We start from the raw sequence: 56,858 nt of genomic DNA, 5'->3' as shown, positions 1-56,858 counted from the left end.
AGGCCGCGATGGTGAACCAATGGACGTCTTTGCTGACAATGAAATGTCGACCCGCAGTGATGTGGTCGGGCAACTGATCGTGGCGTTTTCCCTGATTCTGCTGTTGGCCTTGTTGCTGGGGCTGTTCTCCCTCTACCGCCTCGCCGGGGCGCTGGACGCCCGAGAAGTGGAGCAAAGCCGCTTCTATGCAGAATCCGGGATGGCCCAGTTGCAGAAGAATGACAAGACGTTCCTGCTGACCCATGCCAACTGGCAGGCCGCCTATGATCACTTGGGCGGGCAGGTCGATGCACATTGGGCATACGACGAGGATAACGTCGGCGCCACGCTCTATACCTCCGATGGATATGAAGGCGTATATGTGCTCGATGACGACGGCACTCGGTACGCAATACTGGACGGTCAGCTCAGCCAGCAGGGCCTGGAGCAGCATACCGTCAGTGCCGGCAAGATCCTGCAGGAGGCTCGGCAAGCAGCGCAGCACGAACAGGCGTCTTCAGGCTATCTGGTCTTTCGTGGCCAGCCGGCGGTGTACGTCGCTGCACTGATCCGCCCGCAGACCCAGCCCGCCCGCCCGCCGGGACCAACTGCGGTGTTGGTGTTCATTCGGGTTCTATCGCCACAGGTGCTCCTGCCGCTGGGCCAGGCGGCGGGGTTGTCCGGCCTGGCCGTGGACGATTCGTCCGATCAGCGCCAAGGGCGCGGTGCCCTGCCACTCGAAGACAGCGGCCACGCCTTGACATGGGATATACCGCAGCCTGGCACCGAACTGATCCAGACCGTAATCGCGCCCTTGGCTATCGCCGTTCTATTCATCGCGTTGAGCATGGCATTGTTTGCACGCTATGCGATTCGGGCCAGCACCAGGATCGATCGTAGCCACCGTGCCCTGATGACTTCCCGGGTTGCCCTGCAATCGAGTGAAGAGCGCTTCAAGGCCGTGGCCGAAGCCGCGTCGGACTGGATCTGGGAAACTGATGTGCTCCTTCGGCTGACCTACCTTTCGGACCGGTTCACCGCACTCACCGGGCACCCGGTCGAGGCGTGGCGACAGCGCCCGATTACCGAGTTGCTGTCGTGTGACACCAGTAACCTGCGGACCTCGCTGCACAGCCTGGCCGCGACAGGCTCTTCCGGCACGCTGCGCTGCCAGTACCAGGACCATCTCCGTCAACAGCGTATCTGCAGGATCGCATCTCGTGCGATCGTGGCCGAGGGCGTCTGTACCGGCTTTCGTGGCACGTGCAGCGACATCACCGACGAAGTGGCCGCCCATGCCCAGATTCAGCACCTGTCTTTGCACGACGCCCTGACCGGCCTGCCGAATCGCAACAAGCTGTTCCGTTTTCTCGAACAATCAACGCCTGGCGCCCAGCTGGCGCTATTGATGCTGGACCTGGACAACTTCAAGCCCATCAACGACAGCCTTGGGCATCCAGCCGGCGACGCGGTGCTGCTCGAGGTAGCGAGCCGCCTCGGTCAAGCTACCCGTGACAGTGACCTGGTCGCCCGTCTGGGAGGTGATGAGTTCATCGTCGTACTTACCCGGCCAGGCGATCACGAAGACATGGACCGGTTCTGCATGCGCGTGATCGAGGCGATCAAGCGCCCCATTCAGGTCGAAGGGCATGTTGTGCAAGTGGGGGTGAGCCTGGGTGTAGTCCTGTCGGCCGAATACCCCGGTACACCGAGCGACCTGATCCGACATGCCGACGTGGCCCTTTACAGCGCCAAGCAGGCGGGCAAGAACACCTGGCGCTTCTTTTCGGCACAGATGAACGCAGCATTGATGGAGAAGCGTGTGCTGGAAAGCGAGCTGCGCGAGGGCATACCGCGTGGCGAACTGGTGCTGCATTTTCAGCCGCGCTTCAAGGTCGATGGGGTCTCGATCGCATCGGCCGAGGCCCTGGTGCGCTGGCAACACCCGCGCCTGGGCCTGCTCCGCCCGGATCGTTTCATCCCGCTTGCCGAAGAGTCCGACCTGATCGTGCTGCTTGGCAACTGGGTGCTGCAGGAAGCCTGTACCAAGGCGCGGGGCTGGCCGCAGGCGGTGATGGTCTCGGTCAACATGTCGCCGGCCCAGTTCAGCCGCAGCGATGTGGTCCGCGACGTCGGCAACGCGTTGCGCGCCACCGGGCTGCCAGCTCACCGCCTGGAGCTGGAAATTACCGAGAACGTCATGCTCAACGATGTTGAAGGCGCACTGCACACCATGCTTGCACTGAAGGAGCTGGGTGTGCGCCTGAACATGGACGACTTCGGGACCGGTTACTCCTCGTTGGGCTACCTGCGTACCTACCCGTTCGACAGCATCAAGATCGACAAGCGCTTCGTGCAGCACCTGGGCAAGAGTGGCAGCGACCGTAGCGTGGTCCAGGCCATCATCAACCTTGGCAATGCAATGGGCATGACGGTGACTGCCGAAGGTGTCGAGACCGCCGAGCAATTGGCCTTGCTCAGCGATGACCAATGCCATGAAGTACAAGGCTTCCTGCTCAGCAAACCGCTGGAAAACGAGGCACTGATGGGGATGATGAAAGACCAGGTGTCGTTAGCGCAATGACGCCTCGCAGAGGAGCGCAGTTTCATTCGGATGCAAACGACGGCCGTTCCGCGAACCATGCCACCGCCAGCTCCTTGAACGCCTCAGCCGAAGGCGTCAACGGATAGCGTTGATCATGCGCCAGCACGATGCTGTGCGCTGGCAATTTCTCCTCGGTCGGCCGACATACCAGCGCTTGACCATCATAACTGCGGTCACCAAATGGCCGGGTGTAGATCAGCGCCACGCCAAACCCGTTGGCGACCAGGCTACGCTGCATCTCGAAGGTGCGCACACGGTGCACAGCGGCGGGCGAAAGATCGTAGAAGCTGAACAGGTCCAGCACATGCTGCCAGCTGTGGACCTGATCGGTGACTACCAGGGTGTATTCGGATAGCGCTTTGAGGCTGACGCGCGACTCCTTGGCCAACGGGTGATCGGCAGCCAGCAGTACCTGAGCGGTCAGCTGGCACAGCTGGGTGCATTGAGTGTTCGGCGGCAGACCCAGATCGTAGGTGATCGCCAGCTCTATCGCGCCCTCACTCAGCCGCTTGCCAACATAATCGAAGCTGCCTTCGCGCATATCGACCGTGACCCTCGGGCAGGACTCCTGCATCCGGCGCACGATCTGTGGCAGGCAATAGGGCGCCAGGTCTTCAAAACACCCGACCACCAACTCTCCGACACACTCTCCCGCATTGGCATTGATCTCGGCAAAGGTCCGAGCCTCGCTCAGCACGCGACGGGCCTGGACCATGACGGTACGCCCGAACGGGGTCAGCGATATGCCGAGGCCACGTTGGCGCACGAAAATCGATTGGCCCAGCACCTCTTCCAATTCGCTGATGGCCGCCGAAATGGAGGGCTGTGAAACATGAAGCTCCATGGCGGCAGTCGTCAGGTTCCCGTGCTTGGCCGCTGCGAGCGCGTAGCGCAGTTGTCGCAGTGTGAACTTCATAGGTTTTTCCGTTGTGATACATCAGGACATATTATTTTATCCTTTTTTGAGGTTGTGAAATATTTCCTCTGTGCAGTGGCCACCGATCACAGGTGCCACGCCGATGCCGATTGCAAGGCTGATCAGCCAGTTTGGCGACCCTCTTTGGGCCGGATGCCCTCGACTACTGCAATCCATGTTCTTGTTTGGGAGCGTCACAATGAAAATTACAAAGGCTCTGCTGACCACCACACTATCTTTCGGGCTGCTGGCGGCCGCTGGTGCCAGCCAGGCGGCCGGCTGGTGCGAGTCTGGCAAACCGGTGAAATTCGCCGGATTGAACTGGGAAAGCGGGATGCTGCTCACGGACGTGATGCAGTTCGTGCTGAAAAATGGTTATGGCTGTGAAACCGACAGCCTGCCGGGTAACTCCATCTCCATGGAAAACGCCCTGAGCAGCAACGACATTCAGGTGTTTGCCGAAGAGTGGGTAGGGCGCAGCGAGGTCTGGAACAAGGCGGCGGCCGCCGGCAAGGTCGTTGGCGTCGGCGCGCCGGTCGTTGGCGCAGTCGAAGGCTGGTATGTGCCGCGTTACGTGATCGAAGGCGACCCCAAGCGCAAACTCGAAGCCAAGGCACCGAACCTCAAGACCATCGCCGATCTTGGGCAATACGCCCAGGTATTCAAGGACCCGGAAGAGCCGGACAAGGGGCGCTTCTACAATTGCCCGGCCGGCTGGACCTGCGAGCTGGACAACAGCGAGATGCTCAAGCACTACGGCCTGGAAAGCAGCTACACCAACTTCCGCCCGGGCACCGGCCCGGCACTGGATGCCGCCGTGCTGTCGAGCTACAAGCGTGGCGAGCCGATCCTGTTCTACTACTGGTCGCCGACGCCGCTGATGGGCCTGGTCGACCTGGTCAAGCTGGACGAGAAGCCAGGTGTGGATAAATCCCTGACCATCAAAGTGGGCCTGTCGAAGGCCTTCCACGAGCAGGCGCCGGAACTGGTGGCGGTGCTGGAAAAGGTCAATCTGCCGATCGACCTGCTGAACCAGAACCTGGCGCGCATGAGCAAAGATCGCATCGAGTCGCCGGAACTGGCCAAGTTGTTCCTCAAGGAGCACCCCGAGGTCTGGCACAGCTGGGTCAGCGAAGACGCAGCCAAAAAGGTGGACGCGGCACTCTGAGCGTGTGGGTTCGTCCGGCTCCTGCCGGACAAGGCACGCGACAGTCCGTTTCATGCACTTGCTCGAGAGAATTCCATGTTTCCCAAGAACTTCACGTTTTCCATTGCCGACTGGGTCAATGGCTGGGTCGATGCGCTTGTAACCAACTACGGTGACGTGTTCCGGCACATCTCCGACACACTGCTGTGGGCCATCGTCAACCTCGAAGGCCTGCTGCGCGCAGTACCCTGGTGGCTGATGCTGGCCATTGTTGCTGGTATCGCCTGGCACGCCACCCGCAAAGTCGTGACCACTGCCGTGATCGTCGGCTTGCTCTTTTTGGTCGGCGCGGTCGGCCTCTGGGACAAGCTGATGCAGACCCTGGCGCTGATGCTGGTCGCAACGCTGATATCGGTCCTGGTCGGCATTCCGCTGGGTGTGCTGTCGGCGCGCAACGATCGCCTTCGGGCGGTGTTGATGCCGCTGCTCGACATCATGCAGACCATGCCCAGCTTCGTGTACCTGATACCGGTGCTGATGCTGTTCGGCCTGGGCAAGGTGCCGGCGATCTTTGCCACCGTCATCTATGCCGCGCCGCCGCTGATTCGCCTGACCGACCTGGGCATTCGCCAGGTGGATGGCGAGGTCATGGAGGCGATCAACGCTTTCGGTGCCAATCGCATGCAACAACTGTTCGGCGTGCAGCTGCCACTGGCGTTGCCGAGCATCATGGCCGGTATCAACCAGACCACCATGATGGCCCTGTCGATGGTGGTCATCGCCTCGATGATCGGTGCCCGCGGCCTGGGTGAAGACGTCCTGGTCGGCATCCAGACCCTGAATGTGGGCCGCGGCCTCGAAGCGGGCCTGGCCATCGTGATTCTGGCGGTCGTGATCGACCGCATTACCCAGGCCTATGGCCGACCACGGCATGGGGTGGGCAAATGAGCGCCAAACAGACAATGAACAAGATCGAAGTCAAGAATGTCTTCAAGATATTCGGTGCTCGCGCCGAAGATGCCCTGAAACTGATCCGCCAGCAAAAAGCCAAGGATCAGGTCCTGGCCGAAACCGGCTGCGTGGTTGGGGTCAACGATCTCTCGTTGTCCATCGGCAGCGGCGAGATCTTCGTGATCATGGGGCTGTCGGGCTCGGGCAAGTCGACCCTGGTGCGCCACTTCAACCGCCTGATCGACCCGACCAGCGGCCAGATCCTGGTCGATGGCGAAGACATTCTGCAGTACGACATGGACGCCCTGCGCGAATTCCGCCGGCACAAGATCAGCATGGTATTCCAGAGCTTCGGCCTGTTGCCGCACCGCAGCGTGCTGGACAACGTCGCTTACGGCCTGAAAGTCCGTGGCGAGAGCAAGGCCAGGTGCGCAGAGCGTGCCCTGCACTGGATCAACACCGTGGGCCTCAAGGGTTACGAAAAGTCGTACCCGCACCAGTTGTCGGGCGGCATGCGTCAGCGCGTCGGCCTGGCCCGCGCTCTGGCAGCCGACACCGACATCATCCTGATGGACGAAGCCTTCAGTGCGCTCGACCCACTGATTCGCGCCGAAATGCAGGACCAGTTGCTGGAGCTGCAGAAGACACTGCACAAGACCATCGTCTTCATCACCCACGACCTGGACGAAGCGGTGCGTATCGGCAACCGGATTGCCATTCTCAAGGACGGTCGCCTGGTCCAGGTCGGTACGCCGAAAGAAATCCTCTACCAGCCTGCGGACGAATATGTAGATCGTTTCGTGCAGCGTCGCGTAGCTTCGCTTTAAGGAACCGGGTGTATGTCGTTTGCCGAAAGAATCATCATCGCCGACGCGCCAGTGCGTTGGCAGGACGTGGTGGCAGTGGCCCGGCATGGCGCGAAGCTTGAGCTGGCCCCATCGGCCTGGGCCCGGATCGAGAACGCCCAGGCGATTGTCCAGCGCATCGTTTCCAGCGGTGACCGCGCCTATGGCGTCAACACCGGGCTTGGCGCCTTGTGCAATGTCTCGTTGCAGGATGAACAACTCAGCCAGCTGTCGCACAACACCTTGCTCAGCCATGCCTGTGGCGTGGGTACGGCGCTGTCGGACGAACAGACCCGGGCGATCATGTGCGCGGCGATCATCAATTTCTGCCAGGGCCGTTCCGGCCTGCAGCGCAAGGTGGTCGAGGCGCTGCTGACCCTGCTCAACCAGCACATCACGCCGCAGGTGCCGAAGCAGGGGTCGGTGGGGTACCTGACCCACATGGCGCATATCAGCATCAGCTTGCTGGGCGTCGGCCAGGTCAGCTATCGCGGCCAGATCATGCCGGCGCAGCAGGCCTTGGCCGAGGTCGGCCTAGCGCCGGTCAAACTGGGTGCCAAGGATGGCCTGTGCCTGGTCAACGGTACCCCTTGCATGACCGGCCTTAGCTGCCTGTCCCTGGACGATGCCACGCGGTTGAGCCAATGGGCGGATGTCATCAGTGCCATGAGCTTCGAGGCCCTGCGCGGCCAACTCGATGCCTTCGACCCTGAAATCATCGCGATGAAACCGCACCCCGGCATGCAGCGCGTGGGCAGTAACCTGCGGCGCCTGCTCGACGGCAGCGAAATCATTGCCAGCAGCCAAGGCATTCGCACCCAGGACGCCTTGAGCATTCGCTCGATTCCGCAGGTTCATGGCGCCGCCCGCGATCAGCTGGACCACGCTGCGCGGCAGATCGAAACCGAACTCAACTCCACCACCGACAACCCGATGCTGCTGGGTACACCCGAGTCGTATCGGGTGGTTTCCCAGGCGAATCCGCACGGCCAGTCGGTGGCCATGGCGGCTGACTTGCTGGCCATCGCGGTGGCCGAGATCGGGGCGATTGCCGAGCGTCGTCTCGATCGCCTGATCAACCCGTTGGTCAGCGGCTTGCCGGCTTTCCTGGTCAGCCAGCCGGGAGTTAATTCGGGGATGATGATTGTCCAGTACGTGGCTGCTTCACTGTGTGCAGAAAACCGTCAGCTGGCACAACCGGCAGTCGTCGACAACTATGTCACCTCCGGCCTGCAGGAGGACCATCTGAGCATGGGCACCAATGCCGGGTTGAAGCTGCACCGCGCCCTGGAGAACTGCACGCAGATCCTCGCCATCGAATACCTGCTGGCGGCCCAGGCATTCGAGTTCCTCAAGGAGCAGCGCTTTGGCGCGGGTACCAGCGTTGCCTGGCGGTTGTTGCGCGAACGGGTCCCGGCGTATGCCCAGGACCGTTGGCTGGCCCCGGATATCGCCAGCAGCGCATCGATCCTGAAGGATCCGGGCCTGCTTGGCGCTGCATTCCCCGAGCTGTTATGAGCGATGCAAGCGCCACTCATGGCTTCGGCTCCTGAGGCGCAAGACCTGTGCAATCGGGGGGCAAATGCCCCCTTGATTGTGAACGACCAATATTCAGAAAAAAGGCCAGGGTGCCGTGCACCCTGGCCGAGCTCATTTCAAGTTAGCGATTTTCGCTACCACGACCGCCGCCGTGGCTGTTCTGTCCGCCTTTGCGTCCTGTCTCGGAGGCGCGTTCACTGTCATTGGCAAAATTGCCTGGATTGTTCTGGGCGGTACCACCTTGGCGGCCACGATTGGTTTGGTTGTCAGCCATGATCTTTCACCTCATGTCGTCACACAGGAAAGTCTGTGTTCAACTCGGACGTCAGGCAGAGGGGCGTTTGCTCTACTGCATTTTGCTCGGCCCGACGGGTTGCGCGAAAGAACCCGTGCGGGCGCCTGTGGTGCAGCAGAGCTTTGTTCGCCAACCTTTGGGAAGGATCTGGCTTGCATCGACTTTGACGGCACGGTTGTTCAGCTCCTGCGTCGTGAGTGGGTGATTGCAAAACCCACGATCATTCCAAGCGCCGCTGCGCCGATCAGTAGAGGTGTCTTGTCTTTTGACTTCCTCCAACCCCCGTCGATACTCCTCCTGCCACTCGGCGGCTCAAAGAGGTTGCCTGATGATGTTTCGGCTTTCGGGCTGCGGTTTATCCCCCGACGCGTCAGCCACCCCGATAACAGAGGCAGGCCCGGTACCAGGTAGCTGGCCAGATGCGCCAGGCGGGCCGTGGCACCGACCGTGGTGTGAGCGCGTGGTGAGATTGCGCAGGCCACCATGGCCTTCGCCACAAGTTCGGGATCATATACAGGGCCCGGAGGCGTCAGCGCATGGCCTGTGTAGTTGCCGCCGTCTCGAAAGCCCGGTGTGTCCATGACGGCCGGATAGATATCGCACACGTGGATATCGGGAAACTCCGTCAATTCCCCCCGCAGCGCCTCGGTCAGGCCACGCAAGCCGAACTTGCTCGCGGAGTACGCGGCTGCATAGGGTTGGGCCACCCAGCTGCCCAGTGACAGCGTATTGATCAGGATGCCGCTGCCCTGGGCTTTGAAGAGGGGGAGGGCTACGAACGCACCGCGCAGGTAACCCATCAGGTCGGTCTGAATGACCTGCTCGTGGGCCTCCAGCGGTGTTTCCTCGAAATTGCCGACCGCCCCAACGCCGGCGTTGTTGATCCAGATATCGATTCGCCCGTGGCCGAACTCTGCTGCCTGTGCGGCCAGCGCTTGCACCTGGTCGTTGTGGGTGACGTCGGTCGTGATCGCGATGGCATCGGTACCGCAGTCGGTGCATTCATCCAGCACGTCGAACAACGCCTCTTCATCGCGCGCAGCGAGCACCAGGCGAGCACCCTTGCAGGCAAATGCGTGCGCGGCGGCCCGGCCGATACCGCTGGAAGCGCCAGTGATCACCACGACTTTGCCGCGCAGTGGCCCTATGCTTGGAACGCCCCCGCGGGGCGCTTCCTGTTCTGTGCCAGATTTCTTGTGGTCGTCAAGTGGCGCGATCGTTTCGCTGGCCTCGATCCGAGAGAGCTCAAGAGCGATGCCATCGACCAGGGTCAACCTCAGCCCTTCAATCGTGCCAGCCTCTTCCACGCGATAGCGTTCACCTGGTTTCATACCTGTCGCTTGATCGATCATTTTGCGAACCCCTGTAGTTGGACCTCGGAAATGCCAGCCTTTGCTGTGCTAGTCAAAAGCAGGCCCGGTGCGCTTGACGCCGCGCGGGCCAGCAACGCTCCGGATACCAAAGCGCTCGTTGGCACCTGCCCGGCAGGCGCATCTTTGCGTGTTGGATATGCAGGGGAAGCCAGGGCGGACGGCAAAGTTCAGACCAACAAGTCCGGTGGTACCAAACGGTGCTTCGCTGCATCCGTGTGTCACAGGATGATGTCCTGAACCGCCGCGCCCGGAGTTACATGCCGTCCTCAATGCCGTGGTGGGCGTCTGACTGCCAGAGGCGCGGGGGAGATGTCTTTCTCGGAGGGCTCTTAACGAGTGGTTGTGCCGGTGAATGGCGCGGCTGTTGTCAACGAGACGGGTCTCTACATCAAGATGTGCCTCGTATCAGGCGACCATCCTAGCCGTTCACGTCCACAATCAGCCGGCCACGGATCTTCCCTTCCATCAGCTCAGAGGCGGCTGCAAGCGCGCCCTGAAGGCAAATTTCCTTGGTCATCGCCGGTAGTGCGTCGATTTTCAGTTGATCGGACAGCCTTTCCCACGCCTCGACTCGTCGCTCGTATGGCTGAGTGACGCTATTGATGCCGAGCAGGCTTACCCCTCGCAGAATGAAAGGTGCAACGGTTGCCGGAAAGTCCATCCCCTGAGCCAGTCCGCACGCAGCCACCAGGCCTTCGGACATTGTGCTCGCGCACGCATTGGCCAGCGTATGGCTGCCGACCGAGTCGATAACGGCTGCCCATCTTTCTTTTGCCAATGGACGCCCCGGGGCTGAAAGCTCGGCCCGATCGATGATGGCCGTTGCCCCGAGGCTTTCCAGGTAGGCGGCTTCGCTGGCTTTTCCGGTTGCGGCAGTGACGGTATACCCGGCACCGGCCAGAAGGCTGATGGCGAAACTACCGACGCCGCCCGTGGCGCCTGTGACCAACACCGGCCCATCGGAGGGTTTCAATCCATGGCGCTCCAAGGCCATCAGGCATAGCATGGCGGTGTATCCAGCGGTGCCGATGGCCATGGTTTGGCGTTCGTCCAGGTGCTCAGGGTGAGGGATCAGCCAGTCGCCGTTCAATCTCGCCTTTTGTGCAAGCCCACCCCAATGGCTTTCACCCACCCCCCAACCATTGAGCAGTACGCGGTCGCCTGGCTGGTATCGAGGATCGTCACTGGCTTCGACAGTGCCCGCGAGATCGATGCCCGGCACCATCGGAAACTGGCGAACAACCGGCCCTTTGCCGGTGATAGCCAGCGCATCCTTGTAGTTCAAGGTGCTGTAGGCCACCTTCACCGTCACGTTCCCGGTGGGCAGTTGGTCGTCCTCAAGCTCGGTGAGTCGGGCCGAGTACTTGTCTTCCAGCTTATCGATCAGAATGGCCTTGAACATTGCTTGTCCTCATTTAGACCGGTTGTCTTTAAATTATCCGAAAGGAATCACCGGGTGATCCCCGTCAGAAAGCCTTGGAAAAAAATGTCCAGGGGGCGGACATGTTGTGTCAGCCGTGCACGAAGAACGGCTCCCTCCCAGCCAACCCAGAAGTAGGCCGCGAGGGCTTTGCAGTCATGCTCGCGAGACACCTCGCCCAGCTCGACCGCTTCCTCCAGGCAGGCAGACAAGCGCTGCTCCCAGTCCTGCAGGGTCAGTTCCAATTGATCACGGAAGCTGTCTGGGAGCACCAATACTTCCTGGCCAAGGTTGCCCACCAGGCAGCCTCTTCGGAACTGGTACTTGGCCATCCCGACCTTCGCCTCTTCAACGAAGTTGGAAAGCCTCAGCAGCGGCGACACGCTCAGGTCGCTGAAGCAGCGATCGAGCTTTCGAGCGAAGTAGTCGGCATAGCGCTGCAGTACCGCTTGGCCGAATGCCTCTTTGCTGTCGAAGTAGTGATAGAACGAGCCTTTGGGCACCTGCACGCGTTTGAGCACAGTATCGAGGCCGGTGGCAGCAAAGCCCTGCTCTGTGAGGATTTCCATGCCACAACGCAGCAAAAGCTCAAGCGTCTCGCCATGCTCACGTGCAACTTTGGGTGGTCGGCCTCTTCGAGGGGCAGGTTTGGCGCTATTCATGCGTTGTAATTTAGACTGCTCGTCTCTAATGTCAACCATAGACCGACACGATTCCCGATTAACCTAGCGTTGGATGCGTCATGAAAAAGCGTTTACCTCCCCTGAACTGGCTTCGAGCTTTTGAGGCTTCTGCTCGGCTCCTGAATTTCACCCATGCCGCCGAAGAACTCAATCTCACGCAGGCAGCGATCAGCCAGCAGGTCAAGGCTTTGGAATCGCAGTTAGGCCAGGCGCTTTTCAAGCGTCTCCCGCGCGGGCTTGAGCTTACGGAGGCGGGAAAATCCTACTTTCCAGTCGTGAGAGAGTCGGTTGAACGCCTCGCTGCATCGACGGATGAGATCTTTGGGCAAGGGCATCGAAGTGCGCTCAGCATCCGCAGCAGCCTGGTGTTCTTCACTCATTGGATCGCCCCCCGGTTACCCCGATTCAAAGCATTGCACCCGGATGTGAGCATCCGAGTCGCGAGTAACATCTGGGTAGATGAAACAGAATTCGATGCCGACCTCGAAATCAGGTATGGACAAGGGCGCTGGCCTGGCATGAAGGCCGAGCGCCTGACGTGGGACACGCTGGTGCCGGTGTGTTCACCGGCATTGATCACTGCGCAACGTCCGTTGCAGCGTCCACAGGACCTTGCAAAGCACCCGTTGCTGCACGTGCTGGGCTATGAAGAAGGCTGGGGTTATTGGCTCAAGAGGAGCAACGCAGAGAGCGTCGACTCTTCTCAGGGGATGCAGTTCGACACCCTTATTTCGGCTTTGACGATGGCTGAACTGGGCCAGGGCGTTGCGTTGGCGCGGTCTTCATTGGTCAGGCATCTTCTGGACGAAGGCCGGCTCGTCGCCCCCCTTGGGCGCCATGTACCGACCAAGGAGGCGTTCTACCTGGTTTATTCAGCACACAGCATGGTCAATCCCGATGCGGCGGCGTTTGCCCAGTGGCTGTGCGAAGAGGCTCAGGCTTTCAAGTTCGAGCCCGGCGCGGACGAGAACGAGGACGAGGACGAGCACCCTTAGCGATAAGCAAAGTACCCGAGCAATAAAAAAAATGGCCTCTTAGGGCCATTTTTTATTGCTTTCGCGATGCCTTCGAATTTCTGAAAGTAGCAATCACATCGCAAGCCCTTGGATGGTGCAGTCGTCCAGGTGACCGGTTAGTACGAGGTCTCAATAACAACAATAACCGCGCCGACGAATCTCGTTGGCACGGGGCTACCTAGGGTTATCGTCATGGAACACTCCAACCAATTGCCTTTGCAAGGCGTCAATGTCATCGATTTCGGACAATACATCGCAGGCCCCGCAGTAGCGATGATCCTCGCTGATCTGGGAGCGACTGTCGTTCACATCGACCCGCAGGGAGGGCCTCTCTGGGATAGCCCGGCAAATGCCACGCTTAATCGCAACAAGCTGTGCATGCGGCTGGATCTGAAAACACCAGAGGGGCTGCATCAGGCTCGCGAACTCATCTCCCGTGCCGATATCGTGATTGAAAATTTCCGGCCTGGTGTCATGCCCAGGCTGGGCCTCGATTTCGCAGAGCTGCGGCGTGCTCGTCCTGAGTTGATCACGTTGTCGATTCCGGGGTTTGCCAGTGATGACGAACTGCGTGCGCAATGGCGTGCTACCGAGGCGGTGATCGCTTCGGCCTCCGGTGTGTTCACCGACATGGGTCAAAACCGCGTACTGATGGGTATCAACCCTAGTTTCTCGCCGCTTCCCTTGGCGTCTGCGTACGGCACCATGCTTGCTGTATCTTCTGTAGTGCTTGCTCTGCAGGCGCGTGAAAAGAATGGCGTTGGCGATCAGATCGAAGTTCCCTTGGCATCAGCGGTGATGGAAGGTCTGTCGTACAACTCGATCAAGATCGATGGTTACCCGCTGCGCTACAAGACCCTGCGAGAGAAGGAGAGTGAGCGTCGTCGCGCCGAGAACCTGCCGATGAACTTGAGCTATCAGGATCTGCAGGAGTTCCTCGACCCGTTCTACCGTACCTATGAATGTGCGGATGGTCGTAAATTCTACGCCGTTTGCCCATCGCATCGTGAGCATGCCAAGCGCTGTCTGCAGGCTATGGGCATCTACGAGGAAATGGTTGCCGCCGGTTTGCCCAAGGTTGATGACCCCTACCTGCCCATTGACCAGTGGGAAGGTAATGCATCGTTGGGTGTCTACCCGCTGCCTGCTGATTGGGCCGCACGCATTTCCGCGCGGATGAAAGAAGTATTCCTGACCAGGACAGCGGCGGAGTGGGAAGTCATCTTCGGTGAGGGGCGTTTCCCTGGGGCTCCGCACAGGTCGACCCAGGAGTGGCTCCATGACGAGCATTCGAATACTGCCGGGCTGATCGTTGAGGTCAATGATCGCGAGTTTGGCGTCATGAAACAGCCTGGCCCAATTGCCTGGTTGGAGGGGTGCTCAGAGCCGATGCTGAAACCTCTTTCGCGTCGCGAGGTGAGCTATGAGCAAGCGTTGGCAACACTGTCCGAGCGTTCGGCTCCTGCCTTGCCGCCTGCCAAGCTCGACAAACCTGCCGGCTGGCTTGAAGGCGTCAAGATTCTAGACCTGACCAACGTCATCGCGGGGCCCCACTCGACGTCGTTCCTGGGCCGCTTCGGGGCAGACGTCATCAAGCTCGACCCTGTCGTTCCTAACTATGATCCCTGGAATACCGTGGTCTTCGGTATGTCTTCGGCACGGGGCAAGGAAAGTGTACTGGTTGACTTGAACTCTTGCGAAGGGCGAGAGGTGTTCAATCGTCTTGTGCGGGAGGTCGATGTCATCGTCATGAACGCGCCTGATCGCCAACTGGCACCGCTGGGCCTGGATGAGGCCAGCCTTCAGGCGGTGAATCCTGGAGTGATCTTCTGCCAGCTCGATTGTTTCGGTGGCCCCCGCCGTGGCCCTCGCACCGATTATCTGGGGTATGACGATCTCATCCAGGCCACGACCGGGATCATGCTGCGTTTTGGTGGTGGCATGGAAACCCCGGAAGAACATGCCCACGTCGGTACCATCGACGTGATGTGTGGGTTTGCTGCCGCGCTGGGCGTCGCAACGGCGCTTTATCGCAAACACCACTCCGGCGAAGTCTACCGGGCGCGCACCTCTCTGGCTTCACTGGGGAATCTGGTGCAGATCCCGTTCTGCTATGACTACGCAGGTCGAGCGCCATTCAATGAACCGTCCGGGCGCGACGTGGTTGGCTACAGCGATCTTTCGCGCTTCTACAAGACGGCGGATGGCTGGATCTACCTGGATGCGTCCGAGCCAGAACTGCACAAATTCGCCGACATCAAAGAGTTCAGCGGCTTGGCGTCCGCCAGTGATCGCGCTGCCTATCTGCAAGCGGTCATTGCCCGCATGAGCAGCTCTTTCCTTCAGGAGCGTCTGCAGGCGGCCAACATCGCTGCCGCGGTGCCGGACAACATCGATCACCTGCGCAGCCAGTACAGCCGTGACGCTGATGGCCTGCCAGGTACCGAGAATGGCAGCTACTCCTTCAGCGTCTACAGCGACCATCCGAGCGGTCATCGGGTCACGCAGCTGGACCCCTACGCCATTCGCCCACGGGTAGCGCGTATTCGAGCGCTGCCACCCGCTGAGAAGTTTGGCACTTCGACTCGCAAGGTGCTGGGCCGCTACGGCTATACCGAGGCTCAGATTCAGTCACTCCTGGACGCCGGCGCAATCGGTGAATCCTGGAGTGAGGAATATCTGCCGAGCTGACTGCTGAAGGCAGGTCAAGGGGCAGGCCTTTGAAACGCCCCCTTGCTTGCCGATTGACCGATCAAGCGAACACGAGCCCGAGGCTGCTCGCGGGCGCGTTCATGCCCAGGAAATGAGATAGAGCCATGACTTACAACAGCATCCTTCCACGTATCCTGCAAACCGGTGCCGGTGCCAGCCAGCAGACTCATCAGGTACTGGCCAGCCTCGGCTGCCATAAACCACTCATCATCACTGACCGAATGATGGTTGAGTTGGGTTATGCCGGTCGTATCAGCGCAGTTCTGGCAGAACACGCAATAGAGGTCGACGTATTCTCCGACACCGTCCCCGAGCCTACCGTCGCTTCGATCCAGGCCGGCGTCGCGACCGCCAGGGAAGGGGGCTATGACAGCATCATCGCACTGGGCGGCGGAAGCCCGATCGACAGCGCCAAAGCGATCGGCATCCTGGCCAGGTTCGGCGGAGTCATGCGCGACTACAAGTTCCCGCGCAATGTCACCGAGATGGGCTTGCCGATCATTGCCATTCCAACGACTGCCGGCACTGGCTCCGAAGTCACCCGTTTCACCATCATCACCGATCAGTCGACTGACGAAAAAATGCTGTGCGTCGGCGCAGGCTTCATGCCTGTTGCGGCACTGGTCGACTATGAGCTCACTCTCTCGTTGCCGCCCCGCGTGACGGCGGACACCGGTATCGACGCGCTGACGCATGCCATCGAGGCTTACGTCAGCAAAAAAGCGAATCTGTTCAGTGATGCCCAGGCACTGGCCGCCATGCGCCTTATCGGGCCAAACCTTCGCAAGGTCTACCACGACGGGGCCGACCGTGTCGCACGGGAGGCTGTGATGCTGGGATCGACCCTGGCGGGCCTGGCATTCTCGGCGGCCTCTGTTGCCCTGGTGCATGGCATGAGTCGCCCAATTGGCGCCGCATTCCATGTGCCTCATGGTTTGTCGAACGCCATGCTGCTCCCCGAAGTGACGGCATTTTCGATCCCCGCTGCCCGTGACCGGTATGCCGACTGCGCGCGTGCAATGGGCGTCGCCACGCAAAGCGACACGGACCAATCCGCCGTGGAAAAACTGCTGGAAGAGTTGGTGGCTATCAACGAAGAACTGAATGTGCCCACCCCTGCGCAATTCGGAATCGACCGCGAGAAATTCTTCGAGCTGATGCCAACCATGGCCGCTCAGGCGCTGGCTTCCGGCTCACCTGGCAATAACCCGCGTGTGCCGACCGAGGCAGAGATGGTCGAGCTTTACCGCAGCCTTTGGTAACCCGGCACCAACGCATTATCTGAATAACAAAAAGTGGAGTTTCACATGAATACTGTCGGTCATCTGATCAACGGCGAAGTCGTTGTCGAATCCAAGCGCACCCAGGATGTTTTCAATCCCGCCACCGGCCAGGTGGCACGCCAGGTCGCCTTGGCATCGAGCCAAACGCTAGAGCACGCCATCGCGACTGCTGAAGCTGCTTTCCCGGCCTGGCGTGATACGCCGCCCATCAAGCGGGCCCGCATCATGTTCCGTTTCAAAGAGCTGCTGGAGCAGAACGCAGATGCGATCTGCAAACTCATTGGTGAAGAACACGGGAAAATTTCCCATGATGCTGCAGGCGAACTGCAGCGTGGCATCGAGAACGTCGAGTACGCCTGCGGGATCGCCGAGCTACTCAAAGGCGAACACAGCAAGAATGTCGGCCCGAACATCGATGCCTGGAGCGAATTCCAGCCGTTGGGCGTGGTTGCAGGCATCACGCCATTCAACTTCCCTGTGATGGTACCGCTGTGGATGATCCCTGTGGCCATTGCAGCGGGGAACTGCTTCATTCTCAAGCCTTCCGAACGCGACCCAAGCTCCACGCTGTTCATTGCGCAACTGCTGCACGAAGCCGGTCTGCCCAAGGGCGTGCTGAACGTGGTGAACGGGGACAAGGAGGCGGTCGACATCCTGCTGCGCGACTCGCGCATTCAGGCGGTCAGCTTCGTGGGTTCGACGCCGGTTGCCGAGTACATCTACGCCACCGCCACCGCCCACGGCAAACGCTGCCAGGCACTGGGTGGGGCCAAGAACCACGCCATCGTCATGCCAGACGCCGATATCGACAATGCGGTCAACCAACTGCTGGGGGCTGCATTCGGCTCGTCCGGTGAGCGCTGCATGGCGCTGTCGGTCGCCGTTGCGGTGGGTGACGCGGCAGCCGATGCCTTGATCGGCAAGATGAAAGAAGCCATGAAAAACCTGAAGGTGGGCGCTTACACCGACAGCAAGAACGACTTCGGCCCGGTGATCACCCGGCAGCATCAGCAAAAAGTGGTTGGCTACATCAACAGTGCTGAACAGCAGGGTGCAACCGTGGTTGTCGACGGGCGTGAGCCAAACGTTGCTGGCTACGAGGAAGGTTTCTTCGTCGGTGGCACGCTGATCGATCACGTTACCCCAGACATGCAGAGCTACAAGGAAGAGATCTTCGGGCCGGTACTGCAGGTCGTACGTGTCAACAGCATGCAGGAAGCAATGGCGCTGATCGACAAACACGAGTACGGCAATGGTACGTGCATCTTCACCCGGGACGGCGAAGCAGCACGCTATTTCTCCGACAACATCAAGGTGGGCATGGTTGGCATCAACGTTCCTTTGCCAGTGCCCGTCGCCTACCACAGCTTCGGCGGCTGGAAGCGCTCGCTGTTCGGTGATTTGCATGCATACGGGCCGGATGGTGTGAGGTTCTACACCCGACGCAAGACAGTCACCCAGCGCTGGCCATCGTCAGGTGTCCGGGAGGGCGTTGAGTTCTCCATGCCGACGATGAAGTAAGGATTGGACAAGGTGAGTGCCTGACTGCCGCCAGGCACTCATCTTTTTGTGGCAATGAGTGCCGCTCGCAGTCGTGCCGAATACCGGTGGTGTCAGTTGCGGGTTGAGGTTTATTTGGTTGTGCCGCTGAAATAATAATTAAATACAATTAGAGGCGAATATGAATAATAAGCACAATATATGTTCGGGAAAGGCTAGCGGCCTTTCATCTCTCCAAGGGACTAGATCTGTTTGAGCAGGGGCTGTAATCGTGCTTGACATATTTGTATTCAGCAGATGCCTGGTGTTGAATCGAACGTTCTGAGGAGATATGCCAAATGAGTAAGTTAAAAGATGGTGCCTCGTTGGATGGTCGTGTATTTTGGCCATCGATTGCAGTGATACTTGGCGTTACGATTCCGCTTATTGTGTTTCCCGAAGCGGGGAATGCGGTAATAAATCAGATGTTTGCGTTTGCGACCGGGAAGTTTGGTTGGCTCTACCTGGTTTCCGGTTTGATGACTGTCGTGTTCCTGCTGTGGATGGCGTTCGGGCGTTACGGCAATATTCGCCTTGGACGAAAGAGTGACGTTCCGGAGTTTTCCTATTTCAGCTGGGTCGCCATGATTTTTTGCGGCGGTATCGGCATAGCCATTGTTAACTGGGCCTGGGTTGAGCCAATTTATTATTTTAATGCCCCCCCTTTTAATGTGGCTGCTCACAGTCGTGAGGCGGCAGAGTGGGCGTTGACCTATGGTCAGTTCCACTGGGGGCTGACCCCGTGGGCATTCTACTGCTTGCCGGCCTTGCCAATTGCCTACTCGATGTATGTTCGTAGACAGCCCGGTGTGAGATTGTCGGTGGCCGCGCGTGGTGTCCTGGGCGACAAGTCGAACGGTTGGATGGGTATTACGCTTGATACCGTGGTGGTTTTCGGTATTGTTGGCGGCGTGGGCACGTCCCTTGGTTTGGCTGTGCCCCTGGTCTCGACCTTGGCCAGTGACATCTTTGGAATACAGCAGTCCTTTGTATTTGACATGTGCGTTTTGGCACTCTGGACATTGATGTTCGGCATGAGTGTCTGGTTTGGGCTGAGCAAGGGGATAAAGATACTCAGTGATATCAATGTCTATTTGGCGTTTGCGCTTCTTCTGTTCGCTGCGGTTGTTGGCCCCACCTTGCTGCTCATCAATGGTTGGGCCAACAGCCTGGGCCTGATGGTCAATAATTTCATCCACATGAGTCTGTGGACGGACCCAGTTGCAAAAGGTACGTTCCCTCAGGACTGGACAATTTTCTATTGGGCCTGGTGGATTGCCTATGCACCCATGATGGGATTGTTTGTTGCCCGTATTTCTCGAGGTCGGACAATCAAGGAACTCATCTTGGCGGAGCTTGTGTGGGGCAGCCTGGGTTGCTGGGTGTTCTTCGCTGTCTGGGGCGGCTACTCGCTTAATCTGCAGCTGACAGGCGAGCTGGATGTCAGTGCTATTCTGTCAGCACAGGGTATTCCGGCGGCAGTACTCGCCATCTTGAAAACCATGCCGTTTTCAAGTCTCGTTATTGGCGCTTTTGTTCTTCTTTGCTTTGTATTCCTGGCAACGACGCTTGATTCGGCAGCTTATGTGCTTGCGTCAGTTACATCCAATGAGCTGAGCGGTTATGAAGAACCTCAGCGCTGGCTGCGGATTGTCTGGGCGCTGTTACTGGCGGTCATTGGCATCGGGCTTCTCAAGGTCGGCGGGCTGAAAGCTGTTCAGACTTCTACCATTGTCGTCGCGCTGCCTTTGATACCTGTGCTCGGTGTGCTGACCTGGTCGTTGCTTCGCATGATTCGTGCCGACCTTAAACATGAACTTGGGTCCAGGGAAATTGTTTTGGAAGATGCGGTCGCGCTTGGAAATACGCCTGAGATTGATGCGCGCCCGGTTGGGGAGGTTGATTTCTGCGCGACGTATCCTGAGCCTAGGCGTTAAAGCCGCCATCCAAGGTACTACTTGCAAAAAACCTAGGTTTTCCTAGGTTTTTTTGCTTTTTATTCGGCAGGGTATCGTCGAGCGTGTCTGTTGGATTGGCTGATATTCGATGATTGTTTTATGTCCTGTTACTGGCACGCGCCGTAGAGGCATAAGGAAAACGCACCCTCAGAGGTGTTTTTTATTGTTTGATACTCAGGGATTTATTGAATAGTGTTGCAGGTTTTGCTCGGTGGCTGATGTGCCATTTGCGTCGCGAATCTCTCCGATATGTCGCGACTGATCAACTGTCTATCTGAGTCGTGCGTTATGTTTCGCGAACCTTCACTTTGCGTTGTTGGCCATTAGGCTTCAGGGCTTTTGATAAGCCGGGTGCGAGAGTTGGTTTGGATTTGGTGATGCATCTGACTGGATAAGAATTAGACAGGAATTTTTCATGGCGCATGTCTTGCGAGATAGCCGGTGGGTATTGTTGGGTAGTGCAGTGATATTGTCATTGTCGCTAGGGATTCGGCACGGCTTCGGGCTTTTTCTGTCGCCAATGAGTGCTCAATTTGGATGGGGACGGGAGGTCTTTTCGTTTGCGATCGCAATACAAAACCTGGTGTGGGGGTTCGCACAGCCATTCGCTGGGGCTCTGGCCGATCGATATGGTGCGGGTAAAGTCGTTGGAGTAGGGGGCGTGTTCTACGTCTTGGGCTTGGTCTGCATGAGTTTCTCCGACTCGGCGTCGACTATGATGATGAGTGCGGGCGTGCTCATCGGCATTGGCCTTTCCGGTACATCCTTCTCAGTGCTCCTGGGGGTGGTGGCACGGGCACTACCAGCTGAAAAACGAAGTACGGGAATGGGGCTTGCGAGCGCAGCGGGATCCTTTGGCCAGTTCGCGATGCTCCCCGGCTCTCTGGGGCTCATCCAAGGAATTGGCTGGGAGAACGCACTTTTGGTTCTCGCCCTGTTCGCCTCGCTCATCATCCCCCTGGTCGCTATGTTGAAAGATGCCCCGACGGAGCGAAAGCCCGGTGACCAGAGTATCGTGCAAGCGCTTCGGGCGGCGAGTTCGCATCCTGACTTCTGGCTTCTTACATTTGGATTTTTCGTTTGTGGTTTTCAGGTCGTTTTCATTGGCGTCCATTTGCCTGCGTACCTGATGGACAAGGGGCTTACTGCCCAAACGGGCACCACGGTTCTTGCACTCATTGGGCTTTTCAATATTCTGGGGACCTATACAGCCGGCTGGCTCGGCGGGCGAATGTCCAAACCGAAGCTGCTAACGGCGCTCTACCTGATGCGAGCAGCGGTCATCGTCGCCTTTGTCGCTATCCCGGTGAGTAATGTCACGGCTTACCTGTTTGGGATGGCTATGGGCTTTCTTTGGCTTTCAACCGTTCCATTGACAAATGGGGTGGTGGCTTCGGTATTTGGTGTTCGCAATCTCTCGATGCTTGGCGGACTTGTCTACCTCTTTCATCAGGTTGGCGCCTTCTTGGGCGGTTGGGTCGGGGGGGCGGCTTACGATATGACGGGGAGCTATGATTTGGTCTGGAAGACCGCGGTTGTCCTAAGCCTGATTGCTGCTGCAGTCAACTGGGCCGTGAGAGAGGCGCCGATCAGTCAATTGAGCACGAGTGCCACTTGATTGATGTCAAAGAAATTATTATCGGTCCGAAGACAGCGAGCAGGACGGCAGCAACCCGTATTTCCGCTGGTTCCTCAGCCCTGGGCAGTAAACGCTGTGCTATCACTACCTGCATGGTTTTCGCCATAGGGGCCCGGGGATTTCATGATGAAGCGCCTTTGTTGCCTGCTGTTGATTCTTTTCACCCTGCAGCCCATGGCCGGGCACGGTATCGACGTTGCAGGCAGTGCCACAGATGGCGTGCCCGGTGAACCGGCCGAGCTGACCATCGCCAATCGCAGCATCTTCATCTTCCACGCCACCTTGCTGGGGGAAACGCCGGCGGCGCGGGTGCAACGGGCCACAGCCGTGATCGACGAGGCCTTGCGCGGGACTGATGAGCTGAAGGTCAGCGTCGACCCCATCCTGAATAGCCACTTGGTGCTATTGGGAGGGCGGCGTGCCTTCATCATTGCGCCGCAGGACCAGGGCCTGGCTGGTGGCGATACTCGCGAAGCCGCCGAGCAGGCAGCCGCTATGCTGCGCCTGGTGGTCGACGAGACCGGTCAGGCCCGCAGCCTGCGCTTTCTGCTCAAGGCAGCAGGCTACTCGGTGCTGGCCACGTTGATCTACGTGGTGCTCATCAAGGGCACCAACCTGGCTCGGCGCAAGCTCCAAGGCCTGTTGCCGCAGCTGATGCGCGAGCGCGCCCGGCAGATACGGCTCGGGCAGATGCCGCTGTTGGACATGCAGCTGGTCTACACCGTGATCGAACGCCTGTTGCGGCTGCTGCACTGGGGCGTAGTACTGTTGCTGAGCTACCAGTGGCTGAGCTTCGTGCTGTCGCAATTCCCCTACACCCGGCCTTGGGGGGAAAGCCTCAACGTCCACTTGATCGACCTGTTACGTTATCTGCTCGACGGCATTTTGCAGGCAATTCCCGGCATCGCCGTGGCCATCATCATTTTTTTCATCGCCCGCGGTATCAGTGGCTTCAGTCGGCGCCTGCTGGAGCGCATGGCCCGGCCGGGCACCCTCAAGTGGCTGACCGAGGAAACCCTGCAGCCAACCACACGCCTGACCTCGCTTGCCATCTGGCTGTTCGCCCTGGTGATGGCGTACCCGTACCTGCCGGGTTCCGGCACCGACGCCTTCAAGGGGCTGTCGGTGCTGCTCGGGCTGATGATTTCTCTCGGCGCCTCCAGCATTGTCGGGCAGGCGGCAGCGGGCCTGATCCTGACCTATTCACGCACCTTGAAGGCTGGCGAGTATGTGCGGGTAGGTGACCACGAGGGCACGGTGACCGAAGTCGGCATGTTCAACACCACGATCCGCACTGGACTGGGCGAAGTGTTGACCATGCCCAACTCGATGATCACCGGCTCGGTGACACGCAATTTTTCACGTGTTGTACAGGGGCAGGGCTACATCGTCGATACTGTGGTCACCATCGGTTACGACACGCCGTGGCGCCAAGTGGAAGCGATGCTGGTGGAGGCGGCCAAGCGTACCGACGGCATACTGGAAAAACCCAGGCCGCAGGTGTTTCAGACCGGGCTTTCGGATTTCTACCCCGAGTATCGCCTGGTGGCGCAGGCGGTGCCGAGTGAGCCACGGCCACGGGCAGAACTGCTGAGCCTGTTGCACGGCAACATTCAGGATGTGTTCAACGAGTACGGGGTGCAGATCATGTCGCCGCATTACCTGGGCGACCCCGCGCAGGAAAAGTGGGTGCCGCACGAGCGCTGGTTCACGGCACCTGCGCGGAAACCTGAGGTTGGCCAGCCGGGGGAATAGCGTCATAACCGGCGATCACGGGGTCGCCATGCTGCCGACGGTGCTCCAGTGGCGTCATGTCGAACCAGCACAGATGGGCGCGGCACCAACTCTTGAGCAAGGTTGATTGGATATATCGTGGTCATGGTCCCTGTAGCTCATCAGTTCCTCAAGCTTGTCCTCATCCAGGGGGTAGAGGTTGCCGATACAACCTCATATCAAAAGCCCCAGCCACATTGCACCGAGGATGACCAGTTGGCCGGGAACAAGGTATCTCCCGAAGCTGCAGCCGCCGCTACCGAGGGACAGAATACATTTGGTCAAGGTATTGCCGGTCAATGCCAGTAAACCGGGTACTACCAGGCCATCTACACCGAGTCTACCGGCAACGACCAGGGAGGCGACCGACGCTGTCGCTACGTGAGCATCGGCCAATCCGCTGATGAAAGCCGCGATACTGACCCCGTTGTGGCCCAGATGGTGAAGTAGAAATGCACAGAACAAGGCGATTCCGGTCAGCGCGACGGTGATGATCAGGGCTGTGAAGAGATCGAAGGCACCATCGCCCTGATGCGCTGTTGAAGTGCCTTGGTCGCTACGCCAGGGGGCAAGCAACAAAGTGCCGTAAACCACCGTACCCACCGTACCGAGCCCGATCGAGGCCACGAAAGGCTTCAACAGGTGTCGGTCGACGATGCCTAGCACCAGGGCGAATTGCGCGATGCTGGCGAGGTTCGACAGTACGGCAGCGGCGGCCAAGGGCCTCACGGCTGTGACTTGCCGACGTGCCTCATGGGCAAGCAGCGCAATGGTTGCCGTGCCGGAGGCGAAACCTGAGGCGATCGCGCTCAGGGGCAAGCCGTAGCGTGGGCCCACCAGACGCAAGGCGATATGCCCCAGTGCACCGACGGTCATCAGCAGGACGACCAGCGTACAGATGGTGCGAGGGTTGAGTGCGCCATACGGCCCCATGAACCTGTCCGGTGTCAACGGTAGCACCACCAGCGCTACCGTCAGCAGCATCAAACCATCGCGCAGCTCTTCCTCGCTCAGCTGCTGGAGCACGAAATGGTGCAGCTCGCGGCGCAGTGCCAGCAGCACGGTCAGCACCACGCCGACCGCCGTGGCAAGTTCTGGCTCGTCAAGGCTCAGTGCGCCCAGCGTCAGCACCAGTAGCAGGGCGATTTCGCTGGTGACTTCGGGGTCTTTGTCGGCGTGTTTGCGGTAATGCATGCACAGCATCAGAACCAGGCCCAGGCTGGCGACCCCGACCAGCACCGGCCCGGCCAGCAACATGCTGACGTAGCCCAGCAGGGCGGTGATGGCGAAGGTCCTAAGGCCAGCAGCGGCATGATCTTCATTGCGGCCTTTCTTGCGCTCGCGCTCAAGCCCCACCAGCATGCCGATGCCCAGCGCGACGGCACCGTGGCTGACATTTACCGCGTCGAGCATGGCGCCTTCGGGGTGTCCTTGGGGCTGACTTCCGCGCCGCCTTGCTCAAGGGCTATCAAGGCTGGCAGATCGAGTATCTCGACAAGCCTGCCACGCATGCTGACGATGCCCAGCGCGCGCATGCGGGCGACTGAGCGACACACGGTTTCCAGGCGCAGGCCCAGGTACGAAGCCATGTCTTCCCGGGACATGCGCAGCATGAAGCCGTGGGCAGAGTAGCCGCGGCTGACGAAGCGCTGTGACAACCCAACCAGGAAGCTTGCCAGGCGCTGTTCGGCTGTGAGGTTGCACAGCATCAGCACCCGCTCATGCTCACGCACGATTTCTCGGCTCATCAAACGGTTCAGGCTTTGCTGCAGGACGGGAAAGTCACGCGCCAATGCCTGCAGCCGGCGATAGGGGACAGGGCACACCTCGCTGTCTTCCAGGGCAATGGCATCGCATACGTGATGTTCGGTGGCGATGGCGTCGAGCCCAAGTACATCGCCCGGCATCCAGAAATTGATCACCACTCCCTGGCCTTCGGCGCTGTTCAGGCTGGTCTTGAAGCTGCCACAGCGCACGGCATAAAGCGTCGTCAGCGGATCGTTGGCGTTGAACAGCGCGGCGTCTTTGCGAATGCGCATGCGCGGGCCGATCAGTGCGCCCAGGCAACTGTTGTCATGCACGGGTAGACCGGTGGGCAGGCACAGCCCGCTGACACGGCACTCTGTGCACAGGGTCGTCAGCGGTTTCAGGCGAATCGGTGTTGCCGGGCTCGACGCTGCAGGTTGGTCGAGCAAGGTCACTTTCAGTAGGCCAGTCATTTTCAGGCCTCCTTCGCGCATCGGAGACCTGCCTGGGCTGCCATCCCTGCATTGGTTTTGCCAACGCTGCCCATACCTGGGCGTGGTGACCAGTCGGCGAGCATGTCCCGCGAGTGGGGCGCGTTGAGGCGCGCATTCAACCGGTCGACAAAGGCTTGCGCTTCGGCGGACGTAACGAAGCTCACCCGGCAGTCGTCCATGCGGACCCACCAGCGGTTCTGCTGAGGGCTATTTTCGACGTAGATGTTCATGGAAGCCTCCAAAAGCATGCATGAGCAAACCAACTGCAAATCCATGCGAAAACGAAGGCATCCCTGCCGGCAACAGGGGTGTTCAGGGCGTGATGGCCATTTTCATCGCACTATCGCGCCGGTTGGCGAACGACCATAGGCGACACTCGATGGTTTTCATGAGCGCCATGGCAAGCCTCCGGGGCATTCGATGATTGTTGTTGGTGTAGGGTCAGATTGCGCCGTTAACGGCCAGGATCTTTGACCAGCATCAAATTTCCGCGCAGCGGGCGTTGCCGTTTGTCCGCCCAGTGGTTCAGTTGATAAACATCAAATCTGCCAGGTGCGGGTGATGGATGATCCAGAAACACTTCCCAACCGCTGAGGTGCGCCATGGACAACCCGCAAAGACTCCTGCTGATCGCCTCGCCGCTGATGCGGCGCACCCCGGTCTACGACCGTGCGGCTGCGCTGGCCAAGGCCAAGGGCATGGCCCTGCATATCGTTGCTTTCGACTATCTCGAAGGCCTTGCCACGGCGGGCCTGGTCAACGACCAGGCACTGGCTGTGATGCGTGAAGGTTATGTACAGCAACACCGTGGATGGCTTGAAACCCAAGCGCTTTCGATGCGCCGTAACGGGGTCACGGTCACCACCGAAGTGGTATGGGTGCAGCATCCGCTGGACGAGATCCTCGTCCACCTGCGCGAGCAGCCGTTCGCCATGCTGATCAAGGCCTTCGAGCATGAGCCCTGGTGGGCGCGGGCGATGTTCACCTCGCTCGACATTCAGTTGCTGCGGGAAACCCGCATCCCCCTGCACCTGGTGCATCAGGCCAGCCACGCGCTGCCGCGCAAGATTCTGGCTGCCGTGGACCTGTCCCGCCCCGAGGACCAGTTTGAGGGGTTCAACGACCAGATCATCAGTGAAGCGCTGAAACTGGCATTACAGTGCAACGCCCAGATCGAACTGCTATATGCCTACGACCTGGGGTCCATGTACCTGGACTCAGGCGGCAGCCGCGAGCATTCGTTTCTGTTCGACTCCAACCTCGCCCAGACACTGCATGAGGCGCAAAGCGAGGCATTCCAGGCACTGGCCGAACGTAACGGTATCGCCGCCGAACACCGCCACCTGCGGCTGGGAGACCCGGCCAAGGTGCTGGCGCTGTTCATGGACAACAATGATATCGATGTGCTGGTCATGGGCAGTTACCACCATCGCGGCATTGGCTGGTTCATCGGTAGCACTGCGGAGCGGGTATTGCATCGGTTGTCCAGCAGCGTGCTGGTGATATCACCAGAGCATTCCCAAGGCTGAGAGACAAGGCCCGAAAGGGCCTTGCTTTCAGGCGTGAAGATCGAGTTCGTGAAGGATTTCGCTGACATCGCCACCCAGGTAGCGGGAGGTGAACCCCAGGGTCTTGGTCAGCCGGTGCATGGCGTAGTTGTTCGCCAGGTCCCTGGAGATCATGCAGTGGAAGCCATTGCGCTTCGCGGCCGCGATCAGGTGCTGCATCAGCAGCCGGCCCAGCCCCTTGCGTTGCCATTCTTCATTTACGGCTACCGCGCATTCGCACTGGAGGCTGCCGGGAACACTGGCATACCGGCTGACCCCGATCTGGCGCAACTGGCCATCTGCATGGACCAGGGCAACGTAGGCTTCGCACTGGTGATGATCCACTGGCATATGCTGCGCATCCAGGCTCGGCACACCGCCACTGAGCCCTGCGATGAAGCGGAAACGCCGGGCCTCGTAGGCGATCGTGCTGAGAAAGCGGCGGTCCCTTTCGCGGTCTTCCTCGCGCAGGGGGCGGATCAGTACGGCAGAGCCATCAGAAAGCTTGTCGATCCAATGCTCGCACGCGTCTGGCTTTTCAGTCTGCTGCCTGTTCATGTCGCCTCCCGGTCACCTGGTCGATGCTTGCCAGAGCTGTTGTACCGTGCTGGGCGGCGCCGGTTCTGACAATCGTCAAGTTCCGGCTCGGATGGTGGTTTTCTGATCTGCATCAAGCGCGAACAGGCCTGCTTTCGGACAATCGCCTACATCATCACGCCAGCCGCGCAAGCCCGGAGGTTCGCCATGGGTCAATATCGACAACTGCTGGTGCTGCTCACCGAGCTCGATCCGCATTCGGCCGCGCTGCGCCGGGCCCTGGCGCTGGCGCATGTCAGTGGTGCCAGTGTGCATGTACTGGGCTTGTTCGAACCGACGCAGGAGCACCTGCTGCGCGAAGAGCGATTGAACGAGGCCGATATCCAGCGTCAGTTCGACCAGTACCGTTTGCGGCTGGCGGGGTTGGTCGAGCGCCACCGTGGCAGCGGCATCGCTTTGACGGTCGACGCCTTGCAGGCAGATGACATCCGCAGCCAGGCCATCGACTACATCAGCGAACTGCACCCCGATATGGTCATCAAGGACAGCGAAGTGACGCCAACCATGGTGCGCCTGTTCAGCACGCCCCTGGATTGCGCGTTGATGCGGGGCTTGAAGGGCATCACGCACTTCGTACCGGAGGCGGCGGTGTCGCTGCCCCGGCGCGTGCTGGTCGCCGTGGACACCTCCTTCAGCGAAACCCCCGAGGACCAGGCGTCCTTCAACCGCAGGCTGATTCGTGCAGCGCAGGCGCTGGCACTGCAATGCGATGCACAGCTGCACCTGCTCTCGGCCTACAACCTGGCGGGCGTGTTCGCCTCGGACATGAACGTTACCCAGGCGTGGATCGATGAGATGCGCAATGCCTTGAAGGAGCCGTTCGACACCTTGGCGGATGCCGAGGGGGTCCCGGCCGATTGCCGCCACTTCCTGGAAGGTGGCCCGGTTCAGGTGATTCGCGAGCAAGTCGCTGTGCTGGATATCGACGCGGTGGTCATGGGCGTCGTGCAGCCAAAGGGCCTGGACAAACTGCTCGGCGACACCACAGAACGCATCGTCAGCCGCCCGCCGTGCAGCGTCCTTGCGGTTCACCCTCAAGCGGCCGAAACCTTGGAGCCCTAGCCATGCAACTGACATTCCTCGGTGGTACCGGGACCGTGACGGGCAGCAAGTTCCTGTTGACCCGCGACAGCAGCCGCGTGCTGATCGACTGTGGGCTGTTCCAAGGCTACAAGCAACTGCGCCTGCGCAACTGGGAACCGCTATCGGCGGCGCTGCGCGCGCTCGATGCCGTGGTGCTGACCCACGCCCACCTCGACCACAGCGGTTATCTTCCGGTGCTCGCGAAGGAAGGCTATACCGGGCCGATCTACGCAACACCGGCCACCTGTGCCTTGGCCGAAATCCTGTTGCTCGACAGTGCCCGGCTGCAAGAAGAGCAGGCAGAGCATGCCAACCGGCACGGCTACTCGAAGCATTCGCCGGCACGCCCGCTTTACACCGAACAGGATGCAAAGCGTGCCTTGGCATTGTTGCGCCCTGTGGAGTTGCATCACCCGACCATGATTGCGCCGGGGATGGAGCTGCTGTTGCGCACGGCTGGGCACATACTCGGCGCGGCGACGGTACAGATCAAGGTCGACGGCCAGACCTTGGTCTTCTCTGGCGACCTGGGCCGGCCACAAGACCCGATCATGCGCGCGCCGGAACTGATCAGGACGGCAGACGTGCTGCTGGTGGAGTCCACCTATGGCGATCGCCAGCATCCAAGCGAATCGACCGAGCAGTTTCTGGCCCAGGTCATCAACCAGACTCTCCTGCGCCACGGCATCACCTTGGTGCCCTCATTCGCGGTTGGCCGGGCCCAGTTGCTGATGTATTACCTGTACAAGCTCAAGCGCGATGGCCTGATACCCGACATTCCGGTCTACCTCAACAGCCCGATGGCCACAGACGCAACCACCCTTTACCAGCAGTTCCGGAGCGAGCATCGCCTGACGTTGGCGGAATGCGCCGAGATGTGCAGGGGCACGCATATCATCCGTACCGTCGATGAATCCCGGCATCTGGATCAGCTGCGTGAGCCCGCGGTCATTATCGCCGCCAGTGGCATGGCGACCGGTGGACGAGTCCTGCACCATCTCAAGGCGCTGGCCCCCAACCCACGCAACAGCATTCTGTTCTCTGGTTTCCAGGCCGGTGGTACGCGCGGTGCCGACATCGTCGCCGGTGCGCGCAGTGTCCGCCTGCACGGTGAAGACGTGCCGATCCGGGCCCAGGTGCATGCGATGGATAATCTCTCTGCGCACGCCGATGCCGACGAGATCATGGAGTGGTTGCGCGGTTTCGCCCGCCCGCCACGCCAGACCTATGTCATCCATGGTGAGCCGCACGCCGCCGACACGTTGCGGCGGCGGATCAGCATCGAGCTCGGTTGGCAGGTGTACGTACCCGAGTACCACGAAACGGTTGCTATTGACCCAGTGCGCTAGCCTGGGCCGGGAGGCTGTCATGGATACACAAGCAAGGGCGAAACTCCGGGCCTGGATGCATCGGCCACGGGGTAGCCTGGGGTTTATCGTGGCAATCTTCGCACTGCTCGTCGTGGTCGCTGCCTACCGGTCGTTGAACCCGAACTGGCGCCTGCCGATGCAACATCCACTTATGCTTCTGGCCTTGCTCGCCCTGTGCGTGGCGTTGGGGTGGGTGGTGCAGCGGGGCGTGAAACGCACGGTAGGCAAGACCATATTCAACGGCCAGGCCACGGGCTGGCAGGCTCGGCTTGCCTTCCTGCGCTCGGTCACCCAGGAGTCGAACGTGCTCTTGGGCATGTTGCTGTTCCTGGCGTTGCTCGCTGGCGGCACGGTTTGGCTGGCGGGGCGCTCGGTGGACCGAATCGTGGAGAATTGCACAGACAGCCTGCAGGCCCGGGTGAACACCCCTGAGGATGAAAAGCTCACGGCATTGGTCGGCAAGCCGGTGTGTACCTGCCTGGCGCAGACGTTTCTCGACCGTAATGGGGTGATACGCCTGGCCTTGTTCGAAACGCCGATGCGGGAAGTGAGCGCATACAAGGCGTTGACGGCAGACGATGAACAGCGCTGCCTCGAGCAGTTCGACCTGCTGCCTGAAGAGGCCCGGGCGACGCTGCCTTGAATGTTAGTAGTGCTTGCCAGTAGCTGGAACGACAGGCGCCCGTCGCGGCGCGGGAGGTTTCCATGTCGCATGATCTTGCTCCTTGTTCACGGATACCTCCTCGTGCGGATAGGGCCGGAGGTCGTGGGGCTTGCAGCGGGCGGGGCAGCACGGTGGCTGCCCCAGGCGCTGGCGCAGCGGCGCTTCAGGTCAGGTTGAGGCGATGGATGACCTGGGCCGGATCCTCCGGATCGGTGCTGGTGGTGAATCCTGCCGCCTTGGCCAGGTCGCGCATCGCCAGGTTGGCGGCTGAGTCGATCGAGTACATCTGCCGCAGGCCCTTTGCCCGGGCATGATCGGTCAGGTGCTTGAGCAGCAGGCGGCCCAGGCCATGGTGCTGCCAGCTGTCGAGTACTGTCACGGCGCATTCGCATTCATCCTTGCCGGCAATGGCGGCATAACGCGATATGCCCACCTCCTGCAGCTCGCCGTCCACATGGGCGAGGGCGACATAAGCCGCTTGTCGGTCCTGGTCGACCGCCATCAACTGGTCGAGCATCGCCTCACCGGGCTCTTTGATCTGGCACAGGAAGCGAAAATGCCGCGACTGCGGTGACAGCCGTTCGATGAAGGCCCTCTCGCGCTCCCGGTCCTTGGCTTGCAGCGGCCTGATCAGTACATGGGTGCCATTGTCGAGGGCTTCGATCCAATGTTCGCCCGCAGGCTTGGGAAACGAGGGCGCGGTATGTTGACGGGAAGTATCAGCAGAAGCCATGGCAGTATCCTCGTGTGATTGAGATGGGGCGGTTGGGCGCTTGAATTTGCACTCCAGTTAATGCCATTGATTTTTTATTTCCAGCCATTGACTGTTTGAAAGCCATTTGTCTGCAGCTGGAAAGAATATGTTTTCCTCCGACTCCATGTGGTCGTAATATTTTTCGATATAGTCATCGACAGTGTCAGCGATTACTTTCGTGTCTTTTGTCGTAGCCGCTAATGTCTTCAATTGCCCGGCAATGCGCGCAAATGCCTGGTGATCTCGCTCGATATCCAGGATCCGCGGGTGGATCGGCGCCTCCGTGGCCAGCAAGGCTCGCCGAATGATTTCTTCATTCTCATGGTGGTGCCGCTCTGCATTGCTGTGCAAGGCCTCCAACATTTCGAACAAAAGCTTACAGTCATCAGTGGCATCGGGTTCATGCTTTAGCTTTTTCAGCAACTTCCTGATCTGGCTTATCTTATTGCCCATGTCATGATGATAGGCGTGAAGTTCGTTCAGTAAGGTATTCATGACACATCCTCTTCACGTTACCAGACAATGCAGATTTATAAGGCCCAAGGGCCTTCAGACAGGAACACGGGTTGAAGGCTGTCTAAGTCGAGCATGAGGGCAGCGCATTGGCCTGACTTGATCTTGATCAAGCTTTAGTGGGGCACAGCCATGACCCTTGGTCAGTTGCCTCAGAAACTTCGGGCGAAGCGGCTAGCGTTTATAGAGCCCGCAAGAAAAAGCGGAGACATCGTCATGTCAGGCCCTGAAGATATGGGTATAAAGCCCCAGGTAAAGTGCCTTGCGTGCTCTTTGAGCCGACTTTGCCTGCCCGCCAGCCTAAGCGTCGATGAAGTGGAAAAGCTGGAGCGTATCATTCGCCGTAACCGCCCTTTGAAGAGGGGCGAGTATCTGTTCAAGGCCGATGAGCCCATGGAGCATGTGTTTGCCCTGCGCTCAGGGGTCATCAAGAATTTTCTGATTGATACCGAGGGCAACGAGCGGGTCACCGGCTTCGTTCTGCCGGGCGAAATCTTGGGGCTGGACGCTATCGGGGCAAGTCATTATCGGAGCTATGCGTTGGCGCTGGACGTTTCGCTGGTCTGCTCGATCCGGCTGGACCAGTTGGTTGATCTGTCGGGGCAGATACCCGGATTGCGCTATCAATTGTTGCACATGCTCAGCCTGGGTATTCAAGGCAAGGACGAACACCTGCGCTGCTGCCACGGGCGAGCCGAGCAGCGCCTTTCGCTTTTCCTGTTGGGCATGGCGGCGCGTTATCAAGAAAGAGGTTTGCGTGCAGACGTCCTTAATCTGCCCATGTCGCGAGGAGATATCGCAAACTACCTGGACCTTACCCTGGAAACTGTCTCCCGGCTGTTCAGCCGGTTCAATCAGGCTGGGCTCCTGCAATGCGTTGGCCGGGAAGTCCGACTCATCGATCAACAGGGCCTGCTCAAGCTCAGTCGGATGGAGGAGCCGAATTGAGGGCCTCGAGAATCCTGTCATAACGTTGCACAGGCCCATTCAGAGGAAATTGACAATTCCAGGATGGACGCGACACATGGTCTGCCCGCAACCAGATACGCTGTATCGGGACCCCCTTTTGCCAACAGATGCGCGCGGCATGCCTTGCCACCAAGGATGGCGCGCAGCAGTAGACAGTGTCCGGCTTGAAATCCTCCAGCTGTTCAGTCAGTTGACTCCAAACGCTTCTGCTGTTGCGCGGCACCGAGGTAAACGCTGAGATCCATGGCTTACATTCAGCGGGCAGTTGCTCCTGCTCAAAGCTTTCGTGCAACAGCCTCACCTCTACCCAAGGTAGCCAACAGCGAACCTCATCCAGTGTGCAAAGTAGCGCCAAAACCCCCTCGCCGTGAGTGATAGCCAGCAGTCGCACACTCTGCAAGGGCACCGGCCAGGCGCTGCCCAGAGGGCCTGAGTACTCCAGCAGATCTCCGACCTTCAATGCCAGGACGCTGCGGGTGGCGACCATGAACCGACCTGCTGCGCCAGGCATGCTGATGTAGTTGCAGGTCCAGCGCTGGGTTTGATTCGCCAGTTGGCAATACTGGCCTGGCATCGCCTCGCTGCGTTGCGGGTTGCACAGCATCAGGCGAAGGTACTGTATGCCGGGCCCCGGCAATGTTTCCAGCAAACGGACACACTCACTGTCATCCTGGTCCATATGCGCCTCGAACAGGTTTGGGCGGGCCACGTTCCATATAAGCTAAGCCCCTGCGATGGCAACACTTTGATCAGGATCAAACCGACAGAGGATGGTGGCCGCATCCTGATTGATAAAGGTCAAACGGGGGCTTGCCTGCCAGCGCAATATCGAGGCGTCTCCCAGGGAGGCATTACTCATTAGAGGAGGTCGCCATGTCCGAAACAGCGAAGAAAGTACCTGTCACTTCCGCAACCACCCAACCTGCCAAGGCTACGCCGCCAAGTACCGAGCCATCGGACCTGTGGCGCCCATTCCAGCAGTTGCGGCGTCAGATCGACAGCCTGTTCGACGATTTCGGTCGCCGGCCATTGCGCATGCCGTTCAGCCATACCCCGTTCGATGTCGAGCCATTCTGGCGCCGTGAACTGTTCAGCCATGGCATGCCGGCGATGGATATCAGCGAACTGGCCGATGAGTTTCGCATCAGTGCCGAACTGCCTGGTGTGGACGACAAGGACATCGAGATCAAGCTGGTCAATGGCAGCGTTGTGATCCGCGGCGAGAAGCAGGAAGAGGTTGACGAAAAGCGCAAGGAGTACCACCTGTCAGAGCGTCACTACGGCAGCTTCGAGCGGGTCTTCCAGTTGCCCCGTGAAGTCGACGCTGAAAAGATCACTGCCCAGTTTGCCAAGGGCGTGCTGCTGGTGCACTTGCCCAAGCGCGCCGAAGCGATTCACCCTGAAAAAGTGATTCCCATCACCAAATGAGCGACCCGGCCGCGTTCAGGAGCATGGACGCTCCCTTTTCGTGTTACAGCGCAACGGTGCTCCAACCAACTGCCCCAGGTGACCTTCGCAAGCCGTCCACTTGTGGCACTGGACGCCGCACCCAGACGCCTGAACAGGTGCTATTTGGCTTTCCAGTATTTCTGCATTTCGAGGAACAGGAACGACGCGGTCCAGGTGATCAGCACCAGGCCTGTCAACGCTTGCAGGCCGGTGAGGTACTTCAGATGGCCGTTAGGCGCTATGTCGCCAAAGCCTATCGTGGTGTAGGTGGTGAAGGAAAAGTACACGCAATCCAGGAAGCTGCCGTCGAAGTTGCCACTGAGCGTGCCCCAGCCTTCGGCGTGAATCATCAGGTAATACACCAGGGCGAAACACCAGACCTCCAGCGCATGAGCCAGCAGCGCGCCGAATACGCCTGCGACGATCCGGAATCGGCTCCACAGTTTCAGCCGCGGTAGCCAGTCGTTCAGGCGCAGCAGGCATTCGTAGTGGATGATCACCACCAGGATCACCACCAGCATGTTGATCAATGTGACGGTGAGCATGGTCGGTACTCGGACTGGATCGGAGTGTCATTTGGCCGCATCGACCAGATTATAGGTGGCAGGGTCCTTGGCCACCGGCAGCAGCGCCGGGAATTCTTCCGGGGTGATGGTTTCCCTGGCCAACAACAGGCGTGCCCCAGTGTCCAGGTCGGCGCGTCGTTGCTCGAGCAAGGTCCGGGCACGGGCGTAAGCGTCTTCCAGCAGGCCTCGAATACCCAGGTCGATTTCGCGCGCGGTCTGCTCTGAGTAGTCCTTGCGCTCCTGGCGCAACAACGATTCGCCCAGGTAACTGGCCTGTTGGCGCTCCAGCACTGCCTGGCCCAGTTCCGTGCTCATGCCGAATCGGGTGATCAACTGGCGGGCGATGTCGGTGGCGCGTCCCAGGTCGTCGGCAGCCCCGGTGGACACCTGGCCGAATACCAGGCTTTCGGCGGCTCGTCCGGCCATCAGCACGACGATCCGGTCGCGGAGCATCTGCGCGCTGATCAGGTAGCGGTCATCGGTCGGCCGTTGCAGGGTGAACCCCAGCGAGCCAGCGGCCCTGGGGATTATCGACACCTTGTGCACCGGGTCCATCGCCGGCAGGCTGCTTGCGGCCAGCGCGTGGCCCATCTCATGGTACGCCACGACCTGGCGTTCATCGTCGCGCAGCACGTTACCCTTGCGCTCCACGCCTGCCACCAGGCGCTCGACGGCAGCGGTGAAGTCCTGCAGCTCGACCCATTGGCTGGCACGTCGGGTGGCGACGATGGCGGCTTCGTTCACCAGGTTGGCCAGGTCGGCGCCGGTCAGGCCGGGGGTGATGTCGGCGATGCGTTCGCAGTCCAGGTCGTTCTTGTAGACGATCTTGTGCAGGTGCACCTTGAGGATCGCCAGGCGACCCTTGCGGTCAGGCCGGTCGATCAGGATCTGCCGGTCGAACCGTCCGGCTCGCAGCAGCGCGGGGTCCAGTATCTCCGGGCGGTTGGTCGCCGCCAGCAGCACGACGCCTTCGCGTGGGTCGAAGCCATCCAGTTCGGCCAGCAGTTGATTGAGCGTCTGTTCCTTCTCGTCATTGCCGCCCAGGCTGCCGATGCCACGCATCTTGCCCAGGGCGTCCAGTTCGTCGATGAAAATGATGCAGGGCGCGGCGCGTCGGGCCTGGTCGAACAGGTCGCGCACCCGCGCCGCGCCCACGCCGACGAACATCTCGACGAACTCGGACCCGGAGATCGAGAAAAAGGGTACCGCCGCTTCGCCGGCGATCGCCTTGGCCACCAGGGTCTTGCCGGTGCCCGGGGGGCCGACCAGCAATGTGCCCTTGGGCACATGCGCCCCCAGACGGGCATAGAACGCCTGGTTCTTGAGGAAGGACACCACTTCGGTGAGTTCGCCCTTGACGTCGTCTATGCCCGCCACATCGGCGAAGGTGACCTTGATGTCACGCTCGACGTAGACCCGGGCGCGCGACTTCCCCACACCCATCAGACCGCCCAGGCCTTGTTTATCGGTTACCCCACGAAACAGGAAGAACCACAGCGCCAGCATCATTATCAGCGGCATGAGCCAACCCGCCATGGCAGCCAGGTTGCTGTCCTCGGCTACTCCGGTGAAGGTCACGCCCGTGCGGCCCAGTTGCTCGCTCAGTTGCGGGTCGATCCGCACCGTGGAGAACATCGAGCGGCCTGCGATGGGTTCCTGCAGCTTGCCCAGGATACGGTCGTGTTCGACCCGAAGGTCGCTGACCTTTTGCTGCTCCAGCAATTGCAGGAACTGGCTATAGGAGATGGTCTGCACGGCCGCACGGTCGAATAGGCCGAACTGAATGGCGGCGAGCACGGAAAGCCCGATCGCCAGCAAGTACAGCTTCCAGGGCTGATCTTTGTTCATGACCATATCTCGTGGTGGGCAGCCGGGTCAGGCGATCAACAAGTAGTCTTCGACCTTGCTCACGTCCAGGCAGCGCGCTCGACCAATTTCCGTTCGCGAAGCAAATGCACCTTGGCTTCCAGCCCACCGTTGACGGTGTCGCGCAAATCAAGGTCGTTCGGGTGGTCTTCGCTATTCGTTGGAAAGGTGGGCTGAGATGCCCTCAGCCCATGTTTCTACCCCCCAAGCGGTATTACGTGATTGACAAAGGTCAAAACCGGCGCGCTATCGCACGCTGGGCGAGATTGATAAATGTCAGGCTGCGCTGAGTGGCGATGCCGATACTGAGGGTGTCTTGGGCATGCGCGAGGGCACCAACATGCAACGCTATCTGCTTGCCGGATTGTCCAGTCTGCTGCTGGCATCGGCTTCGGGCTGTACCCCTTGGCACGCTGAAGAATACGACGCGCGCCTGGAGTCGGCCGAGAACAACGCGGCTACCGCCCGTTTGCGGGCCGACCAGGTGTGCTAACGCATCGACCTGGTCGAGCAGACCGCCAACGAGGCACTGCGCAGAGCGACCCAGGCCCAGGAACAGGTCCAACAGTTGCTGCAGCAGGCCAAGCGCAAGTGACCGCCATGTCACGTCGATGGCTGGACCCAAGCCTGTTGCTGGTCTGCGTCCTGGCCTTGCTGCTCGGAGGGCTGGCCTATGCGGCGCAACAGCCGACCTGGGCTGCGCTGATCTGGGCCGCCGGCAGCGCGATCATGGCAGCGGTGCTGGCGGTGGAAATGGCTCGGCGCCTGGCCAGGCGTGAGGCGGGCATTGACCTGATCGCGCTGATGTCGATTGGCGCGGCCCTGGCCCTTGAGCAGATGCTGGTAGGCGCAGTGGTTGCGCTGATGCTTGCCTCGGGCCGTACATTGGAGACTCTCAGCTTGCGTCACGCCGAGCGCGAGTTACGGGCACTGATCGACCGGGCCCCTCAGCGGGCCTGGATTCAAGAGCAGGATGGTTTGCGTGAGGTACCGGTGGACGAAGTCCGCGCTGGGCAGAGTGTACTGGTGCGCCTGGGTGAGATCGTGCCGGTGGACGGATGGTTGCAATCCGAGCAGGCGACCCTGGACGAAGCTGCGCTGACTGGCGAATCGTTACCGGTTACCCGCCATGCCGGTGAGCCGGTGGCCAGTGGGGTGACCAACTCCGGTGCGCCGCTGCTGTTGCTGGCCACGCATACCGCGGCGCAAAGCACCTACGCTGGCATCGTGAAACTGGCCGAAGCGGCACGTCAGTCACGGGCACCTTTCATGCGCCTGGCCGACCGCTATGCGCTGGCGTTGATCCCGCTGACATTGCTCATTGCTGCGCTGGCGTGGTGGGCCAGTGGCGATGTGCAGCGAGTGCTTGCCGTGCTGGTTGTCGCCACGCCTTGCCCGCTGATACTGGCGGTGCCAATTGCCATCATCTCGGGTATTTCGAGGGCTGCACGGCGCAACATACTCGTGCGTGACGGCGAGGTGCTTGAAGCCCTGGCCGGCATCCGCCAGGTGTTCCTCGACAAGACCGGTACCTTGACCAGTGGTCATGCCCAGTTGCAGTCGATCGAACTGAAGGGGCAAGGCGCGCCGTTGCAGATGCTGCAGTTGGCCGCTTCGTTGGCCCAGTCATCGACCCATCCGATTGCCCAGGCCATCGTTCATGCTGCCCGCCTGCGCAACCTGACGCTGACCGCGCCCGAGCAGGTGCAGGAAAGCCCCGGCCAGGGGCTTGCCGGGATCGTTCAAGGCAAGGCTGTACGCTTGGGCGCCCTGGCCTATGTGCAGAACGAGAAGGACGATGGCCAGTGGGCACAGGCACGTTTGCAGCAACTGGACTACCTGGCCAACAGCGGCAGTTTCGTGGCGGTTGACGGTGAGTTGAAAGCGGTACTGCGGCTGGCCGATGACTTGCGCCGGGAAACCCCCCAGACACTACGCCGCCTGCGGGCGCGCGGGATCGAAAAGGTCGTCATGCTCACCGGTGACCGCCCGGAAACGGCGGAAATGGTTGCGCTGGCGGCGGGTATCGATGAGCTTCGCTCGGGGCTCTCGCCAGTCGACAAGATTCGCCTGGTGCAGGACGGCTGCCGCATGGCGCCCTCGCTGATGGTCGGCGATGGCATCAACGATGCGCCAGCATTGGCGGCGGCCGATGTCGGGGTTGCCATGGGCGCTTCTGGCGTCACGGCCTCTGCCCAGGCGGCCGGTGTGGTGTTGCTGGTCGATCGTCTCGATCGATTGGTCGATGCCTTGGATATCGCCCGGTACGCCGTGTACATCGCCCGTCAGGGGGTATGGGTGGGCATGAGCTTGTCGTTGCTGGCCATGCTGGTTGCCGCCGCCGGCTACCTGCCCGCGCTGCTGGGGGCGGTGTTGCAGGAAGGTATCGACCTGTTGATCATCGTCAACGCCTTGCGTGCGCTGGGCCCCTTGACGGCCGGGCGACGCAGCGGGCTTGCCGTCGAGGACCTGGATCGGTTGCAGGATGAGCATCGGCAACTCGACGGGTTGCTGACGGAGCTGAGCCAGATGGCCTGCGATTTCGCCAAACGCCCCATCGAGCAGGCGCGGGACGACCTGGGCAAACTGGTCACCGGCCTGCATGACCTTCTGGAGCGCCACGAGCGCGATGACGAGCGTCGTTTGTATCCGCTGCTGAGCCGCTTCATGCAGGGCGAAGATCCGCTCTCGGCGATGAGCCATACCCACCGGGAAATCTTCCGCCTCATCCATCTTCTTTCCTGCATGAGCCAGGATTTCAACCGAGCGGCAGCGAGCCCGAGCCCTGATGACATCCAGCACCAGCTGATACGCCTGGACACCTTGGCCAAGTTGCATTTCGACCAGGAAGAAGCCCTTTACCGGTATTTGGATCACCGCTGAGAGCATTCAGCGCCTGACAGGGTTGATAAAAATCAAGCGTTCAACTCCCCCCGAGGCAACCATGACCGATATCCCGGAAAAGCCAGCACCTTTGATGCATCCCCCGATCCCGATCATTGGAGGCTACCATGAGCCACTATCAACGCCTGTTGCTGATCCTGCGCCCGGCATTGTGCCAGTCCTGTGCCTTGGAACAGGCTGCCGCCCTGGCCAGGTCAAGTTCGGCCAGCCTGCACATAGTGGGTTTGCTGGAGTCGCTGGACAAGCTCAGGTTCCTGGAGACAGGTGACCCTCGGAGCGAGCGGCAGGCTTACCTGCAATCCCAGCAAGACCAGCTCGAGGCCCAGGCCAAGGTGCTACGAGCCTCGGGTGTGCAAGTGACGACGGAAGTCGCCTGGAGCAGCAATCTGCAGGCGGATATTCTCGAACATGCCCTGGAGATGCAGCCGGATGTACTGCTCAAGCAGGTCGAGCACGAGCCGGTGCTCAAGCGGGCCTTCTTTACCCCGTTGGACTGGCAGTTGCTGCGCCATTGCCCGATCCCGGTCTACCTGTTGGGCGCCGCCAGACCGGCCTTGCCTCGCCAGATCGTCGCGGCGGTGGACGTGGCCGATCAATCGCCCGAGGGCCAGGCGCGCAATAACAGCATCGTCCTGCAGGCCAATGCGCTGGCCTTGCAGACCGGCGCGCAACTGGACCTGCTGTTCGCCTGTGACCTGACCATGGCCTACATGGGCGACATGGGATATGGCGCCTGGGCCATTGGCGACGTCGGCGAGTCCTTGCGCCATGCCCTGGAGGACGATTTCAAGGCGCTGGCCGACCGCTACGGTGCGCCGGCCGAACGCAGGCACTTCCTGCTGGGCCGCCCGGTCGCGGTGCTGAGTGAATATGTCGAGACCCACCCGGTGGACGTCATCGTCATGGGCAGGCCGCTTGCCCGTGGGCTGGACCGACTGTTCGGCAGCACCACGGAGCATGTGTTGTACCAGATACCCTGCAATATCCTGGCGGTGTAGGGCGATGCCTAGGGTTCATGCGCCCCAGCCCCGGCGGTTGGCAAGCAACTCGGCGACCAGGGCGCTGGTATCGACGATATCCAGCTGCTGCAGGCATCGCACGGGCAGGCGAAAGGGCGCGATGCTGTCGGCCACCAGTACCCGTTCGAATACCCCGCTGTCGAACAGCTCGCCACCAGTGGTGAACAGGCCATGGGTGGCAGCGGCCAGCATGCGGCTGGCTCCGGCCTGCCGGCAGGCCTGAGCTGCGCGCAGCAGCGTCTGCCCCGTGCTGATCAGGTCGTCGAACACGATGACAGTGCTACCTGCCACGTCACCCACCAGGTGTTCGCCGCTCAGGCCCGCCTGCTGGCGGTGCTTTTCCATCATGGCCACAGATACCGGGCGCCCGAGCAGGTCCGCCAGAACCTGGCGAAACTGCTCGGCGCGTTTGATGCCGCCAATATCCGGCGACACGACCGTGACTGTCTGCTCACCGAGCAGCGGGGCCAGGTGTTGGGCGAACAGCTCGGTGCATTGCAGGTTCCAGCTCGGGATTCGGTAGGCGTTGTCGAAGGCGCTGGGGTTGTGTACGTCCAGCGCCACCACGCGGTCGACACCGATGCTTTCCATCAGGCAAGCCACATGGCGGGTGATGGTCGCATCCTGAAACTCCACCTTGCGGTCCTTGCGGCCATAACACAGGTAAGGCGTGACTGCTGTCACCTGGCTGGCACCGGCGTCCTTGAGCGCACCACAGAAGAACAGCAACCGGCACAGCTTGTCGTGTGCGCTGTGGTGCGCGTCGCCATAGAGCGAGTGAAAGACGATGACCGATCGACCGTCGACCGATTCGCCAGGCCAGCATTTGTGTTCTCCGTCCTCGTAGTCACGCTCTTCATGTGCTGACAGTGTCCAGCCCAGGCGTTGCGCCACGGCATTCCCATAGGCCTGGCTGCCTCGCAGGGCGAACAGTAACGGCGGTGTCTCATTCATGCCCTGCGCTCCATTGGTCGTACATTGCAACATAAGCTGAGTTGGACTGTGGGGTTTGACGTTTATCAAGTCGAGCATAGCCAGCAGGCGGACACTGGGCAGGTCAGAGCACGCCAAGGCCTGCGCACCTATACCCTGCACGGAGAGTGGAGAAGGTGAAACCAGGCAGGTGATCGTTCAACCGTGGATCGCCAGAATGCTGGAGTGAACCTTGTACAGGGTTTGCTCTGTAGTACTGCCAACGACCTTGCTCACCCTCTCGTGGTAGAGCGTACCCATCACCACCACGTCGAAGCCATGCTTGTTCGCGTAGTCGCTGACCACGTTACGGGCAGCGCCTCGCACCAGGTGCAGATGATCTGGCTTGATGCCGTAGCGGCCGCCGAACGTCGCCATGCGCTCGCGCGCGCGACCAGATATTTCCTCTACCAGCTTGTCAGTCCAGGCCACGGGTGCGGCGGCATAGGCAACGAAGCTGGTGCTGGGTTCATAGGCCTGCAGCAGGTGCAGTTGCGCCTTGCATCGCTGTGCCAGTGCCTGTGCCCGTTGCAGGATGTGGTCGTTGAGCCTGTCGATCACCGGGTCGTGCTCGACAAGATCCACGGCGACAAGGATGCGCGCTGGCAGCTTGGTTTCAGCCTGGGCCACCAGGTGCATCGGGATCGGGCAACCGCGCAGCAGTTGCCAGTCCAAGGGGGTGAGCAGGGCACGGCTCAAGGCGGTTTCGTGCCTGATGTCCTTGATCACCATCTCCACCCGGTGCAGTTGGGCCAGCCGGATCAAGTCCTTGAGCGGGTCTTCATCGTCCAGTGTCTCGGCGTAGGCGGTAATGCCCAGTTCGCCCAGCGCCTTCACCTGGTCGGCGAGCCAAGCCTTGCGGTGCTCGGCGTCCTGCTTGCGGGCATTACTGCGCAGCACCTGGTCCAGGGTGGCCAGGCGTGAGGGCAGTTGACTGAGCACCACCAGGTGCAAGGTGGCGCCTGTCGTACTGGCCAGCGCCTGAGCACGCGTCAGGGCAGGCGAGGGGTGCAGGTCTGGATGGCAGATCAGTAGCAGTCGCGAGTAAGCGTTCATGATGGCCTCCACGGCGATGGCAGCCTCGATGAAGGCCCACCGGTACAGGCCAAGGGTGACGCACTGGGGCTTGATGGCCTTGATATTTATCAAGATTGGCTGAGCGGCAGCTTCGATAATGAAAGCGGTGCGGCACCCCATATTCGCGCCAGGAGGTGGCTGATGAGCCCGTACCGCCGGATTCTTCTGGTCATGACCAAGGTCCAGGCCCATGCCGCGATGCATCGGGCCATGGCATTGGCTCGAGCGTCAGGTGCCTTGTTGCACGTACTGGGCATCCACACCACCACTGAGCCTGGCCTGCCCGAGCCAGGGCAGCAAGCTTCACAACCTTCAGCCGCGTTCGCGCACTTCAGTGCCGGGCTCAAGGCATTGCTCGACGAGCAGGCGCCCGCAGGGTTGCACACCACCTTCGAAGCGCTGGAAAGCTCCATGGCGCGTGACCTCGTACCGGCGTGTATTGCACGCTTTGCGCCTGACTTGGTGATCAAGGGGCTACCCGCCAGTCCGGTACCTGGCCTGAACGACAAATCCTCGGTTGACCATGTGTTGCTGCATACCAGTAAGGTGCCATTGCTGCTCGTGCCTGCCGAGGCCAGCGCCATGCCCGCGAACATACTGGTGGCCGTGGATGTGGCCAAGGCGGACCTTGCGCAGCAAGCGCTGAACCATGCACTGGTGGAGGCAGGCCGGCAACTGGCGAGCCCATGCAACGGCCAGGTCCATCTGCTGTCGGTTTACGATCTGCCGTTGGCCATGCTGGCCAATCCCGACCTGGCAGCGCCATGGGCGGAGCAAGTGCGCGAGTCACTCCAGCTACCATTCGATGAACTGGCCGATATCCATGGCATTCCCTATACGCAGCGCTACTTTATCGAAGGTGCGCCGCTGCGCGTCATTCAGTCTCTCGTCCCCACGCTGAAGATCGATGTGGTGGTGGTCGGCGTGGTGCAGCCCAGACGTTGGGCCAAGCTGATCGGCGATACTACCGAACGGCTCGTCAATGACGCCCCGTGCAGCGTTCTGGCAGTCAGGCCCCCGTCAGCCGATTGATTCAGGCGGTATCGCCGGCTCGGCCGTGGCGAATCACTTCCACGCTGAAATCCGCTTCGAAAGGCGGCACATGACATTCGACGATGTCCTGCTTGGCGACTTGCAGGTGTATGCCCACGATGTGTGCATGCACGGGTTGGCGGCAGGCGTGACGGTCAACGAGCACCGCGCTGAGTACCCGTCGCGCCCCAAGCTCAGCCAGGTATGCGCAGGTGCGCAGCAGGGAGTGCCCTTCGTACAGCACGTCATCGACCACCAGCAAGGTGGTTTCGGCCAGATTCAGGTTGGCCAGCTCAGGGTTCTCGGTGAGCTGCGTATGGGCATGCAGGAGGCTGAGGTCGTCGGCGTAGCGCTTGACCTTGATCGGGTAGAGCGGCAGTGGCGCGGCACTTCCGGTCAGTTGCTGCAAGTGCAGTTGCAGGCGCCGCGCCAAAGGCTCACCTCGGCGTTGAATTCCCACCAGTACCAGGGGCTGCGCAGGCATCAGCGCCAGGGCCTGATACGCCATTGTACGCAGCACGCTATCGAGATCTTGTTCGTCATACAGGCGAACGCGTGAGGGAGCGGGGCGGTTCATGATTCTTGTCCGTAGCCGGCCAATGGTCATTGGCAAATTAAGCTGCCACCGCCAATTGGACTTGATAAAAGCCAAGCACAGGTCAGTTCCATGACAATGCTTGCGGTCGATGTCGAGGGCATTGGGGCTGGCACCGCCCGATGCGCAGCGGTCTTGCAGGTTAATTACTTCAACTGTTGACCTAAGATAACTTCTGCCGCCTTTGGGATCGCCGCGCCACGGACGCAGTGGTAGCGTTTTTATACAGTCGTGTCGATCCCGGTGGGTTGTCATGTATCAGAATTTGGCTGTCCTGGCTGCCTTGCTGGTGCTTTACGCCAACCTGGCCGGCGCGCTCGAATCCAGGCCCGTCAACGGGCCCCTGTTGTTCCTGCTGGCGGGCCTGGTGGCCGGCCCGGCCGGGCTCGGGTTACTGAACCTTTCCCTGGACCGCCATGATCTTCGGCTACTGGCCGAGCTTACCCTGGCGATCGTGTTGTTCAGCGATGCTGCCCATGCTGATCTGCCTCAGTTACGCCGCAACCGGAGCCTGCCGCTGCGTCTGCTGGCGATCGGCTTGCCGCTGACCCTGGTCGCCGGTTGGCTAGCTGCGTGGCTGATGTTTCCACGCATGCCCTGGCTGGAAATGGCCCTGTTGTCGACAATCCTGGCCCCCACCGATGCCGCCCTTGGCAAGGCAGTGGTGACCAACCCCCTCGTGCCAGCCAACGTGCGTGAAAGCCTGAATGTCGAAAGCGGATTGAACGATGGCATATGCGTGCCGGTGCTGCTCTTGTTGCAGGCATTGTTGATGGAGAGCCGCTCGACGACGCCCTTCGCCCTGGGGGGATACTTCTTGTTTGAGAAGTTGGGTATCGGCGCACTGACGGGGGCTGTGCTGGCGCTGGTGGTGGGAGGGTTGTTGCGTCTTTCGCAGCGCCGCTGCCTGCAGGTGGAGTCATGGCAACAACTGGTAATGCCCGCCCTGGCGTTGCTGAGTTTCGCCAGTGCCCAGGCAATGGGCGGAAGCGGTTTCATCGCGGCATTTTGCGCAGGATTGCTTACGGGGTACCTGTTCAATCGGGAAACGCAACTGCTGCTCAAGACCGGCGAATCCTGCGGTGAAGCGCTTTCGCTGCTGACCTGGGTGGTGTTCGGTGCCTACGTTGCGCCCAAGGCCTCGCAAATCCTGTCGCCCTCGGTATGGTTCTACGCGCTGCTGAGCCTGTCGCTGGTGCGTATGGTGCCTGTCTGGGTCAGCCTTGCCGGGAGCGAACTGACTGCCGATAGCCGTCTGTTCATTGGCTGGTTCGGGCCGCGTGGTCTAGCGTCTATCGTTTTCGCTGTGCTGGTACTCGATGCACGGTTGCAAGAGGGCAGCACGATCATCGCCACGACTATCGCTTGCGTCGTGCTCAGCGTGGTATTGCACGGTATAAGCGCTACACCTGGGGCCCGTCGGTTGGGACGCAGCGTTGGAAAGTGACGATCGGTTCTTCGACAGGCTTTCGCGGAGGTTGCCGCCATGCGTGAAAAAGCAAAGAAAATGGGCCTGGTCGGACTGACGACACTGGTCACGGTAAACATGATGGGGTCCGGCATCATCATGCTGCCAGCGAGCATGGCGCAGATCGGCGCTGTCTCGCTGTTGTCCTGGGTGATCACGGCCATAGGCTCGATGGCTATCGCCTACTGTTTCGCGCAATGCGGCATCTACTGCACGCAATCGGGTGGCATGTCTGCCTACAGTGAACAAGCCCATGGCAAGTCTGCTTTCTTTCTGTGCTCCTACCTTTACTTTCTGTCACTGATGATTGGCAACGTGGCCATCGCCATTTCCGCCGTGGGCTACCTCACGCCTTTCATACCCTGGCTTGGCAGTGGCGGCGGGCCGCTACTGGCAGGAGCGGTAACGTTGATCTGGTTTACCACCTTGTCCAACCTGGGTGGCGCCGAGGTTACCGGTCGTATTGGCGCGGTCAGCGTGTGGGGTGTCATCGTCCCGGTTGCCGGCTTGAGCTTGATCGGCTGGTACTGGTTCAGCCTCGCAACCTTCCAGGACGCCTGGAACCCAGGTCAAATGCCGGTGGCTCAGGCCATAACCAACAGCATTCCACTGACCTTGTGGGCGTTTCTGGGTATGGAATCAGCTGCGCAGAACTCCGACGCGGTGGAAAATCCGAAGCGCAATGTGCCTCTGGCATGCTTGCTCGGCACCCTTGGCGCGGCGGTGATCTATATCCTCTCGACCAGTGTCATCCAGGGCATCGTGCCGAATCCGGAGCTTGCCAACGCCAGCGCGCCCTTCGCCATGGTCTATGCACAGATGTTCAACGACTCCGTCGGCAACGTGATCATGGCATTGGCGGTGATCGCTTGCGTCGGTTCGTTGCTTGGCTGGCAGTTCACCTTGGCTGAAACCGCCAGGGTCACCGCCGGGCAGGGGCTTTTCCCAACGCTGTTTACACGCACCACGGCCCGTGGCGTGCCACTGGCGGGCATGCTGACCTGTGCGGTGCTGCAGAGCCTCATTGCCCTGTCGACGCTGTCGCCCAATGCCAGCGCCCAGTTCAGCAAACTGGTGAACCTGGCTGCCGTGACCAACATCATCCCCTACATCACCTCGCTGACCGGGCTGTTGGTGATCATGTACAAGGCCCAGGTACAGGCAGCCATTTTTCGCCGTAACAGCGCAATCATGGTGGTCGCGGTTTGCTATTGCTTCTACGCACTGTACGCCTCGGGCCTGGAAGCCGTATTCGGTGCGGCACTGATCATGGCGCTGGGTTACCTGCTGTTCGGCTTCATTGCCAAACGTTTCGTCAGGGCGCTGGACATGATCGGAGGTGCGCCATGAAGCGCGGATCGAAAGTGACCGGTTGGTGTCTTGTCAGTTTGCTGTCGTGCGCGTCAGCGGACAGCACCGTCGCCGCTGCCGACACGTTGGGCCGGTTACGCCAGGAGCAGGTGCTGAACCTCGGATTCATGGAGGGGTTCGCACCCTTCTCATCAGGCAGCGATCAGGCTCCGGAGGGGTATTCCATCGACCTTTGCCAAGCAGTCGTCGCACGTATTCGGGAATTGCCAGGGCTCGCTGGCTTGCAGGTGCGCTGGCACTCACTGGCAGAGCCAGAGGCTGTTCGGGCCGTGGGCAACGGGCAGGTCGACCTGCTGTGTACACCTATTGTGGAAACCAAAACCAGACGAGGCACGTTGGATTTTTCCATTCCGGTGTTTACCTCCGGCCTCGCGGCTTTGGTCAGGCGCGATGCACCTGCCAGCTTGCTCAGCCCCCTCAGCGGTAGCACGGACAATACCGGCCCGCGCTGGCGCGCGACGATCAATGCAGGGCTGAGCAAGCACAGTTTCGCCGTATTGCGTGGCACCTTGAGCAGCCGCTGGGCCCATGAGCGGATTCGCCAGCTTGGCTTGCAATCCACGCTCGAGGAAGTGTCGACGTACGAGGAGGGGGTGCAACGGGTGGTCGACCGCAAGGTCGACGCGTTCCTCGGAGACAGGGTGGTCCTGCTGGCCCACCAGGCCCGGCAAGCCGAACGCGACCAGCTGTGGGTTCCGGATCACCTGTTCGTCATGAGCCGGGTGGCGTTGTCGATGCCAAGGGGAGATGTAGATTTTCGCTTGTTGGTGGATACCGCCTTGAGTCAGGCCCTTTCGGGGCTGCAAGGTGAGGCGCTGTTCGTTCGCTACCTAGGTCCACAGTCCGCACAGGACCGCTTGCTGCAAAGCCTGTATCCGCTGCCGGACTAGTTGGCGGGGATGGTGATGACTGGTGTTTCCGGCGCGACGCCGGTTTCGGCAAGGGACAAGAGCACAAGGATGAACAGAAACTCGGACTTGGACCTCAGGTCGCGATCGTCTATCCAGAACCAGTGATCGCGATAGCGCACGGCCGCATAGGCATTATCTGGCTTGTGCTCGCTTGAGAAGATACGCACCAGTGGCGCGTCCCACTCGCTGGAAACCACAGGAAGGGCGGGCGCGGGGTTTGCCCGCCCTTCTTGCACATGGATGGGCGGGGCGTCGATGGTGGCGGCAATTTCCGAGAAGATCTCCGACATCGAGCGCGTCAGCAAGGCCACTTCGGAATCGTTCCGCTGCACCGAGCCGAAAGTGAGGTGCAGTACCTCCGCATCGGGTCGAAGGTGCAGCGACTGACGCACCAGCTGGCGGTCTTTTTCGACGATCTCCGACCTGGTGTCGGCAATCAGCAGCAGCTCACTGTCAGCCCCAGCACGTTGACTGATCCGCATACCCAGCTTTTCCGAACGCTGAATCCGCCGAAGTGCATCCAGCACCGCATAGAACTCGGGGTCTGCTGAACGTAACCGAGACGGGGAGGTAGACCTGTTGTACAAGCCGTTTGCAGCACGTGTGGTCAGGTGCAGCACGCGATCGACCGGATAGCCCGCCTGAATCAGCGAGAATATCGCCGCTGGCGAAAGCGGCGTGAGCAGATAGCGGGAAAAGCGTTCACCGGATAGCGGTGTGTAGCTGATGGTAGGGCGATCCGTATAAAGGCCCGAAGCGCCCAATGTCTGGCTGTTACCCTCGGCTGGTGAACCGCTGAACCAACTTGCGGAAAGGTTTACCTGGCTTTGGATGGCCGTGGAACTGATCACCGATGACACCTCCAGATACACAGGGGCATCGGCGTAGCGCAACTTGACGATGTTCAACAGGGTCTGTTCTTTCCAGGTCGTGGCTATGACGGTCGCGTAATCGCTTCTATCGCGCTCGATAGTAGAAGGGCCGAGCGTGGAACAGGCGGTCAGCATCAGTGTGGCCGCGACGAGAGCGGTTCTGTTGAAACGGAAGGAGCTTGAATGCGCAGTGGAAACACGATTTTCATTCATCTTCTTGAATCCAGATAAATGCAGTTGGGTCACTCCCGGGCATAGGCCATGGCAGTGCTCAATCGTCTTCCTCGCGAAACGCTTTTATCCTGCCTTTTTTCTCGGCGTTGACCAGCGCCGCGTAGTCCCTGGCATTCTGCTCGGCATAAGCCAGGGCAAACTTGCCAAGGGCCTGATCGAAGGCGTCCGACTTGCCGAGATATCCGCTGATCAGTGCTGCGTCCCCTGACTTGGCATGCGCCCGCGCCAATGTCATGCCGCACACCTGCGCATACATGTTCATTTGCTCGAAAGACGCACCTTCCACCGGCAATGACATCTTCATATCGCGCAGTTGTCTGACGAAAAACTGCCGGCCCTTGCTGCTTTCGGTCCAGCCCAGAAAAATGTCGCTGGCGGACTGCGAAAGGCGCTGGCCGGTAACCACGCGCTGGCCTTGATTGGCAAATTCGCTCTTGCCGGCATAGAGCGCCAGCACTGATGGGCAGGCTTCCTTGAATTGCAGCAGCAGCGGATGGTTTTCAGCCGAAAAGAACAAGCCAACGAAGCAGAACGTGCCCACGCTGCCGATGCCTACGGCTTTTACTGCAAAGTCCTCGAGGCGATAACGGTCGTAGAGAACTCTGCGCTCGGGTAGCAATGAACTGCGGTAATCCTCAAGAGCCAGCTTCACGCGCTTGGCAAAACCGGCTTCATGGATATGGAACAGGATTGGCGGCTGGTCGACCAAGCGCCGCCTACCGCCCACTTCATCACTGATCTGGGGATACAGGTAGTCCCCAATGCGCGTTCTGGCCCTGGCTATCAACTCTTGCCGCGCTTTGCGGTATTTCATGCTGGGTGCCATGTCGATGATCGCTTGAGCGTCCAAGCGGTCGTACCAGACGTCAAGCGGACTCATCTCCGACAATTCACGCATGCGTTTGCGGTAGGCCTGCACGCAGGCCATGGCCAGCTGTCCTGCCTCCTTATCGTTCAGCCGATTGTCCTGGGCGGCGACGGCAAAACTGACCGCCAACCGTTTGATGTCCCATTCCCAAGGTGCAGGAAGCGTCTCGTCGAAGTCGTTGATATCGAAGATCAGGTTGCGTTCAGGGGTGGCGAACAAGCCAAAGTTGAGCAGGTGGCAATCGCCGCATGCCTGGACGCGTACGCCGGTGCAAGGCAGTGTGGCGAGGTCGCGTGCCATCAGGCCGGCCGAGCCGCGCAAGAAGGTGAATGGACTGCGCAGCATTCGCCCGTAACGCACAGGCACCAGTGCCGGATGTCGGTCACGGTTGGACAGTTCGAGCAAACCGACAGGATCACGCTGCCTGGGCTTGCATTTCCACGTTGCATGAGCCGCCCGCGGCACGACATCTCGTAGACGTTTGCCGGCCTCCAGTCTCTCCTTGAGCGAGTGAAAATTCTTATCTTCACGGATGTCGTCTATTACCCTGGACAACCGTTTGGTTGAACGCTTCTTGAACTCAGCCATGTCGGCACCTTGGATGAGCAAAGGGTGGGCCCGACCGACAACGGAACTCGTCTGTGATGAATCACTGATGCGGCGTCGAATATTCCCGGACAGCTTCTGAAAAGCGTAGCAGTAATTCACTTATCCCAAAGACACGATGGGCTGGCTCAGACTCGGATTTCGACCGTGCTGGCCCAGCATTCAAACAAGCGTTGTATCAACCCCCAGAAATGCCTTCGATTTCCCCAGCAGGATGCAGGATCGAGAATGGCGATTGCTGACAGCTATCGAAGTGGGGAACTCCGCACCGCAAGTTCACATAGCAGGCCTTCGAGAATCGTTGGTACTCAGTAGCCTGGATACAAAACTGATGAATAGCAGTTTCACCAACCTTTCTTGTTAGGCGGGTTACGCCATCTTACTGTTGCTCACACAGCAGCGGTGCTACAGCGATGTTGCATCAGCATCATGTCGTCCAATGTAAAAAAGCTGGCAACCCCCAGAATACGTGGGTTCTGGTCGGTTGGCATGAAGACTGCTCTCGCTCCCTGGAATCTCATCAATCCCAGGTGCCGACGTGAGTGAAGTATACCCACCGATTACCAATGACCTAGTTGAAGCCGCCCCACGAGACGTGGCGGATGGTAGAAGCGTGTCCTTCGGTTCTGCAGAGACCACCGATATCGCTCTGGAGTTTCGCGCAGTGACCAAGCGCTACGAGGGGGGCCGGAGAGCGGCAAGGAACGCTGTAGAACAAGTGAGCCTTGCTGTGCGCCGTGGCGAGGTGCTCTGCCTGATGGGCACCTCAGGGAGCGGCAAGTCGACCCTGCTGCGTCATGTCAACCGGTTAATAGAACCAAGCAGCGGCGATGTGCTTGTCGATGGCGAGGTGCTGGGTGATTTGACATTGACTGCGCTGCGTCAGTTGCGTTCGCAGCGCGTTGGCATGGTGTTCCAGCACTTTGGACTATTGCCACATCGCAGCGTGCTTGACAACGTCGCCTTACCCTTGGAACTACGAGGTGAGCCGGAAAGTGCGCGGCGTGCTTCTGCACAACTGCAGCTAAAGGCGGTGGGGCTGGGGGACTGGGCCGAGCACTTTCCCCATGAGTTGTCCGGCGGCATGCAGCAACGCGTCGGGCTGGCCCGGGCGCTGGTTACCGAGCCGCGCATTCTGCTGATGGATGAGCCCTTCAGTGCGTTGGATCCGACCATTCGCCGCGATTTACAGGGACGCTTCCTGCAACTGGTACGTCAGCGCGGCATCACGACCTTGCTGGTGACCCACGATCCGGGAGAGGCGCTGCGCCTGGCTGACCGCATCGCCGTACTACGTGATGGCCAGTTGGTACAGGTCGGCACGCCTGATGAGTTACTCGAACACCCGCTGGATGAAGGGGTGGCGGACTTCTTCGACGAACGGCCGCATATCAGTCCAGCCGTGTCAACTGGATACGAGACAAATAACGTCTCGCCGTTTCTAGCCCACGAAGAGCCGGTGGTGGTCAACTGGTTTCGCCAGGGACTGTTGGGGCCGGCGGCCCTGGCGGTAGCCGGACGAAATGGCCTGTTCTGGCTTGCGCTACTGGTCGAGCTTATCGCCTTGGCTGGGCTCGCCAGCGCTTGGCGAGAGGGGGGTAGGTGGACGCTGGCCGGCGCATTTGCAGCGCTGCTCGTCAACCACATGGCCAGTGCCTGGCTGAGCCTGCGTAGTCACTGCCGCGATTCCCATGGAGTAACGTTGCCTTTGGCGCTTTTGCTATTGAGCCAGGCGCTGACTCTTTGGCGGGGGCTGACGCCGGATGCGGCGGGCGCACTACTGCACTTTCCCGCAGACCGCGACAGCATGCTAGCGGTCGCTGGCGCGATTGACCGGATTATCGGCTGGTCACAACAGGCCTTCGAGAGCGTCTTCATCGGGGTGATAGTCGCGGTGCGTACCGTTATCGAAGGTGTGGAGGGCGCATTGGGCTGGATTCCCTGGCCTGTTCCTGCGGCAGCTTTGATCTACCTGGCTTGGCGCTCTGCCGGTGCGGCCCTGGCACTGACCAGTGCGTTGGCCTTGGGCTACATCGGACTGTTCGGCTTCTGGGAGCGAACGGTTTCCACCATAGCCCTGGTTGGCTCGTCGGTGCTGTTGTCACTGTTGATCGGCATCCCGGCGGGCATTCTGTTGGCCAAGAAGTCACTCGCGCGGCGCTTGATCACGCCGCTGCTGGACGTCATGCAGACATTGCCGACCTTTGTCTATCTGATTCCAGCGGTGGCCTTTTTTTCCGTTGGCAAGACGCCGGCAGTGATAGCTACGGTGATATTCGCCCTCGCACCAATGATTCGCCTAACGGCACTGGGCATCAGGGAGGTACCCAGGGAGGCCGTAGAGGCCGCGATTGCTCATGGCGCGACGCCCTGGCAGACGCTTACCCGAGTCGAGTTACCGTTGGCCTCTGGCTCGCTGTTGCTGGGAGTCAACCAAACCATCGTGATGAGCTTGTCAATGGTCGTCGTGGCCGCGCTGATCGGCGCCGGCGGGCTGGGCTACGACGTCATGACCGCCTTGCGCAACATCAAGGGGGGAGAGGGCGTCCTTGCCGGTATTGCCATTGTTTTCTGTGCCCTGGTACCCGATCGGATCATCCAGGCATCCCTTCGCAAACGTCATCATTCTACTTAGGAGTAATACCTTCCATGACCAGGTTCCTTTCCCGCGCCCTTGCCGGAGTTTTATTGCTAGGCACGATCGTGCCTATTACGGCAAGCTTCGCCAAGGACAAGATCGTGATCGGCGAGCAGAACTGGACCGGCGCTATCGCCATCCAATACATCCTCGGCGACATCATCTCCAGTCGTCTCGATGGTGATGTCTCCTACCTGGCGGGTGATCTGCCAGTATTGTTCGCAGCCGCCGCCAAGGGCGACGGTTCGGTCGATGTGCTTACCGACATCTGGCTGCCTAACCAATCGGCGGCCTTCGCCAAGTACGTGACTGGGGGCACCCGTTCGCTGATTCCCAACAAACAGCCTTATGTCGGTGTGCAGGGCTTTTACATTCCGGGCTACATTCAGGACAAGTACAACGTGAAGTCGGTGTATGACCTGAAGAAGCCGGAGATCGCCAAGTTGTTCGCCCCGCTGGGTGGTGGCAAGTCCCAGTTATTGGTCGGCCCTGCCGGCTGGGAGTCGACCTACATTGGCCAGATCAAAGCCAAGGACTTTGGTTTCGACGGCAACTTCGAGTCGGTCTCCACAGAGGCCTCGGTGACTTACGCCAAGCTTGATGCTGCCTACAAAGCCGAGCGCGGGGTGATTTTCTATGCCTATACGCCAGACTGGATCTTCTCCGCCTATGACCTTCGCCGTCTCGATGAACCGCCGTTCGACGGTTACGCTCAGGACAACAAGAAGGGCGACCCGTTGTACAAGGCTGATGGCTGCTGGAACTTCATCAGTCCAACCGTCGATGCCGACTGGCTGAACAAGAGCCACGTGACCTGTGCTTACCCCGACGCGAAGGTTCACATTCTCGCGTCTTCAGCGTTGCAGAAACGCGCCCCCCGGATCGCCGCTTTCCTGGAAAACGTGAGTATCGATCCGGAAGCCCTCAACGACTTGATCCTGAAGATCGAACGCGAAAAACAGCCAGCGGAAGTTGCGGCCAAAGCCTGGGTCGCCGCCAACGAGGCGACCGTCGATCGCTGGTTGAGTACCGCTGACACCAAGGAGAGCGCTCGATGACTCAGAATGCCTGGACTCTACTCGACGGTGGGATGGGGCGAGAGCTCAAGCGCATCGGTGCGCCGTTCCGGCAGCCGGAATGGTCAGCCCTGGCTCTGCTCGAAGCGCCTGAGTACGTAACCCAAGTGCACCGAGCGTTCATTAAGGCAGGTGCTAAGGTGATCACCACCAACAGCTATGCAGTGGTGCCGTTTCATATTGGCGAGGAGCGTTTTGCCCGCTCGGGTCGAACCTTGGCCAAGCTTTCCGGGCAACTCGCCCGCGGTGCTGCTGACGAGGCGGAAACTTCGGTACAGGTTGCTGGATCTTTGCCGCCTGCGCTGGGGTCGTATCGGCCGGATCTTTTCGATCCGATCCGTGCTCAGGCCATCCATCGTGAACTGATCTGCGGCCTTGCGCCGCATGTGGATTTCTGGCTGGCAGAAACCCAGAGCTCCTTGGCCGAAGCTCGCGCCGTGCATGCCGCGCTGGACGGCGAGCACAAGCCGCTCTGGCTGTCCTTCACGCTGCTTGATCCCGACACCGAAGATACGCCGCCTTTGCTACGCTCGGGTGAAAGCGTGGAGCAGGCTGTTCTTCTGGCTATTGAGCTGGGGGCCAGCGCATTGCTCTTCAATTGCAGCCAACCTGAGAGCATGGCCGCAGCGCTCCATAGTGCCCAACGGGTGCTGAAGGCGCAGGCTCGCGAGTTACCGCTAGGTGTCTATGCCAATGCCTTTCCTCCGGTACGTGAAGACGCCCAGGCCAATGACACGTTGCTTGATATCCGTGCCGATCTTGGGCCGGAGGCCTACTTGCAATGGGCGCAGCGGTGGGTAGAAGGCGGGGCAACGATCATTGGTGGTTGCTGTGGCATTGGTCCGGAACATATCGCCCAGATCAATGTTCATCTGCAGACGCATGAGGAAAAGCCGTGAGGTCGACCTGGTTGTAGGACGGCACTGGCACGATGATGCACCGACAGAATGTGCGAGCCAAAGGAATGGCTCGCCATCTACATGATCATAGATGGGCGCCAAGGGCACTCTAAGAGCAAAGCATCCATGAACCATGCGATTTTTGCACGCACCGTAGGCCAGTTGCTGCTTGCGGTAAACGACATCGAAGTGATCTACGACGGCGCGATTCTTGCCGTGGCCGGAGTTTCACTTGAGGTTGGGCAGGGCGACATCGTCGCGTTGCTTGGTGCCAACGGCTCCGGCAAAAGCACCACGCTGAAAGCGATCTCAGGGCTGGCCCATGCTGACCGCGCGCAAGTTAGCCGTGGCGATATCTGTTTCCAAGGGCAGGACACTGCCGGGGTGGCGGCGCATCTTCTGGCGTGCCGGGGTATCGCCCATGTGCTGGAGGGGCGGCATGTATTCGCTCACCTGACCGTAGAAGAGAACTTGCGCAGCGGCGGCTTTCTGCGCAGCCCGAAGCGGTGCGAGCTGGAGCAGGAGCTGGAGCGCATCTACTCCTGGTTCCCGCGTTTGAAGACCAAACGCAAGGCGCAGGCTGGGCTGACCTCGGGCGGCGAGCAGCAGATGCTCGCCATTGGACGTGCCTTGATGACCAAGCCTCGGTTGGTGCTACTCGATGAGCCTTCGATGGGCCTGGCGCCGATCATCGTCGAGGAGATCTTTGCCATCGTCGCCCAGCTCAACGCCCAAGAAGGTATGAGCTTTCTGGTCGCCGAGCAGAACATCAACGTTGCCCTGCGCCATGCCCGTTACGCCTACATCCTGGAAAACGGCCGGGTGGTGGGTGAGGGCCCTGCCGCCGAGTTGGCGGCGCGGGAGGACATTCAGCATTTCTACCTCGGTGGCAAGGCTGGCTGATTGGCGCCGACACCTTGCCGACCACGCAGTATCCATCCCTGTGGCCAAGAGGTTGCCCTGGCCGCGCCTGAGCGCGGCCAGGGGCGGCTTCAGTTCCCGAGGCTGCGCCGTAGGTTGGTGCC

At 60.2% G+C, this 56,858-nt stretch carries 47 protein-coding genes and 1 pseudogene; 29 read left to right on the top strand and 19 right to left on the bottom strand.

All coding sequences use genetic code 11. From position 1 onward, the window contains the following. Positions 1 to 19: 19 nt before the first annotated feature. On the top strand, positions 20 to 2,563 hold the full coding sequence (locus tag ACLCGK_RS18790; RefSeq protein WP_410952656.1) for an EAL domain-containing protein: 2,544 nt from the start codon (positions 20 to 22) through the stop codon (positions 2,561 to 2,563). A gap of 22 nt (positions 2,564 to 2,585) precedes the next feature. Here the strand turns inward: ACLCGK_RS18790 and ACLCGK_RS18785 are convergent, their stop codons facing one another. Further along, positions 2,586 to 3,500 carry a LysR family transcriptional regulator gene (locus tag ACLCGK_RS18785; protein ID WP_023661491.1) on the bottom strand — a complete coding sequence of 305 codons (915 nt, stop codon included), beginning with the start codon at positions 3,498 to 3,500 and terminating at the stop codon, positions 2,586 to 2,588. 199 nt (positions 3,501 to 3,699) lie between these two features. Here ACLCGK_RS18785 and ACLCGK_RS18780 point away from each other — a divergent pair, with 199 nt between their 5' ends. The 4 genes from ACLCGK_RS18780 to hutH all read left to right on the top strand — a co-directional run bounded on the left by ACLCGK_RS18780 (position 3,700) and on the right by hutH (position 7,961). Next, complete coding sequence (locus ACLCGK_RS18780; RefSeq protein WP_015270114.1) at positions 3,700 to 4,668, top strand: ABC transporter substrate-binding protein; 969 nt, start codon at positions 3,700 to 3,702, stop codon at positions 4,666 to 4,668. Between the two features lie 75 nt (positions 4,669 to 4,743). Further along, positions 4,744 to 5,595: an ABC transporter permease gene (locus ACLCGK_RS18775; protein ID WP_015270115.1), complete on the top strand. Its 852-nt coding sequence runs from the start codon at positions 4,744 to 4,746 to the stop codon at positions 5,593 to 5,595. Further along, positions 5,592 to 6,425 (top strand): glycine betaine/L-proline ABC transporter ATP-binding protein, encoded by an 834-nt coding sequence (locus ACLCGK_RS18770; RefSeq protein WP_023661493.1) that lies wholly within the window; start codon positions 5,592 to 5,594, stop codon positions 6,423 to 6,425. The genes ACLCGK_RS18775 and ACLCGK_RS18770 overlap by 4 nt, the downstream gene beginning before the upstream one ends. Before the next feature lie 12 nt (positions 6,426 to 6,437). Further along, entirely contained in the window at positions 6,438 to 7,961 is a 1,524-nt protein-coding gene (gene hutH, locus ACLCGK_RS18765) for a histidine ammonia-lyase (protein ID WP_196184602.1), read from the top strand. Between the two features lie 142 nt (positions 7,962 to 8,103). On the opposite strand, the gene ACLCGK_RS18760 is transcribed toward hutH, so the two are convergent. The 4 genes from ACLCGK_RS18760 to ACLCGK_RS18745 form a co-directional block, all read right to left on the bottom strand. Further along, positions 8,104 to 8,256: a general stress protein gene (locus ACLCGK_RS18760; protein WP_410952655.1), complete on the bottom strand. Its 153-nt coding sequence runs from the start codon at positions 8,254 to 8,256 to the stop codon at positions 8,104 to 8,106. Positions 8,257 to 8,456: 200 nt separating this feature from the next. Then, positions 8,457 to 9,629, bottom strand: a complete 1,173-nt coding sequence (locus ACLCGK_RS18755) for an SDR family oxidoreductase (protein ID WP_410952654.1) — start codon at positions 9,627 to 9,629, stop codon at positions 8,457 to 8,459. A gap of 439 nt (positions 9,630 to 10,068) precedes the next feature. After that, entirely contained in the window at positions 10,069 to 11,052 is a 984-nt protein-coding gene (locus ACLCGK_RS18750; RefSeq protein WP_410952653.1) for an MDR family oxidoreductase, read from the bottom strand. A 47-nt stretch (positions 11,053 to 11,099) separates the two neighbouring features. After that, positions 11,100 to 11,732: a TetR/AcrR family transcriptional regulator gene (locus ACLCGK_RS18745; protein ID WP_410952652.1), complete on the bottom strand. Its 633-nt coding sequence runs from the start codon at positions 11,730 to 11,732 to the stop codon at positions 11,100 to 11,102. A gap of 80 nt (positions 11,733 to 11,812) precedes the next feature. Between ACLCGK_RS18745 and gcvA the strand changes: the two genes are divergently transcribed. The 7 genes from gcvA to ACLCGK_RS18710 all read left to right on the top strand — a co-directional run bounded on the left by gcvA (position 11,813) and on the right by ACLCGK_RS18710 (position 23,655). Further along, on the top strand, positions 11,813 to 12,748 hold the full coding sequence (gene gcvA, locus ACLCGK_RS18740) for a transcriptional regulator GcvA (protein WP_410952651.1): 936 nt from the start codon (positions 11,813 to 11,815) through the stop codon (positions 12,746 to 12,748). Positions 12,749 to 12,961: 213 nt separating this feature from the next. Further along, positions 12,962 to 15,460 (top strand): CoA transferase, encoded by a 2,499-nt coding sequence (locus tag ACLCGK_RS18735; RefSeq protein ID WP_410952650.1) that lies wholly within the window; start codon positions 12,962 to 12,964, stop codon positions 15,458 to 15,460. 125 nt (positions 15,461 to 15,585) lie between these two features. Beyond that, complete coding sequence (locus tag ACLCGK_RS18730) at positions 15,586 to 16,743, top strand: iron-containing alcohol dehydrogenase (RefSeq protein WP_410952649.1); 1,158 nt, start codon at positions 15,586 to 15,588, stop codon at positions 16,741 to 16,743. Positions 16,744 to 16,788: 45 nt separating this feature from the next. Further along, positions 16,789 to 18,285: a CoA-acylating methylmalonate-semialdehyde dehydrogenase gene (locus ACLCGK_RS18725; RefSeq protein ID WP_410952648.1), complete on the top strand. Its 1,497-nt coding sequence runs from the start codon at positions 16,789 to 16,791 to the stop codon at positions 18,283 to 18,285. Positions 18,286 to 18,602: 317 nt separating this feature from the next. Continuing rightward, positions 18,603 to 20,240 (top strand): BCCT family transporter, encoded by a 1,638-nt coding sequence (locus ACLCGK_RS18720; RefSeq protein WP_410952647.1) that lies wholly within the window; start codon positions 18,603 to 18,605, stop codon positions 20,238 to 20,240. 436 nt (positions 20,241 to 20,676) lie between these two features. Continuing rightward, on the top strand, positions 20,677 to 21,879 hold the full coding sequence (locus tag ACLCGK_RS18715; RefSeq protein WP_410952646.1) for an MFS transporter: 1,203 nt from the start codon (positions 20,677 to 20,679) through the stop codon (positions 21,877 to 21,879). Positions 21,880 to 22,026: 147 nt separating this feature from the next. Beyond that, on the top strand, positions 22,027 to 23,655 hold the full coding sequence (locus ACLCGK_RS18710) for a mechanosensitive ion channel family protein (protein WP_410952663.1): 1,629 nt from the start codon (positions 22,027 to 22,029) through the stop codon (positions 23,653 to 23,655). A gap of 192 nt (positions 23,656 to 23,847) precedes the next feature. Here the strand turns inward: ACLCGK_RS18710 and ACLCGK_RS18705 are convergent, their stop codons facing one another. The 3 genes from ACLCGK_RS18705 to ACLCGK_RS18695 are packed head-to-tail and all read right to left on the bottom strand — an operon-like array spanning position 23,848 to position 26,143. Continuing rightward, the gene (locus ACLCGK_RS18705) at positions 23,848 to 25,086 is read right to left on the bottom strand and encodes an MgtC/SapB family protein (RefSeq protein WP_410952645.1); all 1,239 of its coding nucleotides are present in this window, start codon (positions 25,084 to 25,086) and stop codon (positions 23,848 to 23,850) included. Next, the gene (locus tag ACLCGK_RS18700) at positions 25,071 to 25,892 is read right to left on the bottom strand and encodes a helix-turn-helix domain-containing protein (protein ID WP_410952644.1); all 822 of its coding nucleotides are present in this window, start codon (positions 25,890 to 25,892) and stop codon (positions 25,071 to 25,073) included. The genes ACLCGK_RS18705 and ACLCGK_RS18700 overlap by 16 nt, the downstream gene beginning before the upstream one ends. Positions 25,893 to 25,894: 2 nt before the next feature. After that, positions 25,895 to 26,143: a hypothetical protein gene (locus ACLCGK_RS18695; RefSeq protein ID WP_031324572.1), complete on the bottom strand. Its 249-nt coding sequence runs from the start codon at positions 26,141 to 26,143 to the stop codon at positions 25,895 to 25,897. Between the two features lie 372 nt (positions 26,144 to 26,515). Between ACLCGK_RS18695 and ACLCGK_RS18690 the strand changes: the two genes are divergently transcribed. Next, on the top strand, positions 26,516 to 27,442 hold the full coding sequence (locus ACLCGK_RS18690; protein ID WP_039612897.1) for a universal stress protein: 927 nt from the start codon (positions 26,516 to 26,518) through the stop codon (positions 27,440 to 27,442). 27 nt (positions 27,443 to 27,469) lie between these two features. Here the strand turns inward: ACLCGK_RS18690 and ACLCGK_RS18685 are convergent, their stop codons facing one another. Continuing rightward, entirely contained in the window at positions 27,470 to 28,018 is a 549-nt protein-coding gene (locus ACLCGK_RS18685; protein ID WP_085719816.1) for a GNAT family N-acetyltransferase, read from the bottom strand. 186 nt (positions 28,019 to 28,204) lie between these two features. Here ACLCGK_RS18685 and ACLCGK_RS18680 point away from each other — a divergent pair, with 186 nt between their 5' ends. From ACLCGK_RS18680 to ACLCGK_RS18670, 3 genes are read left to right on the top strand one after another with little or no spacing between them, the layout of a single operon-like run. Continuing rightward, on the top strand, positions 28,205 to 29,119 hold the full coding sequence (locus ACLCGK_RS18680) for a universal stress protein (protein ID WP_367245475.1): 915 nt from the start codon (positions 28,205 to 28,207) through the stop codon (positions 29,117 to 29,119). Positions 29,120 to 29,121: 2 nt separating this feature from the next. Next, positions 29,122 to 30,489, top strand: coding sequence for an MBL fold metallo-hydrolase RNA specificity domain-containing protein (locus ACLCGK_RS18675; RefSeq protein WP_023661504.1), 1,368 nt, complete (start codon positions 29,122 to 29,124; stop codon positions 30,487 to 30,489). Positions 30,490 to 30,544: 55 nt separating this feature from the next. Next, positions 30,545 to 31,153, top strand: a complete 609-nt coding sequence (locus ACLCGK_RS18670; protein WP_043935573.1) for a hypothetical protein — start codon at positions 30,545 to 30,547, stop codon at positions 31,151 to 31,153. 184 nt (positions 31,154 to 31,337) lie between these two features. Here the strand turns inward: ACLCGK_RS18670 and ACLCGK_RS18665 are convergent, their stop codons facing one another. After that, positions 31,338 to 31,907, bottom strand: coding sequence for a GNAT family N-acetyltransferase (locus ACLCGK_RS18665; RefSeq protein WP_024086874.1), 570 nt, complete (start codon positions 31,905 to 31,907; stop codon positions 31,338 to 31,340). Between the two features lie 57 nt (positions 31,908 to 31,964). Then, entirely contained in the window at positions 31,965 to 32,423 is a 459-nt protein-coding gene (locus tag ACLCGK_RS18660; protein ID WP_410952643.1) for a hemerythrin domain-containing protein, read from the bottom strand. Between the two features lie 234 nt (positions 32,424 to 32,657). On the opposite strand from ACLCGK_RS18660, the gene ACLCGK_RS18655 reads away from it, so the two are divergent. Then, positions 32,658 to 33,389 carry a helix-turn-helix domain-containing protein gene (locus tag ACLCGK_RS18655; RefSeq protein ID WP_024086875.1) on the top strand — a complete coding sequence of 244 codons (732 nt, stop codon included), beginning with the start codon at positions 32,658 to 32,660 and terminating at the stop codon, positions 33,387 to 33,389. On the opposite strand, the gene ACLCGK_RS18650 is transcribed toward ACLCGK_RS18655, so the two are convergent. Further along, positions 33,364 to 34,089 carry a hypothetical protein gene (locus ACLCGK_RS18650; protein ID WP_015270130.1) on the bottom strand — a complete coding sequence of 242 codons (726 nt, stop codon included), beginning with the start codon at positions 34,087 to 34,089 and terminating at the stop codon, positions 33,364 to 33,366. The two genes, ACLCGK_RS18655 and ACLCGK_RS18650, sit on opposite strands and share 26 nt — an antisense overlap. Before the next feature lie 194 nt (positions 34,090 to 34,283). On the opposite strand from ACLCGK_RS18650, the gene ACLCGK_RS18645 reads away from it, so the two are divergent. Next, positions 34,284 to 34,838 (top strand): Hsp20/alpha crystallin family protein, encoded by a 555-nt coding sequence (locus ACLCGK_RS18645; RefSeq protein ID WP_410952642.1) that lies wholly within the window; start codon positions 34,284 to 34,286, stop codon positions 34,836 to 34,838. Positions 34,839 to 34,978: 140 nt separating this feature from the next. On the opposite strand, the gene ACLCGK_RS18640 is transcribed toward ACLCGK_RS18645, so the two are convergent. Together ACLCGK_RS18640 and ftsH are read right to left on the bottom strand one after the other, a co-directional pair. Beyond that, positions 34,979 to 35,404, bottom strand: a complete 426-nt coding sequence (locus tag ACLCGK_RS18640; protein WP_003256841.1) for a potassium channel family protein — start codon at positions 35,402 to 35,404, stop codon at positions 34,979 to 34,981. 27 nt (positions 35,405 to 35,431) lie between these two features. Next, positions 35,432 to 37,273 (bottom strand): ATP-dependent zinc metalloprotease FtsH, encoded by a 1,842-nt coding sequence (ftsH, locus tag ACLCGK_RS18635; protein ID WP_410952641.1) that lies wholly within the window; start codon positions 37,271 to 37,273, stop codon positions 35,432 to 35,434. Positions 37,274 to 37,631: 358 nt separating this feature from the next. On the opposite strand from ftsH, the pseudogene ACLCGK_RS18630 reads away from it, so the two are divergent. The 3 genes and pseudogenes from ACLCGK_RS18630 to ACLCGK_RS18620 all read left to right on the top strand — a co-directional run bounded on the left by ACLCGK_RS18630 (position 37,632) and on the right by ACLCGK_RS18620 (position 41,193). Further along, positions 37,632 to 37,886: pseudogene (locus ACLCGK_RS18630) on the top strand (hypothetical protein). A 5-nt stretch (positions 37,887 to 37,891) separates the two neighbouring features. Then, positions 37,892 to 40,174, top strand: coding sequence for a heavy metal translocating P-type ATPase (locus ACLCGK_RS18625; protein WP_410952640.1), 2,283 nt, complete (start codon positions 37,892 to 37,894; stop codon positions 40,172 to 40,174). 128 nt (positions 40,175 to 40,302) lie between these two features. Next, complete coding sequence (locus ACLCGK_RS18620) at positions 40,303 to 41,193, top strand: universal stress protein (RefSeq protein WP_410952639.1); 891 nt, start codon at positions 40,303 to 40,305, stop codon at positions 41,191 to 41,193. A 15-nt stretch (positions 41,194 to 41,208) separates the two neighbouring features. On the opposite strand, the gene ACLCGK_RS18615 is transcribed toward ACLCGK_RS18620, so the two are convergent. Next, positions 41,209 to 42,168 carry a ribose-phosphate diphosphokinase gene (locus ACLCGK_RS18615; protein WP_410952638.1) on the bottom strand — a complete coding sequence of 320 codons (960 nt, stop codon included), beginning with the start codon at positions 42,166 to 42,168 and terminating at the stop codon, positions 41,209 to 41,211. 177 nt (positions 42,169 to 42,345) lie between these two features. Next, positions 42,346 to 43,335 (bottom strand): universal stress protein, encoded by a 990-nt coding sequence (locus ACLCGK_RS18610; protein ID WP_410952637.1) that lies wholly within the window; start codon positions 43,333 to 43,335, stop codon positions 42,346 to 42,348. Positions 43,336 to 43,404: 69 nt separating this feature from the next. Here ACLCGK_RS18610 and ACLCGK_RS18605 point away from each other — a divergent pair, with 69 nt between their 5' ends. Next, positions 43,405 to 44,295 carry a universal stress protein gene (locus ACLCGK_RS18605; RefSeq protein ID WP_410952636.1) on the top strand — a complete coding sequence of 297 codons (891 nt, stop codon included), beginning with the start codon at positions 43,405 to 43,407 and terminating at the stop codon, positions 44,293 to 44,295. A 1-nt stretch (position 44,296) separates the two neighbouring features. On the opposite strand, the gene ACLCGK_RS18600 is transcribed toward ACLCGK_RS18605, so the two are convergent. Further along, on the bottom strand, positions 44,297 to 44,872 hold the full coding sequence (locus ACLCGK_RS18600) for a phosphoribosyltransferase family protein (protein WP_410952635.1): 576 nt from the start codon (positions 44,870 to 44,872) through the stop codon (positions 44,297 to 44,299). A gap of 271 nt (positions 44,873 to 45,143) precedes the next feature. Here ACLCGK_RS18600 and ACLCGK_RS18595 point away from each other — a divergent pair, with 271 nt between their 5' ends. Genes ACLCGK_RS18595 through ACLCGK_RS18585 form a run of 3 tightly spaced genes read left to right on the top strand, consistent with a single transcriptional unit; the run spans position 45,144 to position 48,619 of the window. Next, on the top strand, positions 45,144 to 46,337 hold the full coding sequence (locus ACLCGK_RS18595) for a cation:proton antiporter (RefSeq protein ID WP_410952634.1): 1,194 nt from the start codon (positions 45,144 to 45,146) through the stop codon (positions 46,335 to 46,337). 39 nt (positions 46,338 to 46,376) lie between these two features. Then, the gene (gene potE, locus ACLCGK_RS18590) at positions 46,377 to 47,708 is read left to right on the top strand and encodes a putrescine-ornithine antiporter (RefSeq protein WP_410952633.1); all 1,332 of its coding nucleotides are present in this window, start codon (positions 46,377 to 46,379) and stop codon (positions 47,706 to 47,708) included. Next, positions 47,705 to 48,619 (top strand): transporter substrate-binding domain-containing protein, encoded by a 915-nt coding sequence (locus ACLCGK_RS18585; protein ID WP_410952632.1) that lies wholly within the window; start codon positions 47,705 to 47,707, stop codon positions 48,617 to 48,619. The genes potE and ACLCGK_RS18585 overlap by 4 nt, the downstream gene beginning before the upstream one ends. Here the strand turns inward: ACLCGK_RS18585 and ACLCGK_RS18580 are convergent. Together ACLCGK_RS18580 and ACLCGK_RS18575 are read right to left on the bottom strand one after the other, a co-directional pair. After that, complete coding sequence (locus ACLCGK_RS18580; RefSeq protein ID WP_061552137.1) at positions 48,616 to 49,725, bottom strand: hypothetical protein; 1,110 nt, start codon at positions 49,723 to 49,725, stop codon at positions 48,616 to 48,618. The genes ACLCGK_RS18585 and ACLCGK_RS18580 overlap by 4 nt on opposite strands. Before the next feature lie 58 nt (positions 49,726 to 49,783). Continuing rightward, positions 49,784 to 51,202 carry a DUF2252 domain-containing protein gene (locus ACLCGK_RS18575; protein WP_410952631.1) on the bottom strand — a complete coding sequence of 473 codons (1,419 nt, stop codon included), beginning with the start codon at positions 51,200 to 51,202 and terminating at the stop codon, positions 49,784 to 49,786. A 631-nt stretch (positions 51,203 to 51,833) separates the two neighbouring features. On the opposite strand from ACLCGK_RS18575, the gene ACLCGK_RS18570 reads away from it, so the two are divergent. From ACLCGK_RS18570 to ACLCGK_RS18555, 4 genes are all read left to right on the top strand, one after another. Next, a complete protein-coding gene (locus tag ACLCGK_RS18570) occupies positions 51,834 to 53,855 on the top strand; it encodes an ATP-binding cassette domain-containing protein (protein WP_410952662.1) in 2,022 nt (673 codons plus the stop codon). A gap of 14 nt (positions 53,856 to 53,869) precedes the next feature. After that, a complete protein-coding gene (locus tag ACLCGK_RS18565; RefSeq protein ID WP_371033720.1) occupies positions 53,870 to 54,916 on the top strand; it encodes a glycine betaine ABC transporter substrate-binding protein in 1,047 nt (348 codons plus the stop codon). Continuing rightward, complete coding sequence (locus tag ACLCGK_RS18560; protein WP_371033721.1) at positions 54,913 to 55,833, top strand: homocysteine S-methyltransferase family protein; 921 nt, start codon at positions 54,913 to 54,915, stop codon at positions 55,831 to 55,833. The genes ACLCGK_RS18565 and ACLCGK_RS18560 overlap by 4 nt, the downstream gene beginning before the upstream one ends. 126 nt (positions 55,834 to 55,959) lie before the next feature. Beyond that, complete coding sequence (locus tag ACLCGK_RS18555) at positions 55,960 to 56,736, top strand: ABC transporter ATP-binding protein (RefSeq protein ID WP_410952630.1); 777 nt, start codon at positions 55,960 to 55,962, stop codon at positions 56,734 to 56,736. The last annotated feature ends 122 nt before the right edge of the window (positions 56,737 to 56,858 follow it).

The organism is Pseudomonas sp. S1(2024), assembly GCF_046557535.1.
The sequence above is the reverse complement of the archived record's forward strand: the minus strand, read 5'-3'. Positions and strand labels throughout refer to the sequence as shown.

Excerpts from the sequence above, each read along its gene's own strand:
- ACLCGK_RS18660 (WP_410952643.1), bottom strand. The coding sequence starts at position 32,423 with ATGAATACCTTACTGAACGAACTTCACGCCTATCATCATGACATGGGC.
- ACLCGK_RS18745 (WP_410952652.1), bottom strand. The coding sequence starts at position 11,732 with ATGAATAGCGCCAAACCTGCCCCTCGAAGAGGCCGACCACCCAAAGTT.
- ACLCGK_RS18615 (WP_410952638.1), bottom strand. The coding sequence starts at position 42,168 with ATGAATGAGACACCGCCGTTACTGTTCGCCCTGCGAGGCAGCCAGGCC.
- ACLCGK_RS18725 (WP_410952648.1), top strand. The coding sequence starts at position 16,789 with ATGAATACTGTCGGTCATCTGATCAACGGCGAAGTCGTTGTCGAATCC.
- gcvA (WP_410952651.1), top strand. The coding sequence starts at position 11,813 with ATGAAAAAGCGTTTACCTCCCCTGAACTGGCTTCGAGCTTTTGAGGCT.
- ACLCGK_RS18565 (WP_371033720.1), top strand. The coding sequence starts at position 53,870 with ATGACCAGGTTCCTTTCCCGCGCCCTTGCCGGAGTTTTATTGCTAGGC.
- ACLCGK_RS18715 (WP_410952646.1), top strand. The coding sequence starts at position 20,677 with ATGGCGCATGTCTTGCGAGATAGCCGGTGGGTATTGTTGGGTAGTGCA.
- ACLCGK_RS18700 (WP_410952644.1), bottom strand. The coding sequence starts at position 25,892 with ATGACTGGCCTACTGAAAGTGACCTTGCTCGACCAACCTGCAGCGTCG.
- ACLCGK_RS18735 (WP_410952650.1), top strand. The coding sequence starts at position 12,962 with ATGGAACACTCCAACCAATTGCCTTTGCAAGGCGTCAATGTCATCGAT.
- ACLCGK_RS18670 (WP_043935573.1), top strand. The coding sequence starts at position 30,545 with ATGCATCGGCCACGGGGTAGCCTGGGGTTTATCGTGGCAATCTTCGCA.
- ACLCGK_RS18750 (WP_410952653.1), bottom strand. The coding sequence starts at position 11,052 with ATGTTCAAGGCCATTCTGATCGATAAGCTGGAAGACAAGTACTCGGCC.
- ACLCGK_RS18785 (WP_023661491.1), bottom strand. The coding sequence starts at position 3,500 with ATGAAGTTCACACTGCGACAACTGCGCTACGCGCTCGCAGCGGCCAAG.
- ACLCGK_RS18770 (WP_023661493.1), top strand. The coding sequence starts at position 5,592 with ATGAGCGCCAAACAGACAATGAACAAGATCGAAGTCAAGAATGTCTTC.
- ACLCGK_RS18780 (WP_015270114.1), top strand. The coding sequence starts at position 3,700 with ATGAAAATTACAAAGGCTCTGCTGACCACCACACTATCTTTCGGGCTG.
- ACLCGK_RS18775 (WP_015270115.1), top strand. The coding sequence starts at position 4,744 with ATGTTTCCCAAGAACTTCACGTTTTCCATTGCCGACTGGGTCAATGGC.
- ACLCGK_RS18555 (WP_410952630.1), top strand. The coding sequence starts at position 55,960 with ATGAACCATGCGATTTTTGCACGCACCGTAGGCCAGTTGCTGCTTGCG.
- ACLCGK_RS18575 (WP_410952631.1), bottom strand. The coding sequence starts at position 51,202 with ATGGCTGAGTTCAAGAAGCGTTCAACCAAACGGTTGTCCAGGGTAATA.
- ACLCGK_RS18680 (WP_367245475.1), top strand. The coding sequence starts at position 28,205 with ATGGGTCAATATCGACAACTGCTGGTGCTGCTCACCGAGCTCGATCCG.
- hutH (WP_196184602.1), top strand. The coding sequence starts at position 6,438 with ATGTCGTTTGCCGAAAGAATCATCATCGCCGACGCGCCAGTGCGTTGG.
- potE (WP_410952633.1), top strand. The coding sequence starts at position 46,377 with ATGCGTGAAAAAGCAAAGAAAATGGGCCTGGTCGGACTGACGACACTG.
- ACLCGK_RS18675 (WP_023661504.1), top strand. The coding sequence starts at position 29,122 with ATGCAACTGACATTCCTCGGTGGTACCGGGACCGTGACGGGCAGCAAG.
- ACLCGK_RS18640 (WP_003256841.1), bottom strand. The coding sequence starts at position 35,404 with ATGCTCACCGTCACATTGATCAACATGCTGGTGGTGATCCTGGTGGTG.
- ACLCGK_RS18600 (WP_410952635.1), bottom strand. The coding sequence starts at position 44,872 with ATGAACCGCCCCGCTCCCTCACGCGTTCGCCTGTATGACGAACAAGAT.
- ACLCGK_RS18560 (WP_371033721.1), top strand. The coding sequence starts at position 54,913 with ATGACTCAGAATGCCTGGACTCTACTCGACGGTGGGATGGGGCGAGAG.
- ACLCGK_RS18705 (WP_410952645.1), bottom strand. The coding sequence starts at position 25,086 with ATGCTCGACGCGGTAAATGTCAGCCACGGTGCCGTCGCGCTGGGCATC.
- ACLCGK_RS18685 (WP_085719816.1), bottom strand. The coding sequence starts at position 28,018 with ATGAACAGGCAGCAGACTGAAAAGCCAGACGCGTGCGAGCATTGGATC.
- ACLCGK_RS18620 (WP_410952639.1), top strand. The coding sequence starts at position 40,303 with ATGAGCCACTATCAACGCCTGTTGCTGATCCTGCGCCCGGCATTGTGC.
- ACLCGK_RS18710 (WP_410952663.1), top strand. The coding sequence starts at position 22,027 with ATGAAGCGCCTTTGTTGCCTGCTGTTGATTCTTTTCACCCTGCAGCCC.
- ACLCGK_RS18605 (WP_410952636.1), top strand. The coding sequence starts at position 43,405 with ATGAGCCCGTACCGCCGGATTCTTCTGGTCATGACCAAGGTCCAGGCC.
- ACLCGK_RS18755 (WP_410952654.1), bottom strand. The coding sequence starts at position 9,629 with ATGATCGATCAAGCGACAGGTATGAAACCAGGTGAACGCTATCGCGTG.
- ACLCGK_RS18650 (WP_015270130.1), bottom strand. The coding sequence starts at position 34,089 with ATGGACCAGGATGACAGTGAGTGTGTCCGTTTGCTGGAAACATTGCCG.
- ACLCGK_RS18760 (WP_410952655.1), bottom strand. The coding sequence starts at position 8,256 with ATGGCTGACAACCAAACCAATCGTGGCCGCCAAGGTGGTACCGCCCAG.
- ACLCGK_RS18730 (WP_410952649.1), top strand. The coding sequence starts at position 15,586 with ATGACTTACAACAGCATCCTTCCACGTATCCTGCAAACCGGTGCCGGT.
- ACLCGK_RS18580 (WP_061552137.1), bottom strand. The coding sequence starts at position 49,725 with ATGAATGAAAATCGTGTTTCCACTGCGCATTCAAGCTCCTTCCGTTTC.
- ACLCGK_RS18690 (WP_039612897.1), top strand. The coding sequence starts at position 26,516 with ATGGACAACCCGCAAAGACTCCTGCTGATCGCCTCGCCGCTGATGCGG.
- ACLCGK_RS18695 (WP_031324572.1), bottom strand. The coding sequence starts at position 26,143 with ATGAACATCTACGTCGAAAATAGCCCTCAGCAGAACCGCTGGTGGGTC.
- ACLCGK_RS18585 (WP_410952632.1), top strand. The coding sequence starts at position 47,705 with ATGAAGCGCGGATCGAAAGTGACCGGTTGGTGTCTTGTCAGTTTGCTG.
- ACLCGK_RS18645 (WP_410952642.1), top strand. The coding sequence starts at position 34,284 with ATGTCCGAAACAGCGAAGAAAGTACCTGTCACTTCCGCAACCACCCAA.
- ACLCGK_RS18655 (WP_024086875.1), top strand. The coding sequence starts at position 32,658 with ATGTCAGGCCCTGAAGATATGGGTATAAAGCCCCAGGTAAAGTGCCTT.
- ftsH (WP_410952641.1), bottom strand. The coding sequence starts at position 37,273 with ATGAACAAAGATCAGCCCTGGAAGCTGTACTTGCTGGCGATCGGGCTT.
- ACLCGK_RS18595 (WP_410952634.1), top strand. The coding sequence starts at position 45,144 with ATGTATCAGAATTTGGCTGTCCTGGCTGCCTTGCTGGTGCTTTACGCC.
- ACLCGK_RS18790 (WP_410952656.1), top strand. The coding sequence starts at position 20 with ATGGACGTCTTTGCTGACAATGAAATGTCGACCCGCAGTGATGTGGTC.
- ACLCGK_RS18665 (WP_024086874.1), bottom strand. The coding sequence starts at position 31,907 with ATGGCTTCTGCTGATACTTCCCGTCAACATACCGCGCCCTCGTTTCCC.
- ACLCGK_RS18720 (WP_410952647.1), top strand. The coding sequence starts at position 18,603 with ATGAGTAAGTTAAAAGATGGTGCCTCGTTGGATGGTCGTGTATTTTGG.
- ACLCGK_RS18625 (WP_410952640.1), top strand. The coding sequence starts at position 37,892 with ATGTCACGTCGATGGCTGGACCCAAGCCTGTTGCTGGTCTGCGTCCTG.